At 49.7% G+C, this 57,671-nt stretch carries 46 protein-coding genes and 1 tRNA gene (2 of these 47 running past the window's edge); 28 read left to right on the top strand and 19 right to left on the bottom strand.

Going from position 1 to position 57,671, the window contains the following annotated elements; genetic code table 11:
* The 13 genes from LHL18_RS17015 to LHL18_RS16955 all read left to right on the top strand — a co-directional run.
* Positions 1-2,264, top strand: partial view of a DUF6701 domain-containing protein gene (locus LHL18_RS17015; RefSeq protein ID WP_226767970.1) — the 3' portion only. 2,071 nt of this gene lie to the left of the window's left edge; 2,264 of the gene's 4,335 nt are visible here — the last part of the coding sequence; its start codon lies beyond the left edge, outside the window; the stop codon is at positions 2,262-2,264.
* Positions 2,265-2,483: 219 nt separating this feature from the next.
* On the top strand, positions 2,484-3,527 hold the full coding sequence (locus tag LHL18_RS17010; protein ID WP_008219881.1) for a rod shape-determining protein: 1,044 nt from the start codon (positions 2,484-2,486) through the stop codon (positions 3,525-3,527).
* A gap of 28 nt (positions 3,528-3,555) precedes the next feature.
* Entirely contained in the window at positions 3,556-4,422 is an 867-nt protein-coding gene (gene mreC, locus LHL18_RS17005) for a rod shape-determining protein MreC (RefSeq protein ID WP_134058324.1), read from the top strand.
* Positions 4,422-4,904 carry a rod shape-determining protein MreD gene (mreD, locus tag LHL18_RS17000; RefSeq protein ID WP_226767969.1) on the top strand — a complete coding sequence of 161 codons (483 nt, stop codon included), beginning with the start codon at positions 4,422-4,424 and terminating at the stop codon, positions 4,902-4,904. The genes mreC and mreD overlap by 1 nt, the downstream gene beginning before the upstream one ends.
* A gap of 10 nt (positions 4,905-4,914) precedes the next feature.
* Complete coding sequence (locus LHL18_RS16995) at positions 4,915-5,490, top strand: Maf family protein (protein ID WP_226767968.1); 576 nt, start codon at positions 4,915-4,917, stop codon at positions 5,488-5,490.
* Positions 5,487-6,953 carry a ribonuclease G gene (rng, locus tag LHL18_RS16990; RefSeq protein WP_134058318.1) on the top strand — a complete coding sequence of 489 codons (1,467 nt, stop codon included), beginning with the start codon at positions 5,487-5,489 and terminating at the stop codon, positions 6,951-6,953. Before LHL18_RS16995 ends, rng begins: the two co-directional genes overlap by 4 nt.
* Positions 6,953-10,825, top strand: coding sequence for a YhdP family protein (locus tag LHL18_RS16985; RefSeq protein WP_226767967.1), 3,873 nt, complete (start codon positions 6,953-6,955; stop codon positions 10,823-10,825). The genes rng and LHL18_RS16985 overlap by 1 nt, the downstream gene beginning before the upstream one ends.
* Positions 10,818-11,663: a carbon-nitrogen hydrolase family protein gene (locus LHL18_RS16980; protein ID WP_226767966.1), complete on the top strand. Its 846-nt coding sequence runs from the start codon at positions 10,818-10,820 to the stop codon at positions 11,661-11,663. The genes LHL18_RS16985 and LHL18_RS16980 overlap by 8 nt, the downstream gene beginning before the upstream one ends.
* Positions 11,660-13,099 carry a metalloprotease TldD gene (gene tldD / locus LHL18_RS16975; RefSeq protein WP_226767965.1) on the top strand — a complete coding sequence of 480 codons (1,440 nt, stop codon included), beginning with the start codon at positions 11,660-11,662 and terminating at the stop codon, positions 13,097-13,099. Before LHL18_RS16980 ends, tldD begins: the two co-directional genes overlap by 4 nt.
* A 168-nt stretch (positions 13,100-13,267) precedes the next feature.
* On the top strand, positions 13,268-14,263 hold the full coding sequence (locus LHL18_RS16970; RefSeq protein WP_226767964.1) for a branched-chain amino acid aminotransferase: 996 nt from the start codon (positions 13,268-13,270) through the stop codon (positions 14,261-14,263).
* A 195-nt stretch (positions 14,264-14,458) separates the two neighbouring features.
* Positions 14,459-15,865, top strand: coding sequence for a UvrD-helicase domain-containing protein (locus tag LHL18_RS16965; RefSeq protein ID WP_226767963.1), 1,407 nt, complete (start codon positions 14,459-14,461; stop codon positions 15,863-15,865).
* Positions 15,862-16,533: a DarT ssDNA thymidine ADP-ribosyltransferase family protein gene (locus tag LHL18_RS16960; RefSeq protein WP_226767962.1), complete on the top strand. Its 672-nt coding sequence runs from the start codon at positions 15,862-15,864 to the stop codon at positions 16,531-16,533. Before LHL18_RS16965 ends, LHL18_RS16960 begins: the two co-directional genes overlap by 4 nt.
* An 11-nt stretch (positions 16,534-16,544) precedes the next feature.
* A complete protein-coding gene (locus tag LHL18_RS16955; protein ID WP_226767961.1) occupies positions 16,545-18,170 on the top strand; it encodes an ADP-ribosylglycohydrolase family protein in 1,626 nt (541 codons plus the stop codon).
* Positions 18,171-18,205: 35 nt separating this feature from the next.
* Here LHL18_RS16955 and yjgA read toward each other — a convergent pair whose 3' ends face one another.
* Positions 18,206-18,724, bottom strand: coding sequence for a ribosome biogenesis factor YjgA (gene yjgA, locus LHL18_RS16950; RefSeq protein ID WP_134058308.1), 519 nt, complete (start codon positions 18,722-18,724; stop codon positions 18,206-18,208).
* Between the two features lie 116 nt (positions 18,725-18,840).
* Between yjgA and pmbA the strand changes: the two genes are divergently transcribed.
* Positions 18,841-20,187, top strand: coding sequence for a metalloprotease PmbA (gene pmbA / locus LHL18_RS16945; protein WP_226767960.1), 1,347 nt, complete (start codon positions 18,841-18,843; stop codon positions 20,185-20,187).
* A gap of 179 nt (positions 20,188-20,366) precedes the next feature.
* Here pmbA and LHL18_RS16940 read toward each other — a convergent pair whose 3' ends face one another.
* Together LHL18_RS16940 and LHL18_RS16935 are read right to left on the bottom strand one after the other, a co-directional pair.
* Positions 20,367-22,544 (bottom strand): M3 family metallopeptidase, encoded by a 2,178-nt coding sequence (locus tag LHL18_RS16940; RefSeq protein ID WP_134058303.1) that lies wholly within the window; start codon positions 22,542-22,544, stop codon positions 20,367-20,369.
* Positions 22,545-22,701: 157 nt separating this feature from the next.
* Positions 22,702-24,624 carry an ATP-binding protein gene (locus LHL18_RS16935; protein WP_226767959.1) on the bottom strand — a complete coding sequence of 641 codons (1,923 nt, stop codon included), beginning with the start codon at positions 24,622-24,624 and terminating at the stop codon, positions 22,702-22,704.
* Between the two features lie 168 nt (positions 24,625-24,792).
* On the opposite strand from LHL18_RS16935, the gene LHL18_RS16930 reads away from it, so the two are divergent.
* The 4 genes from LHL18_RS16930 to LHL18_RS16915 all read left to right on the top strand — a co-directional run bounded on the left by LHL18_RS16930 (position 24,793) and on the right by LHL18_RS16915 (position 27,469).
* A tRNA-Arg gene (locus LHL18_RS16930) sits at positions 24,793-24,869 on the top strand.
* Positions 24,870-25,102: 233 nt separating this feature from the next.
* Positions 25,103-25,720 (top strand): chlorophyll a-b binding domain-containing protein, encoded by a 618-nt coding sequence (locus LHL18_RS16925; RefSeq protein WP_226767958.1) that lies wholly within the window; start codon positions 25,103-25,105, stop codon positions 25,718-25,720.
* Positions 25,721-25,850: 130 nt separating this feature from the next.
* Positions 25,851-27,170: a type II toxin-antitoxin system HipA family toxin gene (locus LHL18_RS16920; RefSeq protein WP_226767957.1), complete on the top strand. Its 1,320-nt coding sequence runs from the start codon at positions 25,851-25,853 to the stop codon at positions 27,168-27,170.
* Positions 27,167-27,469, top strand: a complete 303-nt coding sequence (locus LHL18_RS16915; RefSeq protein ID WP_226767956.1) for a helix-turn-helix domain-containing protein — start codon at positions 27,167-27,169, stop codon at positions 27,467-27,469. Before LHL18_RS16920 ends, LHL18_RS16915 begins: the two co-directional genes overlap by 4 nt.
* 50 nt (positions 27,470-27,519) lie before the next feature.
* Here LHL18_RS16915 and LHL18_RS16910 read toward each other — a convergent pair whose 3' ends face one another.
* Positions 27,520-28,314, bottom strand: coding sequence for a hypothetical protein (locus LHL18_RS16910; RefSeq protein ID WP_226767955.1), 795 nt, complete (start codon positions 28,312-28,314; stop codon positions 27,520-27,522).
* A gap of 484 nt (positions 28,315-28,798) precedes the next feature.
* Between LHL18_RS16910 and LHL18_RS16905 the strand changes: the two genes are divergently transcribed.
* Positions 28,799-29,134: a hypothetical protein gene (locus LHL18_RS16905; RefSeq protein WP_226767954.1), complete on the top strand. Its 336-nt coding sequence runs from the start codon at positions 28,799-28,801 to the stop codon at positions 29,132-29,134.
* A 9-nt stretch (positions 29,135-29,143) separates the two neighbouring features.
* Positions 29,144-30,856 (top strand): AIPR family protein, encoded by a 1,713-nt coding sequence (locus LHL18_RS16900; protein ID WP_226767953.1) that lies wholly within the window; start codon positions 29,144-29,146, stop codon positions 30,854-30,856.
* A 35-nt stretch (positions 30,857-30,891) separates the two neighbouring features.
* Here LHL18_RS16900 and LHL18_RS19820 read toward each other — a convergent pair whose 3' ends face one another.
* The 10 genes from LHL18_RS19820 to LHL18_RS16850 all read right to left on the bottom strand — a co-directional run bounded on the left by LHL18_RS19820 (position 30,892) and on the right by LHL18_RS16850 (position 42,985).
* Positions 30,892-32,259 (bottom strand): class I SAM-dependent methyltransferase, encoded by a 1,368-nt coding sequence (locus LHL18_RS19820; RefSeq protein WP_226767952.1) that lies wholly within the window; start codon positions 32,257-32,259, stop codon positions 30,892-30,894.
* Between the two features lie 2 nt (positions 32,260-32,261).
* Complete coding sequence (locus LHL18_RS16890; RefSeq protein WP_226767951.1) at positions 32,262-32,609, bottom strand: DndE family protein; 348 nt, start codon at positions 32,607-32,609, stop codon at positions 32,262-32,264.
* On the bottom strand, positions 32,609-34,600 hold the full coding sequence (gene dndD, locus LHL18_RS16885) for a DNA sulfur modification protein DndD (RefSeq protein WP_226767950.1): 1,992 nt from the start codon (positions 34,598-34,600) through the stop codon (positions 32,609-32,611). The genes LHL18_RS16890 and dndD overlap by 1 nt, the downstream gene beginning before the upstream one ends.
* A complete protein-coding gene (locus LHL18_RS16880; protein WP_226767949.1) occupies positions 34,597-36,234 on the bottom strand; it encodes a DNA phosphorothioation system sulfurtransferase DndC in 1,638 nt (545 codons plus the stop codon). Before LHL18_RS16880 ends, dndD begins: the two co-directional genes overlap by 4 nt.
* Entirely contained in the window at positions 36,231-37,316 is a 1,086-nt protein-coding gene (dndB, locus tag LHL18_RS16875) for a DNA sulfur modification protein DndB (RefSeq protein WP_226767948.1), read from the bottom strand. The genes LHL18_RS16880 and dndB overlap by 4 nt, the downstream gene beginning before the upstream one ends.
* Positions 37,317-37,458: 142 nt before the next feature.
* A complete protein-coding gene (locus LHL18_RS16870) occupies positions 37,459-39,321 on the bottom strand; it encodes a DNA phosphorothioation-associated putative methyltransferase (protein WP_226767947.1) in 1,863 nt (620 codons plus the stop codon).
* 2 nt (positions 39,322-39,323) lie between these two features.
* Positions 39,324-39,866, bottom strand: coding sequence for a hypothetical protein (locus LHL18_RS16865; RefSeq protein ID WP_226767946.1), 543 nt, complete (start codon positions 39,864-39,866; stop codon positions 39,324-39,326).
* A 5-nt stretch (positions 39,867-39,871) separates the two neighbouring features.
* Positions 39,872-40,054: a hypothetical protein gene (locus LHL18_RS16860; protein ID WP_226767945.1), complete on the bottom strand. Its 183-nt coding sequence runs from the start codon at positions 40,052-40,054 to the stop codon at positions 39,872-39,874.
* The gene (locus LHL18_RS16855; RefSeq protein WP_226767944.1) at positions 40,051-40,548 is read right to left on the bottom strand and encodes a thioredoxin family protein; all 498 of its coding nucleotides are present in this window, start codon (positions 40,546-40,548) and stop codon (positions 40,051-40,053) included. The genes LHL18_RS16860 and LHL18_RS16855 overlap by 4 nt, the downstream gene beginning before the upstream one ends.
* A gap of 250 nt (positions 40,549-40,798) precedes the next feature.
* Entirely contained in the window at positions 40,799-42,985 is a 2,187-nt protein-coding gene (locus LHL18_RS16850) for a TonB-dependent receptor (RefSeq protein WP_226767943.1), read from the bottom strand.
* Positions 42,986-43,323: 338 nt separating this feature from the next.
* On the opposite strand from LHL18_RS16850, the gene katG reads away from it, so the two are divergent.
* Positions 43,324-45,537: a catalase/peroxidase HPI gene (gene katG, locus LHL18_RS16845; protein ID WP_226767942.1), complete on the top strand. Its 2,214-nt coding sequence runs from the start codon at positions 43,324-43,326 to the stop codon at positions 45,535-45,537.
* A 154-nt stretch (positions 45,538-45,691) separates the two neighbouring features.
* Here katG and LHL18_RS16840 read toward each other — a convergent pair whose 3' ends face one another.
* Positions 45,692-46,735: an oxidoreductase gene (locus tag LHL18_RS16840; RefSeq protein ID WP_226767941.1), complete on the bottom strand. Its 1,044-nt coding sequence runs from the start codon at positions 46,733-46,735 to the stop codon at positions 45,692-45,694.
* Positions 46,736-46,944: 209 nt separating this feature from the next.
* On the opposite strand from LHL18_RS16840, the gene LHL18_RS16835 reads away from it, so the two are divergent.
* The 3 genes from LHL18_RS16835 (at position 46,945) to LHL18_RS16825 (ending at position 49,825) form a co-directional block, all read left to right on the top strand.
* Positions 46,945-47,664 (top strand): hydrolase, encoded by a 720-nt coding sequence (locus tag LHL18_RS16835; RefSeq protein WP_226767940.1) that lies wholly within the window; start codon positions 46,945-46,947, stop codon positions 47,662-47,664.
* Positions 47,665-47,731: 67 nt separating this feature from the next.
* Positions 47,732-49,480: an amidohydrolase gene (locus LHL18_RS16830; RefSeq protein WP_226767939.1), complete on the top strand. Its 1,749-nt coding sequence runs from the start codon at positions 47,732-47,734 to the stop codon at positions 49,478-49,480.
* A 12-nt stretch (positions 49,481-49,492) separates the two neighbouring features.
* Positions 49,493-49,825 (top strand): c-type cytochrome, encoded by a 333-nt coding sequence (locus LHL18_RS16825; protein ID WP_226767938.1) that lies wholly within the window; start codon positions 49,493-49,495, stop codon positions 49,823-49,825.
* Positions 49,826-49,831: 6 nt separating this feature from the next.
* Here the strand turns inward: LHL18_RS16825 and LHL18_RS16820 are convergent, their stop codons facing one another.
* Together LHL18_RS16820 and LHL18_RS16815 are read right to left on the bottom strand one after the other, a co-directional pair.
* On the bottom strand, positions 49,832-50,734 hold the full coding sequence (locus tag LHL18_RS16820) for a LysR family transcriptional regulator (protein WP_134058268.1): 903 nt from the start codon (positions 50,732-50,734) through the stop codon (positions 49,832-49,834).
* Positions 50,735-50,760: 26 nt separating this feature from the next.
* Positions 50,761-51,159: an OsmC family protein gene (locus tag LHL18_RS16815; protein WP_226767937.1), complete on the bottom strand. Its 399-nt coding sequence runs from the start codon at positions 51,157-51,159 to the stop codon at positions 50,761-50,763.
* 203 nt (positions 51,160-51,362) lie between these two features.
* On the opposite strand from LHL18_RS16815, the gene LHL18_RS16810 reads away from it, so the two are divergent.
* Positions 51,363-51,533, top strand: a complete 171-nt coding sequence (locus tag LHL18_RS16810; RefSeq protein WP_134058264.1) for an entericidin A/B family lipoprotein — start codon at positions 51,363-51,365, stop codon at positions 51,531-51,533.
* A 22-nt stretch (positions 51,534-51,555) separates the two neighbouring features.
* Positions 51,556-51,975, top strand: coding sequence for a hypothetical protein (locus LHL18_RS16805; RefSeq protein WP_226767936.1), 420 nt, complete (start codon positions 51,556-51,558; stop codon positions 51,973-51,975).
* Between the two features lie 52 nt (positions 51,976-52,027).
* Here the strand turns inward: LHL18_RS16805 and LHL18_RS16800 are convergent, their stop codons facing one another.
* Positions 52,028-52,945: a pirin family protein gene (locus LHL18_RS16800; protein WP_226767935.1), complete on the bottom strand. Its 918-nt coding sequence runs from the start codon at positions 52,943-52,945 to the stop codon at positions 52,028-52,030.
* A 318-nt stretch (positions 52,946-53,263) separates the two neighbouring features.
* Between LHL18_RS16800 and LHL18_RS16795 the strand changes: the two genes are divergently transcribed.
* Positions 53,264-54,424 carry an efflux RND transporter periplasmic adaptor subunit gene (locus LHL18_RS16795; protein WP_226767934.1) on the top strand — a complete coding sequence of 387 codons (1,161 nt, stop codon included), beginning with the start codon at positions 53,264-53,266 and terminating at the stop codon, positions 54,422-54,424.
* A gap of 16 nt (positions 54,425-54,440) precedes the next feature.
* Positions 54,441-57,551: an efflux RND transporter permease subunit gene (locus tag LHL18_RS16790; protein WP_226767933.1), complete on the top strand. Its 3,111-nt coding sequence runs from the start codon at positions 54,441-54,443 to the stop codon at positions 57,549-57,551.
* A gap of 82 nt (positions 57,552-57,633) precedes the next feature.
* Here the strand turns inward: LHL18_RS16790 and LHL18_RS16785 are convergent, their stop codons facing one another.
* Positions 57,634-57,671 carry the end of a TetR family transcriptional regulator gene (locus LHL18_RS16785; RefSeq protein ID WP_134058254.1) on the bottom strand. Its footprint extends 580 nt past the window's final position, so 38 of the gene's 618 nt are visible here — the last part of the coding sequence; the start codon falls outside the window, past its right edge; the stop codon is at positions 57,634-57,636.

The raw sequence follows: 57,671 nt of genomic DNA, 5'->3' as shown, positions 1-57,671 counted from the left end.
GCACGGCTGGTAGCACGCTGGTATCAGTTGAGCGTAACAGTGGCAGCGGCTTTGTTAGCTTAATTGATGCTTTTAATGCGCAAAGCATCAATGGTCAGGCTGCGCCACCGGAAAATTTCTTTTTGTCTATTACCGGCTCTACCGGCGGCTCAAATAATATTCACGAGCTGGATAACCTGAGTATTTGTGCGCTGCGATCCAACCCTGTCGGCCAGCAAATCGATCATTTTGAGTTTGACTACAGTGGCCAGGCATTAACCTGTAAACCTGAAACCTTTACTGTACGGGCCTGCAAAAACGCCAGCTGTAGTGAACTGATCACTGAACCGGTTACCGCTACATTAAGCCCCACCAATAGCGCCACGGTTAACTGGCTGGGCGGCAATGTAATTAACTTCAGCGGTGGGCAAACCACAGTTAGCTTACGCCGCACAGTGGCTGGCAGCACCACCATTGGTGTTAGTGGCTCCATACCGACAACCCGGCCACTGAGTCAGACGCTATGCCGTGTTGGCAGTGGCAGTTTAAGTACAGCAGCCTGCAGCGTGAGTTTTGTAGACAGCGGACTGGTATTTGATGTGCCTGACGGCATTGCAAACCTGCCACAGCAAAATATTACTATCAGCGCAGTGCGAAAAGACAATAGTAGCCTGCAATGTGTACCCGAGTTTGCCAATGTCACCCGTAATGTCGCGTTCTGGAGTGATTATATTAATCCGGACGCTACTGCACGGCCGATATCCTGGCCGGTACAGGTCAATAGCACCAATGTCGGGCAAACTGAAGCCACCCGGCAAGCGGTAGCGCTGACGTTTAATGCGCAGGGCCAGGCTAGCTTTACGGTAAATTACGCTGATGCCGGCCAGATGCAACTGAATGCCCGTTATTCCGGCACTGCTGCGACAGATGATGCCGGCCTGATTATGAACGGTGCCGATCAATTTATCCGCCGGCCATTAGGGCTATGCATTGTTACCGGCGGAGAGTGTGCGGGCGCCGATGCCAGCTGTCCGCCCTTCAGACGGGCCGGTGACAATTTTACGCTGACAATAACCGGCAGAGCATGGCAAAGCGGCAGTACTGATATCTGCAGTAACCCGGTAACTCCAAACTTTCAGCGCAGTGCTATTACACTGAATCACAGCTTAGTTGCGCCAACAGGCGGCAATCTGGGTACTATCGGTACCACCAGTTACAGCCACAGCCGCAATGTACAGGCGCAAACCCAGGTAACGCAGAGTGTGTCTGAAGTCGGAGTGTTCCGTTTTGGCAGTAGCGCTTTTAATTATCTGAGCATGACCGACCCGGTACCGGCAGCGACGAGTTTGCCGACAGGGCGGTTTTATCCGGCTGATTTCGAGTTGGGCAGCAACAGTGTCACTCCGGCATGCAGTAGTTTCAGCTATATGGCGCAACCTTTCGCTACTCAATTTACGCTGACTGCCCGCAATATGCAGGGCGTGCGCACACAGAACTACAACGGGGCTTTTGCCAGTGCTACCGCTGTGTTGCAGGCCGAGAATAGCAATAACGGTACTGCACTTGGCGGCCGCTTAGGCGGCACGGTAAGCCCGGTCTGGTCGCAGGGGGTATTTACCTATGCTGCACCGGCATTAAGCTTTAACCGGGCCAACCCGGCGCTGCCGGATGGCCCGTTTTTACAACTTGCGCTGGCAGCCAGTGTGGTGGAAAAAGACAATGTTGCTATTGCCAATCAGGATACAAACGTCAACACCAGCGCAGATTGTGTCGCGGTTGGCAATTGCACGGCAAAACATTTTGCTACTACCGATATCCGCTACGGCCGTATGGCGCTGGACAATGCCTATGGCCCGGAAAATGAAAACCTGCCGCTGGTTGCCCGTGCTGAGTACTGGAACGGTAGTGCTTTTGTCACTAACCCACAGGATAACTGCACTGCGCTCAGTGCGCCGGCTGTGGTGCGCCCGGATACGGCGAATCCGGCCTTGGAGTTAAAAAAAGAAGCCCCTTATAGCGGCAGCGCAACGATGACGGTTAATGCCCAGGCCAGTGCCACGACAGTGCAGCTGGGCAGTAGTGTGATCAATGGCTTATCGGCGCTACTATTGCCGGCACCGCAGCAGCGCGGCAGTGGCAATATGGAGCAGCAGGTTGCCCCCTGGCTGCAGTACAACTGGCGCAGTGGCGGCAGTAATTATGATCAGAACCCGCAGGCCGAGTTTATTTTTGGCCGTTATCGCGGTAATCCAAGACAGATTTACTGGCGCGAACTTTTTCAGTAAAGGTTCAGTTTCACGGCTTAAGCTGTGCGGCATTTTCGCTAACGTCAGATAAATGCCGCCAGGGCTTGGTTTAATTGCATAAAAATGTAAGATAAAGCTATTCACATGGCAGCGACTTACTTAGAATAACCTCAGCTATGTTTACCACCACTGTCAAGCTGTGTGCAGCAGTGCTGAGTAATGTCTGGTTGCTCAGATTTATAAGGATCCGGTTTCTTCATGTTTAATAAATTACGTGGCCTGTTTTCAAACGATTTATCAATTGATCTGGGTACAGCCAACACTCTGATTTACGTTAAAGATCAGGGCATAGTGCTGAATGAACCCTCAGTAGTAGCAATACGGCAGGAACGTGCCGGCGGGCCGAAGAGTGTCGCTGCCGTTGGCCACGCGGCGAAGCGGATGCTGGGCCGTACCCCGGGTAATATCAAAGCCATCCGGCCGATGAAAGACGGTGTTATTGCCGACTTCTACGTCACCGAAAAAATGCTGCAGCATTTTATCCGCCAGGCACACAGTAACAGTTTCTTGCGGCCAAGCCCGCGTGTGCTGGTGTGTGTACCTTGTGGCTCTACTCAGGTTGAGCGCCGTGCTATCCGTGAATCCGCCCAGGGTGCAGGTGCACGTGAGGTGTATTTGATTGATGAGCCGATGGCCGCAGCTATCGGTGCCGGTTTGCCAGTATCAGAAGCAACCGGTTCTATGGTGGTTGATATCGGTGGTGGTACCACAGAGGTCGCGATTATTTCATTGAACGGTGTGGTGTACTCCTCTTCTGTGCGTATCGGTGGTGACAAGTTTGACGATGCGATAGTGAACTATATCCGTCGTAACTACGGCATTTTAATTGGCGAAGCCACTGCAGAGCGTATTAAAACCGAAATTGGTTCAGCCTACCCAAGTGACGATGTACTGGAAATTGAAGTACGTGGCCGCAATCTGGCTGAAGGTGTGCCGCGCAGCTTCACCATGACCAGTAATGAAATTTTAGAAGCATTACAAGAGCCACTGGCGGGTATCGTCAGTGCTGTGATGGTAGCGCTTGAGCAGTCACCACCGGAGCTGGCGTCCGATATTTCTGAACGCGGTATGGTGCTGACCGGCGGTGGTGCCTTGCTGCGTGACCTGGATCGCTTATTAATGGAAGAAACCGGTATTCCGGTTGTCGTAGCGGACGATCCTTTAACCTGTGTCGCCCGTGGTGGCGGTAAAGCACTGGAGATGATTGATATGCACGGCGGTGATGTATTCAGTTACGACTAACTGAATCCGCTGTTGTGCCTGCATTTGTATGAACCAGATCTATAGTCGGGGCCCGTCACTGCCACTGCGGTTGTTTTTAGCCGTAGTATGCAGTGCTGGCCTGATGTTTCTCGACCGCTACACCGATAGCTCTACCCAATTGCGCAGTTACCTAACCGCCGCCGCCAGTCCGCTGTTTTATGTTGCCAGTCTGCCACAGGCACTGTTTTCCGGTGCGTCAGAGCAATTTATGTCACAGCAGACGGTGCTGGATGAAAATGCCCGCTTAAAAGAAACCTTGCTGCAACAAAGTGGCCAGCTGCAGCTGCTGCGGTTTCTGCAGCAGGAAAATGAAAAATTACGCGCTTTGCTTGGCTCATCAGCCGCCATTGAAGATAAATCCCTGGTGGCAGAAGTGCTGGCCGTCTACAGCCACCCATTCAGTCATCAGGTGGTGCTGAATAAGGGCAGCAATGATGGTGTGACAGAGTTTCAGCCGGTTATTGACGATCAGGGCGTGGTGGGGCAAGTGGTAAGTGTTGGCCCGTCCAGCAGCCGCGCTTTACTGATCTCCGATAACACCCATGCGCTGGCAGTGCGGGCTGAACGCACCGGTGTCCGTGCTATTGTTGAAGGCCTGGGGCAGTGGGACTTATTAAGGGTTATGCATCTGCCGCACAGTACTGATATCCGCGAAGGAGATCGTTTGCTGACATCCGGCCTTGATGGCCGTTTTCCGGAAGGTTATCCGGTTGCGAAAGTGGTCAGGATAAGCCAGGATGCCAGTCAGCCGTTTATGGTGGTATACGCCGAGCCTTACGCCCGGCTTGATCGGATCCGCCATGTGCTGTTGTTATCCGGCCGCAGTGAAGCAATGGCAGAAGCGGCTGAAATTCTGCCGCCGGAGCAACCCTGATGCGTAAACCTCAACGGCTTGGTTTTATTTATTTGTCACTGTTTGTCGCCCTGCTGCTGACGGTGATGCCGATGCCGCAGATCGTGAAACTGGCGCGGCCGGATTGGGCATTGTTGGTACTGATGTACTGGACGTTAGCTTTACCGCAACGCGTCAGCGTGATCACCGCATTTTTTACCGGCTTTATTGTCGATGTGCTGGTAGGCACTGTGCTGGGCGTCAACGCGCTGGCGTTTTCAGTGGTGATCTTTGTTGTCGCGCAGCATCATCTGAAAATCCGTAATTTTGCCGTGGTGCAGCAAGCGCTGCTGCTGGGGCTGCTGCTGGCGTTGTATCAACTAATGTTATTCTGGCTCAGCCATTTTCTTACCGGGGTCTATTTCCGCCCGCAGTACCTGTGGCCGGTGTTGACAGGCATGCTGGTCTGGCCCTGGTTATTCTGGCTATTACGCCGCTACCGGCGACAATTAAAAATCCAATGAACACTTTTTAATGAATTATCCTGCCATTGCTTTAGCATCTTCTTCTCCACGCCGGCGTGAACTGCTGGCGCAACTGGGTGTCAACTACAAACTGGTCAAAGCGGATATAGACGAAACAGTGCTGCCTGCTGAGGCGGCGGCTGTGTATGTACAACGGCTGGCGCTGGCAAAAGCACATGCCGGGCTGGCCAGGCTGCAGCATGACCTGCCGGTACTGGGCGCCGACACTGTTGTCGTCGTCGACGGTCTTATTCTGGGTAAACCTGCTGATTTTGAACAATTTCGCCAGACAATGTTACTGTTATCAGGTCGCAGCCATCAGGTGATGACGGCCATAGCGCTGGTGAGCGCTAAGCATCAGCTGACACAACTTGTCAGTACCGATGTGACGTTCCGCGTTCTGACCGAAGCCGAAATCAGGGCTTACTGGGCAACAGGTGAACCGCAGGATAAAGCCGGCGGTTACGGTATTCAGGGCCTGGCGGGGCGCTTTGTTCAGCGTATTAATGGCAGCTACAGCGCTGTGGTTGGCTTGCCACTGTGTGAAACTGAACAATTGTTACAACAATGGCAGGAATTATCATGAGCGCAGAATTACTGCTAAACGTCACACCCAGCGAAACCCGGGTCGCACTGATCGAAAACGGTGTACTGCAGGAGCTGCATATCGAACGTCAGGCCCGTTTAGGCCTGGTTGGCAATATTTATGTCGGTAAAGTCAGCCGTGTTTTACCCGGTATGCAAGCCGCCTTTGTCGACATTGGCCTGGATAAAGCCGCTTTTTTACATGCGTCCGATATAGTGCAGCATGACTCGCTGGCTGAACTTGATGGCAAGCCTGCCGTCAGCAAAGATATCCGGGTGCTGGTGCGTGAAGGCCAGTATTTGCTGGTGCAGGTGGTAAAAGATCCGCTGGGTACCAAAGGCGCGCGTCTGACCACCGATATTACGCTGCCATCGCGGTATCTGGTGTTTATGCCGGGTTCACCCCATGTTGGCGTATCGCAACGTCTGGAAACAGAATCGGAACGGCAGCGGCTAAAAGATATTGTCAGCCAGTATCTGGACGATAGCGGTGGCTTTATTGTCCGCACGGCAGCCGAAGGTGCCGGTGAAGAAGAACTGGCGCAGGACGCCCGTTTCCTGAAAAAGCTTTGGGCTAAGGTATTAAAACGTAAGCAGAAGACCCGTAAAGAGGGGGTGGTATACGAAGACCTGACGTTGGCGTACCGTATACTGCGCGACTTTGTCGGCACTGAGCTGGAACGGGTACGGGTTGATTCGAAGCTGACGTATCAGCAACTGACGGCATTTTGTGAAGAGTTTATTCCGCATATGTCGTCTTTACTGGAGTATTACCCCGGTGAGCGGCCAATTTTTGACATGTTTGATGTTGAAAATGAAATTCAGCGCGCGCTGGAGCGCAAAGTGCCGCTGAAAAGCGGTGGCTATCTGATCATCGACCAGACCGAAGCCATGACCACCATCGATGTTAATACCGGTGCTTTTGTCGGCCACCGTAATCTGGACGAGACGATTTTTAATACCAACACCGAGGCAACGCAGGCTATTGCGCGCCAGCTTCGGCTGCGTAATCTGGGCGGCATTATCATTATTGATTTTATTGATATGCAAAATGCCGAGCACAAAAAGCGGGTGTTTCACAGTTTAGAGCTGGCGCTGGCACGTGATCGGGCGAAAACCAATATTCATGGCTTCTCGGCCCTAGGGCTGGTAGAGATGACGCGTAAAAGAACACGCGAAAGTCTGGAACATATTCTGTGTTCTGAGTGTCCAGTATGTGAGGGGCGGGGCAGTTTGAAAACGGTAGAAACCGTTTGTTTTGAAGTGTTACGCGAAATAGTGCGGGTAAACCGGGCTTATGCCGCAGACAAATTTGTTGTGTATGTGTCGCCGGCCGTCAAAGACGCGCTGACCAACGATGAGTTTCACAGCCTGGCCGAGCTGCAGGTGTTTATCGGCAAACAAATTAGTATTCAGACCGAACCGCTGTACACCCAGGAACAATTTGATGTGGTGATGATGTAGTGCAAAAGGCAAAGCTGGTTTGCTTTTACTGTTTACATAAAGTCTGGCTCCTCCTGGCCGTGGTGCTGGTGCTACTGGCTGTGCTGATTTCAGTGCTGCGTTATACCCTGCCTTACGCTGATGATTACAAACATCATATCGAACAGTTAATAGAAGACCGCTACGGCGCCAGAGTTGATATCGGCGAGCTTAGCGCTGGCTGGCAAAAATTTGGCCCGGCGCTGTTACTGCATGATGTCAGGTTATACAACGGTACAGAGCAATTACAACTGAGCATTGCCGAAACCCGGGTCCGGCTGGATTTCTGGCGCAGTATCCTGAACCGCCAGCTGACGGCGCAGCATTTTGAGCTAAGCGGCCTGCACTACTATGTTGACGCTGGTAGTTTGCTGGCTGGTGATAGCACAACAAAACTCGATACAGCGCCGGTACTGGATGCGCTGGAGCGGCTGTTTTTCCAGCAGTTAGCGTATTTCTCAGTAGTAGACAGCCAGTTGGTGCTGCAAAACGATGATGACCCCGATCTTATTGTTAATATCAAACAGCTGGACTGGGCCAACAGCGGCAACCGGCACCAGGGTTTTGGTGAGCTGTCTCTGGCCGATGTTACCGCCAATACGGTGTCTTTTGTACTGGATTTACATGGCGATACGCTGGGCGAAGCGCAGGGCCAGTTATACCTCGATAGTGAGCGGCTGGATGTGCTGCCATGGTTTGCCAAATTACTGCCGCAAAGCCGCAAATTGCAGCAGGCCAGTATCAATTTTAAAGCCTGGGGCAGCATAGAGCAGGGGTTGTTGCGGCGTATTCAGGTAGAACTTGCCGACAACAGCCTGAGCTGGCAGCGTGACGGCGAGTCACATTCATTGCGGCTGGGGCAGGGACAGTTACTGTGGCAGCCAACTGCCACTGGCTGGATGCTGTACTCCGGCGCCTTAACACTGGCCGCTGAACAGCAGCAGTGGCAGGATTTACACTTGCAGCTTGAGCACAGTGACGATACCTGGCTCGGCAGCCTGAGTAACTTTCGGCTTGAAGCCGCTACGCCGCTGGCAAATTTACTGGCGGATGATATTGAACTGTTAAAAAAGCTGGTGGTGTATCAGCCGGGCGGGCATCTGCAACAGCTACAGTGGCGGATAAAAGATCAGCAGTGGCAACTGGCCGGACAGTTTGATGAACTGCAGTCAAAACCGGCCGGCGATATTCCCGGCGTCGCAGGGGTAAGTGGCAGGTTTTTAGTCAGTGATAAAATAGCGAAAGTCAGTTTACAAGCAAACAGTGGTGAGCTTAGCTGGGATGGCTTGTTTAGCGGGCCCTTCGCGTACGACAACCTTGACGCCACTCTGTATGCTCAGCCAACGGAAGACCGCTGGCGCTTGCTGATACCCAGTTTTAGCTTCAACAGTGCGGATCTGACGCTTGACGGCAGCCTGGCACTGGATGAGCGGCTACAGATCCTGGCACGGTTGCAACAGGTTGATGCGGCTAATGCCAGCAAGTATTTTCCGCAGCGTTATATGCCACAGTCGGTCAGGCACTATCTGGAGCAGGCCATTGTCGCAGGCAAGCTCGACGACGCGACCCTGTTATGGCACGGCGTGCCGGCTGAGTTTCCTTACGTAGAGCAGCAGGGCGTGTTTCAGGTTCTGGCCAAACTGGAGCAGGGCGAATTCGTGTTTGCCCCCGACTGGCCAGCTATACATCAGTTGGCGGCTACGCTGTATTTTGAAAATGCCAGTATGTTGATCCAGTCGCAGCAAGGTGAACTGGCCGGCTTACAGCTGCAGCAGGGTGTATCTGCCAGCATAGCCGATCTGTTTCATGCCGAGGTTATCAATATCGGTATCCGCCAGCAGTTACCTGCGCAGGATGTGACAGAACTGATGTTGCAATCACCGCTGCAGCACAACCTCGGCAAGACGTTAGCGCATCTTGGCTTGCAGGGTGAGGTGGCAGGCGATGTGAATCTGGCCATTGGGCTGAAGCAGGCATCGGTTTTAGCCAGCGGTGACGTTCGTTTTGACGACCTGAGTATGGCATTACAGGCGCCCCAAATTCAGGTGGAGAATGTCAGCGGCAGTTTATCCTTTGAGAACGAACGCATCCGCGCTGATGCACTTAAACTGAATTGGCGCGGCTTAGCGCTAAGCGCAGCCTTGCAGGGCCAGCAGAGTGATGCCGGTTATCAGCTGGCACTGCAGCTAAACGGCAAACATGACGCAAAATCCTTACTGCAGGCCTTGTATGCGCCGGCAGCAGATCTGGTTGACGGCAGCACCGATTGGCAATTACAACTGGCACTTAACTTACCTCAGCAGGGCTTTGGCTACAGCGCCAAGCTGCGCTCTACACTGAGTGACACCGAGATATTACTGCCTGCGCCATACCATAAAGCGACAGGCGAACAGGCCGAGCTGCTGATCACAGCAACCGGCGATGCCGAACGTTCTTTACTGGCGGCGCACTATGACAAGCAACTGCATTTTCATGCTGAGCTGATGCACGATAGCCAGCAATTGAGCCGGGTACATCTTATTGCTGCAGAACAAGACAGTGGCCTGAACAGTGCAGGGTTTAATATTAGTCTTGACCTGAACGAGCTGGACTTTATTCCGTGGTTTGAAGTGCTGCAGCAGCAACTGGCGTTTGAGTCAGGTTCAGACCAGGCGCTGTTTCCGCCATTGTCACTGGTACGGGGTAAAGTCCGGCATCTGAATATGGCGCCCGGTGTAATGCTGAATAATACCGTATTCGAACTGAGTCAATTGCCGCAACACTGGCCGTTACAGCTTAACGGCACTGAGATTGCCAGCCAGTGGCAGTTCAGCAAAGACTGGCAGCAACAGGGCATAAGTGCGCAGCTGGATTACCTGCATTTACCCTGGCCTGAGCAACCGGCACCGAACAGCGCCGATGCTGTCACGGCGCAGACGCTGGCACAAACCGCACAGCGCTGGCTACTGCAATTGCCGCCACTGACCATCAGCTGTGCCGATTGTGCGGTAGGCAGCTATCAGCTGGGTCAGGTCAGCGCTAAAGCTCACAGCACTAACGACCAGTGGTTGCTGACCGAATTTAACGCCCGTTATAAGCGTAATCAGTTACTGGCCAGCGGCGCCTGGCAAAATGATGCTGAGCTGGGACAAACCCAGTTCAGCGGCAAACTGACCAGCAATAATCTTGGCGCGATGTTACAGGAATACCAGGTAACCTCGGCGATATCCGGCAGCAGTGCGGATATTAATTTTGCGCTGAACTGGCCGGGCGCACCGACTCAGTTTGCACTGGCGCAGCTTGCCGGTAATGTAAATTACCGCCTTGGTGAGGGTTCGCTTAGTGAGGTCAGCGATCAGGGCGCGCGGCTGTTTTCTATCTTCAGCCTCGACTCGCTGGTTCGCAAGCTGCGACTGGATTTTCGCGATGTGTTTTCTAAGGGCTTTTTCTACAACAATATGACCGGAAACCTGGCGGTATCGCAAGGCGTGGTGCAAACCAGCGATGCCGCTATCGACGGTGTGCCGGGTAGCCTGCAAATTCAGGGCTATGCCGATTTAGTCAGCCAAAAGCTGGATTACCAGATGGCATTCTCACCCAAAGTGACGTCCAGCCTGCCGGTCATTATCGCCTGGATGGTGAACCCGGCTACCGGTTTGGCTGCACTGGCGCTGGATGAGGTGTTTCAAAGTGCAGAAGTGATTTCAAAAATTAATTTCACCGTGACCGGCAGCTTCGATGAGCCGGTGGTGACAGAAGTAAACCGCCACAGCAAAGAAATACCGGTGCCGGTGCGGGTTGCCCAACCTGAAACCATTATCGAACTGCCCTCGGCAGAAGAGGTGCCAGCAAAACGGGAGCCGCCGCATGGCTAAATGGCGTTTATCGGCAATACAGCTTACCAGCACGCCAGAGCCAGAGCTGAATCTGGCGCAGGTGCAGCACTATTTGCAGCAGCTGGCGCAGCAGTTTGGTAATGGTCTGCCGCATTTAGTCGCGTTGCCAGAGTGCTTTGCAGTGTTTGGCGGTGGCGATGGTTTACAATTACAGCATCAGGCACCGCTGGGGCTGGGGGTTATTCAGCAGCGCTGTGCAGCGCTGGCGCAGCAGTTTGGCGTTTATCTGCTGGCCGGTTCTTTACCAACCAGCAGCCCTCAGCCTGACCGCTTTTATGCCAGCAGCATTTTATTCGCCCCCGATGGCAGCATAGTGGCTGACTATCAGAAAATGCATTTATTTGATGTCGAGGTCAGTGACGGTACCCGTAGTTACCGTGAGTCGGCTTCGACCTGTCCCGGGCAGAAAATCAGCCTGGCAACACTCGGTGAGTTAAAGCTTGGTCTATCAGTGTGCTATGATGTGCGCTTTCCTGCTTTGATGCAGGCAATGGCAACGCAGGGTATGAATGTGTTGACGGTGCCGTCGGCATTTACCCGGGTAACCGGTGCGGCACACTGGCATACGTTATTAAAAGCCCGTGCCATCGAAAACCAGTGTTTTGTATTGGCGCCGGACCAAACAGGTATACATGCCAATGGCCGGGAGACCTATGGTCACAGCCTGATCATTGACCCCTGGGGCACCGTATTAGCGGACGCCGGTACTGAGCCGGGCTGGATTTCCGCTGAAATAGATTTAACCGACTGTGCGCGGCTGCGGCAAAAAATGCCGGTGGCGCACCATAACCGATTTAACAGTGAGCTCAAACCATGACTGCACCCGAGCAGAACCTGATCACCGCTTCCGAGCTGACCGCTGACGATTTGCAGCGAACGCTGGGCTATTTATTCGACCATCAGCTGGATTATGCTGACTTATATTTTCAGTCCAGTGTGCATGAATCCTGGGTACTGGAAGACGGGCTGGTAAAAGACGGGTCGTTCAATATTGAACGCGGTGTCGGTGTGCGGGCCATCAGTGGTGAAAAAACCGGTTTTGCCTATGCCGATACCATTAGTGGTGCGGCGTTAAAACAAGCCGCCACGGCGGCGCGCGGCATAGCTGCGCAGGGCCAGCAGGGCAGCGTCAAAGCATTCAGCAAAAGCGGTAATAGTAACATTTACCTGCCATGTGAGCCGCTGCAAAGCCTGAGCAATACCGATAAAGTGGCGATGCTGCATCAGATTGAAGCCTATATCCGAACCTTAGACAGCCGCGCCGAGCAGGTGATGGTCAGTTTATCCGGTGTTTACGAAGAAGTGTTAGTTGCGGCCAGCGATGGCACTTTTGCCAGCGATATCCGGCCATTAGTGCGGCTGAATTGCTCGGTGTTGCTGCAGCAGGGCGACCGGCGCGAGCGCGGCAGTGCCGGTGGCGGTGGTCGCACTGATTATCAGTATTTTTCTGAGCTGGTGGATAACGCGCCGCGCTGGCAGCATTACGCCCGCGAAGCAGTGCGTCAGGCACAGGTTAACCTGACGGCGATAGATGCCCCGGCCGGCACTATGCCGGTAGTGCTGGGCAGTGGCTGGCCGGGCGTTTTGCTGCACGAAGCAGTAGGCCACGGCCTGGAAGGCGATTTTAACCGCAAAGGTTCGTCTACCTTCTCTGGCCGCATCGGTGAGCAGGTGGCCTCTAAGCTGTGCACCATTGTTGATGACGGCACGCTGGCACACCGGCGTGGTTCACTGAACGTTGATGATGAAGGTGTACCCAGTCAGCACAATGTGCTGATTGAGAATGGCATTTTAAAAGGTTACATTCAGGACAAGCACAACGCTATGCTGATGAAAGTGCCGCCAACCGGTAATGGCCGGCGCGAGTCTTTTGCACATTTACCGATGCCGCGGATGACGAATACTTATATGCTGGCAGGACAGCATGACCCGGAAGAGATCATCGCCAGCGTGAAAAAGGGCATTTATGCGCCTAACTTTGGCGGTGGCCAGGTCGATATTACCTCGGGCAAGTTTGTATTTTCAGCGTCAGAGGCTTATCTGATTGAAAACGGTAAAATTACCGCGCCGATTAAAGGCGCAACCTTAATTGGTAGCGGGCCGGAGGCGATGCAGCAGGTGTCGATGGTCGGTAACGATCTGGCGCTGGACGCCGGCGTTGGCGTCTGTGGCAAACAAGGTCAGAGCGTACCGGTAGGCGTTGGCCAGCCAACGTTGAAGCTGGATGCGATGACGGTCGGCGGAACGCAGTAGTTTTTGAATTATTTAGAATGTGAGTTAACCGGATACCCACACCAACACGCCGTAAATACGTCCCTGTAGGCTCGTTTCCGCCCGTCCGGGGCTCCAACGGTTGGCTTAGGGTAGCCGGTTAACTCACAGTGCGGCTTATTACGAATATCAACAGGAATAATTAGCAAGATGGCAGCATTTGGCACCGTATTTACCCCGGAGATGATTATCTCCCATTTTCACAATAACAGCTGGAGCCAGCCAGAACTGGTGGCAACGGACAGTATCAGCCTGCACCCAGGTGCACATGTACTGCATTACTCCAGCACCTGCTTTGAAGGCTTAAAGGCATTTCGTCATGCAGATGGCGGTATCTATGTGTTTCGCATGGACAAAAACGTGGCCCGCTTAGCCCAGAGCAGCCAGTTGCTGGCGCTGCCACAAATCGATGGCGCTATGCTGCAGCAGATGATCCTGGATATCGTGAAGCGCTACGCAGCCGATGTACCTAACCCACCGGGTTCTATGTATATCCGTCCGACTCATATCGGCACAGAAGCCTCTATTGGTAAAGCCGCGGCACCAAGCCTGGAGTCAATGCTGTACGTATTACTGTCTCCGGTAGGTGACTACTTTGCCGGTGGCGCCAAACCGCTGCGTTTATTGCTGGAAGACAGCGCCCGCTGTGCAGCCCATATGGGGATGGTAAAAAGCGGCGGTAACTACGCCAGCGCATTGCAGCCGATTATGAAAGCCCGCGCTGCGGTGCAGGCTGATCAGGTATTGTTCTGCCCTAATGGCGATGTACAGGAAACCGGCGCAGCCAACTTCCTGTTGATTGACGGCAACGAAATTATCACCAAAGCGCTCGACAGCTCATTCCTGCACGGCGTAACCCGCGACTCTATCTTAACGCTGGCGCGTGATCGTGGTATGAAAGTATCAGAGCGCGAGCTGACAGTAGATGAACTGTTAGAAAGAGCGCAAAAGCCAGGCACAGAAGCGGCGTTGTCGGGTACGGCTGCGGTATTAACCCCGGTAGGTACGCTGATCCACGCCGGTAAAGAGTATCAGGTAGGCTCAGGTCAGGGCGGCACAACAACAGCAGCTTTACGTCAGGCACTGAATGATATCCAGTGGGGCAAAGCGGAAGATAAACACGGCTGGCTGGTTAAGGTCTGCTGATGAAATAAGAAAGGCCGCGTAGCGGTCTTTCTTATATTGCTGAAGCAATAGATGAATTAAGTTTTTTGATGATTTTATTCATGTAATTTTCTTATCAAGTTTCCATAGGGATAGTTTTGCTACTGCTCATTATCATATTTTGAATAGTGTATTCAGACGCACTAGTTAAGATTAGATATTAAGGAAGTAGAGTTAATGCGAGCATTGGTTAGAACTACACCTACTGCAGAACAGCTGCCAATAATAAGCAGGAATAGTTATGGTGTAGAAGTAATATGTGGGGCTGCAGGGAGTGGGAAAACTTCAACTGCTTTGATGAGATTGAAGTCTCTTATTTACATGTGCGATGCAAGACATAAAAGGGAAAGTATTGATAAGCCAATAAATGTGCTTGTCTTAACTTTTAATCGCACTTTATCGGGTTACGTAAAAGCTCTTGTAGATTCCCAGCTAGATACAGATTTGAAAGTCGATGTAGAAATATCGACCTTCGCAAAATGGGCAAGAAGAAGCATAAATAATGGAAAAATTTGCCCAGAGGCAAAAGCAGAAAGCAAAATAAAGGAACTCTCTGCCCATATCATAGCTTTGAGTCCTGAATATATAGTTAAAGAAGTTGATTATTTGTTGGGAAGGTTTTCAATAGCAGATATAGAAAACTATATCCAGTATGAGAGGACAGGGAGGGGGGCAGTTCCTCGGGTAGAACGAACATTGAGAAGGGAACTTCTAGATAAAGTTGTATACCCATACAAACAATGGTTGTCAGAAGAAGGATATATTGATTGGAATGACTTAGCTGTAATGATGAGTAATGAAACGCAGTCAATAGGGTACGACATTGTCATCGTTGATGAGGCTCAAGACTTTTCGGCTAATCAGTTGAGAGCAATTAAACATCACCTATCAATTGAAAGCTCTCTAACATTTGTAATGGACACTGTACAACGAATCTATGCTAGAGGTTTTACTTGGTCTGAATGTGGGTTTGATGTTAGGCCTGGAAAGGTTTTCCAATTAAGAAAAAACCATAGGAATACTCGTCAAATAGCAAACTTTGCAAAACACGTTTTGGAAGGTATTGCTGTAGAAGACAACGGTGCTTTACCTGATTTAAATGCAGCTAGTAAGGACGGAGATCTGCCTTATATCGTCAATGGAAACTATTTACAGCAAGTTGACTGGGCGATCACATTCATCAAAGAAAATATTGACTTATCTTTAGAATCTGTTGCTTTTTTAAAGCCCAAAGGCGGAGCTTGGTTTACCACTTTGAAAAACAAGCTGAATGAAAATAGCCTTCCATTTGTTGAAATTACTCGCGATAGCGAGTGGCCAGATGGTGATGAGAACATCGCTTTATGTACATTTCACTCCGCAAAAGGTTTGGAGTTTGATCATGTATTTATTCTGGGGTTGAGTGGTGAGAATACTGCGTGCTCTGAAATAAACATTGATGATGGGCTAATAGTGTTGCAGAAGCTTTTAGCTGTAGCGGTTGCAAGGGCCAGGTTGCGGGTAGCTATCGGCCAGAAAATTGGTGAAGAGTCGGTTTTGAGTGCTTATTTCACAGATGCTTTAGTTCAGGTTGTTAATTTATGACAGTAGTAGAACTCTCAAATTCTAAAGGTATATATGAAATTCTTCATTTCAGTACTAATAATGGCCTAGTCGGCATCCTTGCAAAAGGCTTACTGCAATCGAGAGCTCTTCTACCAAAAGACGAGTATTTAGAGAATGTATTACATGTCAATGCTAAATACAGGCCGGAAGAATCATTAAGTTTCGATAAAAGTGAGGACTGGTTAAATTTTGTAAATCTGTCAGTATCTGAAATCAATAGACGCTTCTTCGAGTTTTCTGAGTCTTGGCACAAACAGACGGAGATTTGGTGGGCTATTTTGTCTTTTGACACTGAAATATTAGGACATCAAGGCGTTTATTTTACTACTACCAACAATACTTATGAGTATTGTAGAAGAGCAAAAGGAACCGTAGGTTTTGAAGCCATGTTCGACGAGGTTGTGGAGAGAAAACAGAACTATTCAGGTGTATGGAAAGTAAATCGTGCGACCCGACTTCCAAACTTAACCACCTGTGAGCAAGCAGAGGTTCTCTATCCTAGTGCGTTGCCAGTAACATATCTTAGAAAGGTTTACGTAAAAGAACGTAATCACCATGATGCCGTTTTAGGCTGGTTGAGACAATTTGATCTGCGAAGAGTCGTAGTAGAAATTAACCCTGATAAGTTCATTGGTAAGAAGAATTAGTAAGAAAACATATGAATAACTACGACAAACATAAATCAATGGTGATTCATTCCGCGCTATGGGCAGCTGCAGGTGATGCTTTGGGTTGGATTACTGAATTAACCAATGGAAACAAAAGTATTGTAAGAACAAGAGCTGGCTCTCCTTATGTTACTGAACCGGTTACGTGGAAAAGAACTATTGGTGGGAGGTTTGGTCCGAATGTAACCTTTCCGGCTGGTACATATTCTGATGACACGCAACTTCGACTGGCAGTTTCAAGATCAATCCGAGGTGATGGAGTTTTCGATGTTGAAACTTTTGCAAAAGTAGAACTGACTGTGTGGCCAACATATGCCTTAGGTGGTGGTATTGGAACTAAGGCTGCAGCGGTTAATTTATCAAAAAGAACAGTAAATTGGTTTTCTAATTTTTACGAAAGGGAAGGGAGTTCATACATAAATAGTGGTGGTAATGGTGCAGCAATGCGTGTGCAGCCGCACATTTGGGCTTCTAAGGCACTTACAACGCAAGTCTTAACAAATGTCTTTAAAGATTCAATCGTTACTCACGGACACCCTCATGGTTTCCTTGGTGCAATTTTTCACTCTTATTGCTTATCTGAAGTAATAAAACAAGGGGAGGTGCCTAATCCGAATAATTGGTTAGAATACCTGGAATACTTTAACGGCTTTGAGGATATTATTAACGCAGACCCGCAACTGAAAGATTTTTGGCTCCCATCTTGGGAATCTCACTCAGGTAAAAAACTATTTTTAGATATTGAGAAGACTTCTAAAGAATTCAGGGAGGATATTTATAAAGTTATAAGTATCCTTAGCGAGGATCCTAAAGGATATAAAGACGTTATTACCGCTCTTGGATGTGATAAAAAAGAATATAGAGGCTCAGGTTTGAAGACTGCACTGGCAGCCTCAGCATTAGCTTATCTTTTTAAAGAAAAAGGTGTGGAAAGTGCGTTAGTTGAAGCAGCAAATATGCTCGACACCGACACTGATACAATTGCCACAATGACTGGGGCAATTCTAGGTGCTGTAAGTAAAGAAAGACCCAAATGGGCATTACAAGACAGTTTTTACATAGAGAGAGAGGCTGGCCGCTTAGCAGATATAGCTTTCAAAATACAAACAGAGACATTTGTCTATCCTGACTTATTAAAATGGTCGCCTCCAACTAGTCAAACGTTATCAGTTGGAGCGTTGGATGACGGTTTAGCTATGGCAGGGTTAGGATCTCTAAAGTGCCTAAAAAACTCTTATAAAGTTGGAGAGTATGTTTGGCAGTGGTTTGAGTTGCCTTTTGGACAGTCTATTCTTGCAAAGGTAAAAACCAACCCTGACGATATGTCCTTACTGCAGTTACCGAAGATGCGAGCACAAAATCAGCAAACGAAAAATCAAAAATCATATGTGCAGCCTGATTCAAGAACCCAATTGGCAATGTTTCACTCGGACGAGAATACTAATATAGATTCACTAGACGTACTTACAGATATTGTCATCAATTCTAATTTTGATAATGAAGTTTTAGGTCGAGCTGTGAACCAATATATTGAGACAACTAGCAGTGTAGAGTCAGCTATTGCGTTTATCGCAATTATATCAAAAGCAAAAATAGCAAGAATGAAAAAGAAGTGAGTTTAAGAAATATGGGGCCTAATGGCCCCAAACCTCTATTCCTCTATAATCAGAGGTTTAATTAGCTGAAACAGCTCGCGGTAGTATTTTGGCGGTTGCTGTTTTTCCTGCTCTTTTTTCGCATTACGAATAAGCTGACGTAACTGCTGAACATCGACCTCTGGGTAAGCGGCGATAAATTCAGTTACGGCGTCACTGTCTGTAATCAGTTTATCGCGCCAGTTTTCCACTTTATGAAACTGCCGTGTCGCCGCCTGATTGGTATTGCGCAGCAGCGCCAGAGCCTGCTCTATAGGCTCTAAATCACGGGTACGCATCAAGCGGCCAATAAACTGAATATGCCGGCGCAACGCTTCGCGTTTGTTACCAAGCTTGTCTGCCAGCTGCAGCGCGTCCTGCAGTTCATCATCCAGTGGGATCTTGGCCCGTGCTGCAGCACTCAGGGCGACCAGCTCTTCACCTAACTTTTGCAGCTCGTGCATTTCACGCTTTATCTGCGATTTACTTTTGCCTTCTTCTTCGTCCCAGGTATCGCCGTGGATAAAATCGGTCATCTTGTTTCACTCTTAACAGTAATGTTGCTAAGTATACATGATAGTGCTGCCTGGCAGCAGCCAGCTTTCGCAGACTATGATAAGCTTGTGGCAAATTCTTTGGCTGAACCATTATTATGCAATCAACACAACCGACAATCTGGCAGGAAATTGACGAAGTTAAACAGGCCGTAGCCGAGGTACTGGCGCATGCCAAACAGCTGGGTGCCAGCAGTGCTGAAGCGTCAATGAGCCGCACTAAAGGCCTGAGCGTGGAAACCCGTCACGGTGAAGTGGAAACGGTCGAGTTCAACCAGGACGGTGGCCTGGGTATCAGTTTGTATTTTGGTCAGCGCAAGGGCTCGGCATCTACAGCCGATTTAAGCCCGCAAGCGCTGCGCCGCACCGTTGAAGCGGCTGCTGATATTGCCCGCTATACCTCGGAAGATCCTCATACCGGTATTGCCGACGCCAGCTGGCTGGAAATGTCACCGCCGGATCTGGATTTATACCATCCTGAAACCATAGGTACCGACGAAGCCATTGCATTATGTGCCGGTGCGGAACAAGCTGCTTTTGCTACTGACAACCGTATTACCAACTCTGAAGGTGCGTCGTTTTCATCGCATACCGGTTTAAAGGTGTATGGTAACAGCCATGGTCAGCTGGTTGGCCACCCCAGTTCACGTCACAGCTTCAGCTGTGTGGTGATCGGCGAAGATGGCGACGATATGCAGCGTGATTATAGTTTTACCGTCGCGCGCCAGTACAGCAAGCTGCTTGATCCGAAACAGATCGGCCGTGAAGCTGCGCTGGAAACCATAGCGCGGTTAAATGCCCGTCAGGTGCCGACACAAAAAGTGCCGGTGATTTTCCGTGCCGATATTGCCAGCAGTTTGTTTGGCCATCTGGTGTCGGCCATCAGTGGCGGCAGTATTTATCGTAAATCGAGTTTTCTGCTGGATAAAGTCGGCCAGCAGATCATGGCGCCGGGTATTACTGTTCTTGAGCAACCGCATTTAAAACAAGCGCTGGCATCCAGCCCATTTGATGGTGAAGGGGTAAAAACCCGCGATTTAACCGTGATTGACAGCGGTATACTGACAACCTATCTGACCACCAGCTATTCAGCCCGTAAGCTGGGCATGGCCAGTACCGGCCACGCCGGTGGTATCCATAACTGGTTGATAAGCCACGGCGATGAAGACTTACTGCAGCTATGCCGCACTATGGGTAAAGGCTTGTTAGTGACTGAGCTGATGGGGCAGGGCGTCAATACCGTTACAGGTGACTACTCGCGTGGTGCTGCCGGTTTCTGGGTAGAAAACGGTGAAATTCAGTTTCCGGTATCAGAAGTGACCATTGCCGGTAATTTGAAAGATATGTTTATGCAGATAGCCGCTGTCGGTAATGATATTGACCGTCGCGGCGGAGTGCTGACCGGCTCGGTTTTAATTAGCCAGATGCAGGTAGCAGGTAGTTAGTTTAGCGATACCCATTAAAAAGCCCCGTTGCTAATAGCACGGGGCTTTTTTGTTGTTAGCCTCCGGCGGCTAACTGGTTTGTTCACATCAACACGCCGTAAACCCATCCCTGGGGGCTCGTTTCCGCCCGTCCAGGGCTTCAAAGGTTGACTTAGAACAAACCAATAACCGCCAGACGATTAATCTACCTTCGTCTTCAAACCACGGCGGATCAACAAGGCATCTGTCGTTGGCTCCTGGCCACGGAACGCTTTGTAAGACTCCATTGGCAGGCGAGAGTTACCGACAGACAGAATGTTTTTGCGGTAGTTCTGGCCGTTTTCCAGTTTTAAACCACCTTGCTGCTGCACGTAGGCAAACGCATCGGCGGCCAGAATTTCACTCCACATATAGGCATAGTAGCCAGCTGAATAGCCGCCGCCCATAGAGTGTGAGAAAAACGCTGACTTATAACGTGGTGGTACCGCAGCCAGGTTAACACCGTGTTTTTTCAGTGCTGCTGCTTCAAATTCGTTTACATCCTGCAGTGGTTCGTCAGCGCTCAGTGAGTGCCACTCCATATCCAGCAGGGCTGCAGACATATATTCCAGCGTGTCAAAACCCTGGTTGAAGCTGCGTGACTTCATTACTTTATCCAGCAGTTCAGCCGGGATGGGCTCGCCGGTTTTATAGTGCTTGGCGTAATTTGCAATGACTTCAGGGTGGGCTGCCCAGTCTTCTTCAAACGTAGATGGGAACTCAACAAAATCGCGCGATACTGAAGTACCGGCCAGTGTCGGGTAGTTAACGTCAGAGAACATACCATGCAGGCCGTGGCCTAACTCGTGGAACATAGTGGTCACGTTATCGTAGCTGACCAGTGTTGGCTCACCTTCTGGCGCTTTTGGAATGTTCATTACATTCACAACTACCGGCTTTTGCCCCAGCAGTTTAGACTGGCCAACAAAAGAACTCATCCAGGCACCGCCACGCTTGCCTTCGCGGGCAAAGTAGTCGGCGTAGAAAATAGCCAGGCTGCTGCCGTCGGCATCAAACAGCTCGTACGCTTTTACATCCGGGTGATAAGTTGGTAAGTCCGGGCGTGGCTCGAAACGGATACCGTACAAACGGTTAAAGGTGTAGAACACGCCGTCTTTTAATACGCGGTCAAATTCGAAGTATTGTTTAACTTCGTTTTCATCCAGATCGTATTTCGCCTGACGGACAAATTCGCCGTAGTATTCCCAGTCCCAAGGCTGCAGTTCGAAGTCACCGCCTTTTTGTTTGATCATTTCCTGAATAGCGGCCGCTTCTTTATTGGTGTTGGCAATAACGGCCGGCACCATAGAACCTAACATATCAAACACTGCCTGCGGTGTTTTCGCCATTTGTGATTCCAGGCCGTAGCTGGCCCAGTTATCATAGCCTAACAGCTTGGCGCGCTCGGCACGTAGCTGCGCTAAACGGGCCACGATAGGCCGGTTGTCGGTTTCACCGCTTTGGTTACGGTTAGCCGAGGCTTCCCATACACGTTTACGCAGCTCACGGTTGCTCAGCTGGCTCAGTACCGGCTGGCGGGTAGTGTTGGTGATACTCAGCAGATACTTGCCTTCATGGCCGGCTTCTTTAGCGGCATTGGCAGCCGCTGTAATTTGCGACTCTGATAAGCCGTCCAGTTCCTCTTTGGTATCAACGATAACGGCGATTTTCTTGGTTTCCGCCAGCAGATTTTGCGAGAACTGGTTAGTCAGCTTCGAATGTTCTTCGTTCAGCGCACGGATAGCGGTTTTTTGCTCTTCAGTCAGCTGAGCGCCGGCGCGGACGAAACGGTCGTAATACACTTCAATCAGGCGCACAGATTCTGCATCCAGGCCTAAATCATTGCGCTGGTTGTACAGGCTTTTAATGCGGGCAAACAGCTGTGGGTTCAGGTTAATATTATCTGAGTGCGCAGCCATTTTCGGTGCCATTTCAGACTGAATTTCACGCCGCTGAGGGTTAGAGCTGGAGCCCGCTAAGTTATAGAAAATGCGCGACACACGGGTTAACAGCTCGCCGCTTTTTTCCAGTGCTACCAGCGTATTGTCAAAGGTCGCGGGTTCCGGGTTACCGGCAATCGCCAGCACTTCAGTCATATGCTGCTTCATGCCTTCTTCAAATGCCGGCAGGAAGTGTTCATCTTTTATTTCAGTAAAATTCGGCGCTTCGTATTGCAAGGTACTTTTCACCATTAATGGGTTGCTGGAAACCACTTCAGCTGCGGTTGTTGCTTCAGCAGCAGGTTGCTGAGCCGTGGTTTGTTGTGGCGCGCTGTTATCAGAACAGGCGGCCAGCGCGAGCGCAGCAGTCACTGTAGTGGCAATAAGAGTTTTACGCATGAATATCTCCCTGAAAGAGGCTGTCGTTACGGTATGTCGTTATAGTAATTACCGGCGCCAAGCGCCGGGTAAACCCGAGTATGCCAAAATACTGTGCATACGCACCCGGTTTGCAGTGAGCAGCCAACAAAGTAAGATAAAAGCCCGCTCAGGGCAACTATTGTGGCTGTAATGTGGCGTTATAGGGCAAATCAATGTAAAAACAACTGCCGTGTGGCTGTGCCGGTTTGTAGCCCATGCTGCCCTGCATCTGGCTTACCAGGCTGCGGCTTATTGCCAGGCCAAGGCCGGTGCCGGCATGTGTTCGGGTATCAGAGCTGTCTGCCTGGCTGAAACGGCTAAACAGTTGTGGCACAAAATGCTCGGCCACGCCTTCGCCCTCGTCTTCTACCTGAATACGCACCTGTTCGCCATGGCGGTTAATGCTAATGCTAACCAGGCCACCGGCCGGAGAGAATTTAACCGCATTACCCAGCAGGTGCTGCAGCACATGTTGCAGGTGCGCTGCATCGGCGTTTACCACGACAGACTGCAGCTCTGGCGGGCAATTCAGCTGCAGCTTAATACCCGGGTGTAGCAGCCTTACCTGCTCCAGACAGTGGCTGATAAGCGGCTGCAGTTCAACCGCGCGCAGCTGCACCGACAGCGTACCGCTGGCAATACGCTCTACATTGAGTAAATCGTTCACCAGGGCAGTAAGCTGCTGGCAGTTGGTTTGGGCCAGTTGCAACATGCGCAGCTGCGAACCGCTAAGCTCGCCCAGGGCGCCCGATACCGCCAGTCCCAGTACACCATTAATCGACGTAAGCGGCGTGCGCAGCTCGTGGCTGACGGTTGAAATAAATTGCTGTTTAAGCTGCTCGGTCTGGTGCCGGTCTGATAAATCACGCAGTACCAGCAGCTGCTTGGTTTGTTGTTGCAGCCTGATATGGCTGCGGTTTACCGCCATTGGAAACGGGCTGTCATCACGGCGCCGGCCCTGGGTTTCATATTCGGTTTTTGCGCTGGACGTTGCACTGTATAGCTCATCCAGCCGGTGCGGTTCGGCCAGTAATTCCGACCAGTGCATACCTGGCAGCGTGTTGGCTGAATAACCAAACATTGGGTAACACGACAGGTTCACCTGCTCAATAATGCCGTCTTGTGTGGTGGTAATGATGGCGTCGGTAACGTTGTCCATCATATTGCGCAAATACAATTTGCTTTGCTGATGCGCACTGACGCTGTTGCGCAAATGCTGGCGCGATATCAGCAGCCAGGTTAGCAACGTTAGCAACAGCAAAGACGCGCTGTATGCCGCCAGCCGGATTTCGCCGCTGTTATCACGTGGTTTGGCAACAGAGCGCACCGCCATTTGCCATAAAGCACCGCGTAAACTGATGCTCAGTAGCAGGCTGTCGTCATAAAACAGGCTGCGATCACCATAAAATACCGTGCCGCCGTGGCCCAGTTCGGACAAATTGCGAATGGCAACCTGCACTTCCTGCTCTGCAGTCTGGGTTTCCAGCATATTCCACACCGAGCCGATATCAACCACAGTGCTGACAATACCCCAGTAGTTATCAGCGCCCAGGTACACCGGTATCCGATAAATAAAGGCTGTACCGCCCTGAATAAGATCAATAGGCCCAACCAGCCGGGCTTCGCGCTGGGCAATAATGGCGGCAATTTCCGGCCATTGCTCGGTTAAATCGGGGTAGTACAGGCCAATGGCCTGTTCATTGCCTTTTAGCGGGTACAAATAACTCAGCCTGTTATCCGGCGCCACACCAATATTACGGATATGCCGGGCCTGATGTGCCAGCTCTGGCAGCAGCATTTGCATTTCTGTTTCAGAAATTTTGCCGTTATTGGCCTGAATATGCGCAGTCAGGCCAAGCGTAAGGTAAAGCGGAATATTCAGTTCCGACTCAATTAACGCCCGTAATTGGCCGGCGCTGGCAATTTCGTGGCGAAACTGCAGGCTGCGGGCATACTGATGCTCGTTCTGCACCAGAGTTTCGGTAGCAAAAACCGTACACAGCAGTAGTGTCAGCAACAGCGTCCATTGCCAGAACGACAGCAGAAATTTATTCTTCATTCGCTAAAAATAGCACCGGAAATAACATCAAGCCTCACTCTAGCGTTAAGCTGCCTGTGTTGTAAATAAGCTACTGAATGCTAAGTGTTGAAAAAACGCGCAGCCAGGCGATAGACACACACCACAAGGCTGTCTATAATGCGCAGCTTCTGCATAACTGCAGATTGCGCACCCGTAGCTCAGCTGGATAGAGCGCTGCCCTCCGGAGGCAGAGGTCATAGGTTCGAATCCTATCGGGTGCGCCAAAACAAACAACCGCCAATCTGGCGGTTTTTTGTTTTGTGTACCCGTGGATTTAGAACCTACGTTCGAAAAATCGGCAGGACAGCCGATTTTGACGTCGTGTAAGCGACGCCCGAAGGGTGAGGTGCAGGAAGCACCGAATCAATCCTATCGGGTGCGCCAAACCACAGCCGCTTTCCCAGACAACTTCGCCTCAGTTATGCTACTTTCTGCTCAAACATCTGCGGAGTACGCTATGGCCTCGTCACCTTATTACTTCTTTCAGCAGCAGCGTTTAACACTGCAATGTGGTAGCCGTTTACCGGCGGCGCAGTCGCTGCTGCAACTGGCCGGGGAGGGCGATTTACTATCGCAACTGGCGCCACAGCCCACGGCGCAGCAACTGCTGGATGCTGCCGAGCAGGCTTATCAGGCGGGCTACGAGCAGCAGGCATCGACCGAGTTTGAATTGCAGGGCCTGGCGCTGGGCGGTATTGGTGACCCTTTGCTGCACACCGATGTACTGGCAGAGTTTTTACCGGTATTTAAACAAAAACGGCATGGCGTGCCGGTAACACTGATAACTTATGGCTTGGTAGCGCCGGACGATGCGCCAGCGCTATGCCAGCAACTGCTTGAGCTGGAAGTTGAAAAGTTAGACATTTACCTGCCAGCCAGTAACCCGCCAGCCTATCAGCAGGCGGTAAAGCCGACGCAATATGGCTTCAGCGAGCTGTGCCAGTTTATTCACACTGCCAGTGAAGCGGGCTTACAAGTTACTTGCTTTGCCTATGCGCCGGTAGCACAGCAAAGCGAGCTGCGCGCGTTGGCGCTGGATTTAGGTGCCAGGGAGTTTGTGGTTAAACCTCAGTAGAGACCAAGTACTTAATTCGGTAATAAACTACCGTGAAAGATGTCCTCTTTACTATTTTTCGGTAATAAACTACTGTTTTTATCTGAATAGCGGAGCTAAACTACCGTATGAGCGGGTTTGGAGAGGGTAAATGCATTTACAAGTATTTTTTGCCGGTGCCTGGCATGATGCTGCAGTATTGCGTTTTCGCGGCGAGGGTAAACACACCGCTGTCAGCATCGAGTATCTGTTAGATTACATCAAGCTGCCTCAGGTAAACTTTGATTCCAGGGTAGAGCAGGCAGTAACAGTTAACGCTCCTGTCTCTGTCATTAAAACAGAGTATCCCCGCTGGCCCGGGCTACTGGACGATCTGTTGCCCGCCGGCAAAGCCCGGCAATGGTGGTTGAATAAGCTCGACATTGCACATTTACCGGTGTTCGAAGCAGATTGCTTGTTGCTGGAGAAAACCTGCATGTCGCCTATTGGTAATCTGCGGGTGAAAGAAGCCATACTCCACAACACACCAGCACCACAGTTACGTTTTGCTATCGATACCGTATGCACCTTAGAGCATGATTTTCTGGAATACGCTAATAGCCAGGGTGCTGCTGTTGGTGGCGCTACAGGGGCGGCTGGCGTAGCGCCTAAGCTGCTGCTGATGGTAGACAACAACGAGGTATTTATCGATGCCGACTTTGCCGGCAAGCCAGCCACAGCGACACCCTACCTGGTTAAATTTGCCCGTAATAACCGTACCGAGCGCGACAACAACATATTAAAAGCAGAAGGAATCTATTACCGGGTGTTAGCCGACCTGTTAGCTAACACCGGTATTCGCACTATCGATACTACACAACTGCAGATACGCGAGGTTAACGGAAATGTCAGCCTGTGGCTGCCACGGTTTGATGTGGTTGAGCGCAATGGCTGCTTGCAACGTTTGGGCATCGAAAGTGTTTACTCTGTTATCGATGCCGGCCCAGGCAGCGGCTGGGATCATTTTGACGTAATAAAGGTATTGTGGCAGCGGCTTAATGGCGTGTTTAACCAAACATGCGAGGCTTTTGTCACGGAATATGTCATACGGGATCTGCTCAATCTGGTATTTGGTAACAGCGACAACCATGGCCGCAATATGTCATTTATCAAAGATAACGGCCAAATACGCTTTGCGCCCATCTACGATTTTGCGCCGATGAAAGCAGACCCCGAACAGGTTACCAGGCTGTTTCGTTGGGGGCAGGGTTGTGAACTGGCCGGAGAGGTTAATTTTGCCGCGGTGGCACAGCAGCTTGCAGCGTACGTAGCGCCGGCCACATTAGTAGCAAGCTTGCAGCAATGGGCAGAAAAACTATTGCAGGTACCGCAAATGTTGGCCGAAGCGGGTTGCCCTGATGAGATCTTACATTTTCCGGCTATCGGCTTTGCCCAGCTTGAGGCCAAATTAAAACGGATGCAGTTGCTATGAGTCAGCTTAATCATACTGACCTGATTCAGGATATAACAGACAAGCTAAATCGCGCTGAAATTACACTGGGTCAGGCTATTCACGCTATTCGCACCCGCTTGTATCAGCTAACACAGGCCGATTACGCCAGGCTGTGCAAAGTGTCAGAGAAAACCCTGCGCGAAGTTGAGAAAGGCAATACCGACCCACGTTTGTCTATTGTTGAGCGCCTGTTGCGCCCCGGCGGTATGGCATTAGCTGCCAGAGTGATAACAAATCGGGTGCAAACCATGTCAGAGCGGGTGCAGGCAGCACCCTAAGCCTAACCTGCTCTATGCTTAAGGGTTTGTAAGCCAGGCTGGTTTAACACTTAGCGCCTGGCGGCGGCCGGTTTTACCCGGGTGTCGTATAACTGCTGCAGTGCTTCGGTAATGGTCATATCGGCGTTTTCACTTAGGTAACGCTCGACTTGTTTATGCACAAAAATCACTGCTTGTTTATGCTGTTTGGCAAAGGCGGCACATTGCTGTTTTAGCTGCAGGTTAAATTCTTTCTCGGCCGTTTGTTGGTGAATAGTGTTAATCGCCTGCTCAAAGCTATTGCCGTTATCGGCAAAGGCTTCTTTTAACGCGTTTTTCGGTATCCGGTAAGCTTTGCTGGCAAAATCCAGCGCCTCACGAAAACTAGCAAAGCACTCGCCAAACACATCAAACTGCAACGGCGCGGTATCGTGCACCTGCTGGCTAATACCACCGGCTTCATAGTCAAAGCCAAAAAAGTTAAGTCGCTCGGTGGTTTCCGCGCCCAGCTTTAACCCCGCTTCAATACTGTGGCGCAGGCTAAAATCCAGAGTGGCTAACTCCTCCGTCGTCCACATGTCGTAAATGCTCAGCGCCTTGGCATATTTTTTAGCCAGTTTGGTTTTGGCAAATTTGTGCCGCTCATCCAAAGTACCGGCCTTGCAGGGCTTCACCAGCTCATGGCACTCATTACAAACCGGAATTTTTAAAAACTCACTAGCCTCGCGCGTGGCCAGGTAAAACTCCAGATACTGCAACGGCGGCGCATAGTCATGCGTAGCGGCAATGCAGCCGCAGTAAAAGCAGGTGTTAAAGTGGTTGCTACGGGTGGGTACCAGCAGGTTGTAATCGGTATCGTTGGCCATAGTAGCGTCCAAAGCTGGGGATTATAACTAAATTGGGGTTGGGTGTCGGGGTTTTGATGATTGCGCTAGGTCAGAAAGCAGTTACAAACAGTGAAATGTAGTCTATTTGTCAACTCTTTATCGATTGCTACACGTTCCGATTGTGGTAAAGTGTTTTCAGATTGTTTACTAGGGAGCGGTAGCAAAGCCGCTTTAAATCAACAAGGTAGCTAAAAATATGCGGCTTAGAGAAGTTCTCGGAGTACTTTTAAATCCCGCTCATGACAGAAGTGCAAATCTACCCCAAGTTATTAAAACAAGCCGTGCCTGGCTCCGACAAAAAGTAGTGGTTGTCAGAGTTATCAAAGCCGAAAAAAAGTGAGTGTATTTCGGTAGGCGTGCTCGCCAATACAAGCGGTGTACTGTTGCAGTCTGTTAAGCGTTTAAAAGTGGCTCAGCTAAGCGCCAGATTGGACTCTAATGAATAACAAATTAAGGGATTATTGTGGCTAAAGAAAAGGTGATGATCGACCGCAATTCAGAAGAAGTTCTAGCCCGAAAACGGGAAATTGCTGAGGCAAAGCGTGCTGCTGAAATAGTCACACTCCGTGAGTGGTACGACACTACGCCCGAGCACTCGCCAGAAATTCAAGAGTATATGAAGCACTTTACCCAGCTTGGACGCTTGGGCAAAGAGCTGCACAAGCGCGGAGTAAAACGGGTTACGGAGCGGCTCGGCGACGATGTTAGAACGTTAGTTGAAGCTACTTATAAACGCGCAGATCTAGATCTATGTGCTCCATTATGCGCATTCGCAATTCTGAATAAAATTAGTGAATAAGAAGGTTATATGACTCCGACTATACGTGATTTTAAGATACTGAATAAAAGGTGTGAGAAGTACTATGATTTTTTGGCGAGTTCTTTTGGTATTAGTGTGAATCTATCTGATGTAGAAAAGCGTAGATTAGGTTTCTATCTTTTTATAATTGAGTTTCTGTGTGATGAGCAGGATTTGGAGAGGCAAGTTGATAGTATAATTGATACTAACTTCAATAAGGTTCTTAATAATACTACTGATGATGATTTTGGGATTGATGCAATTTACATAGATGAAGAAGAAAAGGAAATAAAGCTATTTAATTTTAAGTTTCGAGAATCTTTTAATCAAGATAAAACTCAGGACTTAAATGATGCGTTTACATCAAGCAAATTTCTAAATGCCTTGTCTTCTGGAAATGTGTCAACAATAACGGGAAAGCCAAAAGGCAAGTTGGAGCTACTACTAAAAATTATTAACGATCCGACAGATGACTGGGATATGACGCTCTACCAAGTGAGTAATGAGGCTAAACCTGTATTAGATGAAAAAAAACACCTAGATGATTTTCGAGTTAAGTATGGAATTGAAGTCAAGAATGTATCATTGCCAGACATATGCAAGTTCATGTCTATCCGACCAAAGGACTTAGATGCAACTATTATTCTCGCGAAAGATTCATTCATGTCATATTCTGAGCATTCTATTGAAACTTCAAAATCATATATAGCGAGAGTTAAATGCAGTGAAATAATCAGAATGACCTCTAGCTGTGAATTGCTAAGAAACGAAACGGCGATTGAAGATGTTGATAGGCTTATAAATGCAGAGATAGACTATTCAGTTTTATATGACAACGTTAGGGGCTTTGTACTTAAATCAAAGTACAATGGTAATATCCTAAAGACCCTTGAAGAACAGCCTAAGAAATTTTTTAAATATAACAATGGTATAACGCTTGTTTGTAAAGCAGTCAATGCAAAAGTGCTACCTATAAATGGAAATATGAAAATCGAAATAAAAGGATTTCAGGTGCTAAATGGTGGGCAGACCGTTCGTACAATTCATAATTTTAATAGTAAAAGTAAAGAAAATTTTAGCAAATTGATTGAAAGTGAAGTGCTAGTGAGAATATTCATGTCCGACTCTGAGGACGGGGAAATTAATAAAATCGCTGAGTACACTAATAGTCAAAATGCGATAAAACCATGGGATCTGAAGTCACTCAGCTCAGAGCAGATAGAGTTGGAAAAATACTTGGACGCACATGATATTTTTTATTCTAGAAAATCTGGGGATACAGGTTTAGAGTCAGGTGATTATAAGTATAAGATTTCAATGGAAAAATTTGGACAGATTTTGATGGCTGTTCAAGGTTATCCTGAGAAGGGTATCAATAGTAAAAAGAATATTTTTGAAAAGCATTATGACGAAATATTTATTGATAATCTCAAGATTGAAGAATCTCATCTTTTAATTTTAAGATATTTTAAAATTTTGGCGATTTACAAAGAGCTAGGTAGAAGAATTAACAATATAGAAGTTCTTTACGTGCTTTATATAGACCAGAACGTAATCCGTGAAATGATAGACGTTAAGTTAATTATTGATGAAATAAATAATTTCATCAGTACTTATCAAACTGATGAGGAAATGTCTAATGTAAGAAAAATGGGGCAGACACGTTTCAGAACCGAGTTAACAAAATTATTTGTCAGTAAATTTGATTTGCATAGTATGTAACTATCGTGTTTCGACCGAGATATATAAATTAATATTTATAGTGTGGTGGGTTTCTTATATAAAAAGTTCAAGAATACTTCACTTGAACTTATACTGCTATTAGTTTCCCACATGCTAATTTCTAATAGTTTATATTTATTGGTAAGGAGTTCATTTATATAACTGATAGAATACATATAGAATTCTCTATCAGATGATTTGGCTACATTGACGTTCTTTTTGAGAGAAAAATAGAAATGACCATCTGGGGTCAATGTTCTTACTAGTCGAGAAATTGCACTCTCAAACTCAGATTTATTTAGGTGTAGAAGTGATGCACATGCCCAGACAAGATCAAATGTGGGCGGATAATCGATGTCGGCAAAACTTTTTTGTTCACAAAATGCAAAGGGGTATTGGTTGCACAGCTCAACCATTTTTGCCGAAGCATCGAATGACGAAACTTTAAAACCGTGCCGGATAAAGTATTGAGTATCTCTACCAACTCCACAACCGGCATCTAGCACACTGCCACCATTCGCTACGTAAGCGCGCACTTTTTTATAGATCTCTGTCATATCTATTGAGAAAGTCGCGTCAAAGTAACTAGTTGCGTTGTTGTCATAAAAAGCGATGGTTTTGTTTTTTGCAACCTTTGGCTTTGTGTCATCTGCTTTTTTAATTAATCTCAGAAGCTTTGATACTTCACTATGAATTGCACCATTGATTTCCAAAGGGAATACAATGCTTTCTAGATCTTCGCTTTGGCCGTGTAGTTTCCCTTCAGACGCAGTCTTAATTACGCGATAATGTGCTGCAAGTTTTCCAAGTAGAATATGCAAAGCCGGGTTATCTACATATCCGCTTTGAGATTCAATAAGGTTAATCACCTTGTCTGAAATGATTAATATATGTTTAAAGAGTTCTTGATCACTCTTTTTAAATCTGTCCAAGCCTTGCAGTGTATTATCAGGGTTATCAGTAAGAAATCTTAACGTTCTAAAGTAACTACCTTCTGCTTTAAGTTTTTCCTTTTCTTCTAACGCGAAGTAAGAATAAATAACTCTCGACTCTTCCAGTAGTGAGTTTAAAGGACCATAGAACTTTTCAATTTTTTCCTTAGCTTTCGCCACTCTGTCTAAATGCTTGTCACGCTCCAGCAACTTTTTCTGATGCTCGGAATCTTTTGAATACTTTCTGATTGTTGAGAGAGCTACGGCTAGTGAGAAAATAACGGTTAAGAAAGAACCAACAGCCGTTATATCAGCACCAAAAATTGTTGATGATGGTTTAGAGCTCTGTGGCTCGCTTTTTATGATAATCAGCTCTTTAGAGGCAGATGCTTGATGATCCGATGTATGCTTGTCAGTTGTTACAATCTTGTCGTGCGCTATGCCATCGGTTTTTACGAGCTGCTCTGACACGACTACACCTTAATCTTTGCAGAATTAGAACTGAAGGTACTTTCTGATGTTACAGCTATGGCAATGTGAGCTGCCCATGCAGTCCATAGTTCCTTATCAGTAAAGTCCGGATAACGCTGTTTCAACAGTAGTTCCGTCGCTAGCTGGGTCATGCCCAGCCAGGTGACTTTATCTAGCTTTAGGGTGCCGTTTAACTGCACTTGCTGGCTTTTGTCGTAAACAAAGCCAGCTTCTATCGACTTAAAAAACGCAATACGTGCGGCTACATTCGGGGTAATACCGGTTATCTCTTTCTGCTTTTTAAGCTCATCTTCCACGGCCTTATTCAGCCACATAGTATTCGGTAGCATTACACTGCCTCCTGAATTTTGTCTTGCCAGAAGTAGCCTTCTTTTACTGTTGAGCTACGAGTTTGCTGGTTAAACTCAATCTCAAAGGCGTGGGAGATTTTTGGCGCTAAAGCTTGATAGAAATCTTCATCTACCTCGGTGTCGGTAGACAGCAAAATAACCTGCTCGCTGGCTTCCGGGAAGTAATTACGCACCAGTTTACCCCGATGGATAGAATCTAATCGGCCAAGCGGGGTATCTACCACTACCGGTAGTACCCGGCCGGATAATTTACCCAGCGCTTCTAAAATGGCAAAAGCAAAAATCTGCTTTTCGCCGGCAGACAGTGATTTACGGTTAATGGTTACACCGGCGCTATCTACCAGATTTACATCAAAGGTTTTCACGTCAATTTTGGCGGAGAACTTTAAGTCTTCTTTTCTGGCCAGTTTGCGATAAGCATCAATAAACAGCTGCTCAAGTTGGGTAACTCTGAGTTTAATCAGCTCTTCTTTAAACTCTGCCAGGGCGCTTTGGCTTTGCTCGACCCGCAGCGTAGCTTTATCTGCAGAGTGGTTGTTTTTTAAACCTGCGTAGAGTTTTTCCAGCCGCTTGGCACAGTCAAGCTCGGTTTGCTTATAGGCTTTGGCTTTAAGCATTAAGCCGATATATTCCCGGCTTACCGTGTCACGCTCTTTTTCCAGCTGGCGCAAGCTTTGGTATAGCTCGCGCAGGGTATCGGCATCAGGCGCGCGTTCTATACGCACAGATAACTGATCTAGCTCTGCCTGAACATCGGTTAGTTTCTTATTTAACTTATCAACATTGGCTTTAGCGATGCCGGCATCGGCAATTTGTGCTTCTAGCAGGGCAAAATCAGCATCAGTGATATCCAACTTTGGCGTTTGCAGGGCTGTGTCATTAATAATCTGGCCGAAATAACGCTGCATTTCGTTGTATGCAGCTTCACCTTGTTTATCCAGTGTTGTCTGCAAGCGTTGACGTAAACCGTCAAGGTGGCTGGTTAGCTCGTTGCTAAAGGCCTTGGCTTGCTTAATCTTTTGATCGGCTTGCAGTTGGCTCAGTAACGCCTGCATAGCTGTTGGGGCCAGTGCCAGCGGGTAGTTACCATTAACTTCGCTTTTTAGCTCAGCCTGTAAATCTTGTTTTTTGGCTAACAGCTCATTCAATTTGGCATGCGCGGCATCTTTATCTGTGGCCCAGGCACCGTCATTTTCCTGAATAATCAGCTCTTTCCTTGCTATTTCTTTATCGAGTTCAACTAGGTGCGTTGATAGCTTCTCAGCTTTCTCTCGAAATTGCTCGCTAAGAGTTTTTGCTAATTGTTTGTCAGCTTCTGCAGCCTTAATTTTGTTAAGGGTATCTTTGTCCGCTGTTTTACTGCCGTTTTCATTGAGGTAAATTTTCAGGTCATTACTGAGGCGGTTTAAAACGTCAATGCCCAATAAGCGCTGAACGGCTTCTTTTAAATAGCGGCCAGTATCATCTTCGGCCAGCTCGGCAATCTTTTCGCCATCAAAAAAGAATAAGTCACCGATACCGGGTGGTACCACCTCGTGTAAAAAGGACTGTACCTGTTCTGTGTTCAGGCTGGTATCTTGCTCACCATTTACTTTCAGAGTTAGTTGTTCATCGGTAAGGCTGTGCCAACTTCGTGTGATCTCATACTTTTTATGCTCACCGTGATGAGTGTAGGTAAACCCCAAGGTGATTTTGGCGCAGGTATTTGAATCCTCGGTTAAAGCTGTTTTATTAATTTGTTCTGCCAAGAAGTCCTGATAGTCTTTTTTACTCAGGATATCGCCTACTGCACGTTTACCAAGCAGTACTAAGCGGATAGCTGTTAAGATAGACGTTTTACCAGCACCATTTAAGCCACCAAATAAAACGATTGGGCGCTGGTAAACTCCCTCTTTTCGCAGGGCCAGATCAATTGGCTGCTTGCCATAAAAGACACGAAAATTTTCCAACAGTAAATGTTTAAAGATCATTGAATGCCCTCCTTTTCCAGCAGAACATTCATTGCTTTCAGCTCTTGCTCCAGTTTTTTAACCTCATTGCTTTGCTGCATTTGGTTTTGCCGCATTGCTAAGTTACTGGCAATGATCTCTTCGGCGCTTTCCCAGTCTTGTTGGATTAGACTACCGATTTTACCGAAAATACCGCTGCGGCGCACCAGACCACTCATAGAGGTTTCCAGATCGATCAGTTTTTTCAGCATTTGCGGCGAAATGCCATGTTTGGGCGCAATCTGGTTTAACAGCTCGCCTTCAGTCTGACCAAACTGGTTAGTATCATCAACACTCCAATCTAGTGTTAATCCAAGCTCTTCAAAAACAATTTTTGGCAGCGAGTCATCCCAATCAGGCTCATTCGGGTCATTAAGCCATTCATGGCGTACCGCATGTAACTCAGGTACGGTAATTAACTCGACATTGCGCTTGGCATCGTTAAATTGCTTTTGAATACGTAGCAGTAAGCGCATCGCCAATTGTCGGTACTTCAGTTTGTAAGGGCCTGTGGTGTAATCGTCGGTTAATACCCGCTCTTTATCTTCACGCAGAGTTTTAAACGCCAGCCGGCCGTCACGACGGATATGGTTGCGGTATTTTTTCTTCAGCTTAGGTGAAGTGCTGCGCGATAAAATATTGCGGTACTTTAATAACGGCTGCATCCACTCTTCGCCGTTTTGGATCAAGCTTTCCATGGCGCGGTCTTTAGTAACCACGGTGCAGGTCCAGCAGCCAAAACGTGAATTACCACAGGATGGCGTGGTTTCGTCAATTACCAATGGGCATTCGCCCTGACCGGAAGAGTCTTTATACAGGTTCCATAAAATAAGATTACGGCCACCCCAGGGCGTTTCCCATTCCAGGTCGTATTTGTCTAGCCACTTATTTGTAACACTAACTTTTCCGGCATAGCTGGTTGAGCGCGAATCTAAATGGCATAAGCGCAGTATCTTCCAAACATCATCAACGTGCCAGGTGTCGATAGGTGTATAAATGAACGCATTAGCCAGAGTGGTATGAACAGCCAAATCTGTGCCGTCGATTTTATGCTTTTTAATTACTTGTGCACGCGAGGCGCTTTCTTGTGAGCGGGAGCCCAGCACAACAATAACTTCGTTATAGTTACTGACTTTATCTTTAATAAACTTACTGACCGGGTCTATCTTCATTCGCTCGGTACACCAGCGGAAACTGCGCGTTGGTGCCGGATAACCTTTACCCAGCAAGTTAGCCCAGAAAGTGTTATTCGACTCGGGCATGACCTTATGGCAGGTAATAGGCAAACCATCACGCTTTGCACCTAACTCGATAGCTTTTAGTGAGTTATTAACATGGTCAACAACCATCGGTGTTTCTACCAGGGTGTCGGACGCTACTACAAAGACCGGTTTATGTCGCTGCTCCGGTTTTAAGCCTAATAAGGCGAAATACACTAACGTCATTACGGCAGATGAGTCTTTACCACCGCTATAACCAATTACCCAGGGCCTGTCATCAGCACGATAAACGCGCTGGGTATCGGCAACGAACTCACTGAGAAAACGGCCGGTAAATTGCTCGTTTTCAATAAAGTCGATGTAATCCTGTAAGTCGTGCTGATTCAGTAGTTTCATTTGCCTAAGTATTCTTTTTCTCTGGTAAGTTCTTGCTCAGAGATGTTCATATTAATTTCGCGTTTTATTTGCAACGAGGTCAGAAAAATATTTGTTAGTGCTTTTGATAGCCTGCCATGTTGCATTGCTCTATTTGCCCAAATAGGGTTGCTCTTAGACCAGTCAAGTTGGCCAATTGCGGCCAGTTTGGTGCGCCTTTCTGCGACAGGGTAACAGAGTAGCTCTTTGCCAACCATGGCTAATGACTGCAAACCAATACCATGGACAATAATGCTATCCCGCCTTAGCTCAGTGGCAGAGAGTTGCTTATTCTGCAGTTGTTGCCATTCAGGAATGTAATCAAATAGTTCGGTCCAGAATTCAGCTACTGCATTTTTTTCTGCTTCTGAAAAACCTTCTTTGGCACTTTTACCGCTTAAAATGCGGGAAGCTTGCTTGATACTGCTAAGGGTAAACAGTTTACTACTTTTTACCGGTATAGAGGAAGATTCAAATTCGGTGTAGCCTTTAAAGGGCTTACAGTTAAACGCCAGATATCTTGCCAGCTCTGATGCTTGATCGCGGTGATCATACATGGTTGCCAGTGATGGGCTGGGGCGTACGGCGTACTTGTTCAGATCAGCAAACAGCTGTTGACTGCGCGTTAAACCTTCATCGACAAAAAACAGCACGGCGATATTGTCCTGGCTTAACTCGGGCCGCTCCTTTAATGCTTCTTCTATCGCTGCGCGGCGGTGCTGGCCGTCATTGATCAGGATCTGCGCTTCCATCGGAATGGTTAGCGTGCCTAAATTACTGCCTTTAACGTGCTCAGTAAAAGTAACGGTTTGACTAACAGAGGCAGTAATGGCGGAAAACACATAATCTGTTGGCCCATCGACTAAATATCTGGCCATTTCCGGAATACGGCTTTTGTTAAGCGTGCGTTGCGCCCGCAGCTCGACCGGTACATCTTCTTCATCATACATAAATATTTTCGGGATCAGCCTAAGTGGGCAAGTGGTGATATAAAACGGCTTTTGCGCTTGCTGGCCTCTAACTGCAGGGAAGTTGTAGCTGAATCCGCTATCAGTATCTGTCATTTTCAATGCCTCGCTTGCTGCTCTTTACGTAAAATTATTACGTTTATTACGTAATATTCCAGTGAAAAATTCAGTTTTCATTGGTGTTGAAAGCTAAAGATTTGATTTTGTATTGATTGTTTTTTGTACAAAATGTTTGTTGCTAACTAATAAACAGCTGTTTGTCATGCAGTGGTGGCCGGTTTGCAGAATCTACGTAATCAAAAAAGTCGACGCTCTGCTCAGCCATTTTTATTTTTACCCGCTCGGCTAGTAAAGGTGTGGCTTTAGTAAAGTCGTCATAACCCAGCAGAGTAAGCTTGCCGGAATGAAAGTGGATTTTAATCAAGTCAATATCATCCAGCTCGCCATACAGCTGTAAAGCGGCGCCGGTGTAGACCCGCAGTAACGTGCTTAGTTGGCTCAGGTAAGTTTTATGGAATGTCAGGCTGTGTGGTATGCCATCTTCCAATTCAAGCTTGCCGGGTATGAGTTGCTGTAGTTGCAGGCAGGCATCTTCTATGGCTTGTGGATCGGCAATACTAAACAGCAACTCCTTTGCCTGTGTTAACGCCACATTGTAGGTACCAAAAAACGCCTTGATATCACGCTTTAAGCTTTCCGGCTGCTGGGCATAGCCTTTATGTTTTTGAAACTGTGCCAGAGCAAAGTACACCAGCAAGTCCTCTTTACGCATGGCTGCAGCTTGCTCAAGCTCGTCTGGGTTGTACCATTTACTGACTAAGCGCAGGGCTTTCTTTGGTGAGCCTACTATTTCATTGAGTTGCTTGTAGTCAGTAAATTCGTCCTCTGCTGGCAAGCGGCCAAGGTCGAGGCAGCATTTCCAAAACGCTTCAAACAGCGGTTGGTGCTGGGTAAACAATAGGCGTGCTTGGCTTTCAGATACCGGCTCAGGTGCAGTTAGGTGCCGCCATTCATAATGCCGTTTTTGCCTGCTTTGCTGGAAGTGTTGCTCTAGGTTTTTATCGCGAAACACATAAAAAATACCCGGGCCTATGGCGATGGCATTTTCATCTAGCGTGGTTTCGATAAATTCTTTTAACTCGCCTTGGCTGTAGTACTTTTGAAAGGTATTGCGTGAGGTAATAACGCCATCTTTGTAGGGTTGAAACTGTGTAATATAGCTCTCGTTGGCCAACATGGCCGACACCACCAGTAGCTTTTGGGTTAACTCCCAGCTGCCGAGTAGAGCGTCTAAGCGCTCGTCTTTATCTTCAATAACGTTAACTACAAAGCCAATGTTAACAATATCAGAGCTGACTTTGTCGGCATCTGGGCGAAAGTTTGGATCCCAACCCAGCACGTCTAAGCCGTGGGCTTCAAGTTCACGCAAATCATCGCCCCGGCCACAACCATAATCAAATAGTGAATAATCGCCTTGCAGAAAACCATGCTTTGCCAGGGTTTTCATCGGTGCGGAGAGTTCATGCCGCACTAATGCGGTTTTATGCCGGTCAATATTTTGTTCATCCTCTGCAGTATGCAAAGCGGAACTGCGAAACAGCCGGCCATCCATTAGCTCATAGCCATGTTTGGCGATAAGCCGCTGCCAGCTGGCTTTAAAGCCGATCATTCTAGGGTTGTCATACAAGCCTGCCGCTTCACCCTCTTGTGTAATCAGACAAAAGCTCTCGTAATCCGGATGGTCTGGCAGAATAAAGTGTTCTTTACGGTGCAGTATCGGCGGGTTGTCATGCTCGTCATAGCGGGTAACTCTGTGTTGTAGTCTGGCTAAATCAACCGTGACGCTTTGATGTAACGCGGGGTAAGCATCCGTATAAAAATCAGGGTAATACAGCAGTGACAAACGAAAGTTAGTTTTAAACAGCTTAACGATATTCCAGTCAGATGCCGGCACCTTCAATGCAGTAGCAACAACACCTATAAATTTGGTTAGTGGTGGCGGCAAAGCACTAAAGGCATCTCTATGTAGGTAAATAGCATCCGGCAGTTTTTTACCGGCACTTACCTGTTTTACCAACTGATTAAACTGCTCTGCGTCCATGGTCAAAGCTCTTTTGCCAAGGCTATAGCACTATCGCCAAACGCCTTTTTGCCGGGGTAACGCCTGCCGTATTCGCTTTGCTGCATTATTTGCAGATGTCTCAAGGGTTCATCAGACACGCTGATATGAATAGGCCGGTTGCGGCCATAAAAATACAGTTTATCGAAGCTTAGCTGTTGGCAAATAAACTGCACTACCAGGTGCATGCGCTGTTCATAGCCCTGCACAATAAAATCACAGGCTGCGCCGGGTCGGTGGCAAATAGTGGAACCTTTAGAATTAAATTCAGTGCAGGCATGTTGATCTAACCCTGGCGCTGTACCTGCAGGTGATAAGCGCTGGATATAACGGCTTAGTGTTGGACCGGTAAAGCCGTAGGTTATGGTTAATTGGCCAAAATGTTCAGCCACAGGCAGGAGTATTTGGTTAGTGAGTTGTGCCAGAAAACGCTCAGATGCTGCTGATGGTGTGTTGTCACCGGCAAATTGGTGCTTTGCCCGGTGCCAGTTTAGGAGTTGTGCGTAGATCTCATCAAAAGACTGCACGGTGGTTACTTCTCGGCATGCTTGGGTAGCAGATAGAAAAACCGGTTCCCTTCTTTGCGAAACTGCAATTTGCCCGCCAGGCGCATATGCATCAGGTAGCAGTCCGACACCTTAAGCACTTTTTTCGCTTCTTTGCTGGTTAGCCAATTTTCTGTTTTTTGCTTATCCAGCGGTTGCATGCTGCTCATTTTCTGCCTTCCGCTATCTTTGCCAAATCATCTGCCAGTGACTGCTGCGGCCGCTCGATAATGCGGCCAAGCTCTTTGCCATTTTGCAGCACTATGATTGTCGGCGTGTACTTCAGGTTGTAGTAGCTATGCAGTTGCTGTGGGTGCTGCTTTTGCCGGTTTACGGCCTGTAACTGCAGGTTGTCTGTGGCAATATTGGCTTGTTGCAGCAGCTTTAGCAGCCTCGGTACTTCGCGCTCGCTGTCATGACACCAGGTGCCAAACAACACCACCAGCTGCAGGCCTTGCAGGTTCTGAATTTGTTGAACCTCAGCGGCATCTGGCTGATAACGGCTGTATTCGGCAGCAAATGCCGGATACTGCGCCAGTAACCCCTCTTTGCTGATGATACCTTCGGCATCGGCGCTGGCCATATTGGTAGCGCCTACAGGGTGTGGCAGTAGACTGGTGCAGGCGGTTATCAGCAGCGCAAGCGCTAGGATCAGGTATTTCATCGGGCGGGCTCTTTTTAGTGTGGTTAGGCTGGTTATCTTAGGCATGCAGCGTTTAGCTTACAATATGTTAGGGGGCGGCTAATGCCAGTCAGTTAAGCTTACAGCTGTCATCGGTTTGCCCACACCAACACGCCGTAAACCCAATTCCTGGGGGCTCGTCTCAGCCCATCCGGGGCTGAGACGGTTGGTTTAGAGCAAACCGATTCTGCTTAGCTGATCAGTATTAGCCATTGCGGCCGCCTGTGTTTACTTAGAAGGTAACGTTGTAGCGTAAACCAAACTCGCTGGCATCGTTGCTTAGGATACGCAGGATATAGTCACCGGTATTTAACCGGGCATTGTCGTATCGTTCATCAAAGATGTTCTGGCCGTACAGCGAAACTGACCAGTTGCCGTTTGCCGGGCTGTAGCGCAGGTCGGCGTTAACCAGCTCACGGCTGGCCAGCTGTGTCATGCGGCCTTCGTCGCTGCTTGGTTCGCCGTACATGTCGTCGCGGAACGAGTAATCTACCCTTGTGGTCAGGCTGGCACCGTTAGGCAACGCAAATTCGTAACTGGCACCGACCGCGGCAGTCAGCTCCGGCGTTAACGGCGCCACCGGTTTTACCCCTTCGGTTTCGTCGACGTCAACATCAATCCAGCCCACGGCAGTGTGCAGTTTAAAGGCATCTGTCAGGTATAGCGTGCTTTCCCACTCGATACCGCGTGATGTCTGGCTGACCACCAGGTTAGTGGTGCTGAAGCCGCCTTCTGCTGTGGTGCTGACCTGGTACGGCAAGTCTTCATATTCAGTGTTAAACAGTGCCAGGCTCATGGCAAAGTTGCTGCTAAGCTGGCCTTTAAAGCCAATTTCATAGTTTACGGCGGTGATGTTGTCAGACGCGACCAGACATTCCGGGTTGCCGAATAAACAGTATGGCCGGGCCGGAAACTGGCCGGACTGATAGCCACTTTGCACGCTGCCGTAAATATTCATGCCGTTTGCCAGCGTGTAATTGGCGGATAAGTCATAGCTGAGCTGACTCCAGCTGTCTGATGCACTGAACGGGCCTGAGCCGACATTTGCTACCACATCTTTCTTGTCACGGTTAAAGCGCAACCCACCTGCGACGCGCAGTGCTTCACTGACGTTGTAGCCAAGGTTTACAAACACGGCGCGGCTGGTGGATTTTTGATCCAGCTCTAACAGGTTAGCGCCGCCATTGAAACGGGAGTCTTCGCCCTGGCGGTTGCCGCCTTCTTCTTCAAAGAAGTACAGGCCAGAGACGAAATCGAAGTCACCATAATAGCCGCTTAGCTGCCACTCGATTGAGGTTTGGTCGGCATCACCGCGCTCGGGGTAATGATCCAGCGCGTAAATGGTGGCGTCATCATCAAGGCCTGCTTTGTACTCTGAACTGCGGCGGCTGATAATGGCGCGGGTTGACAGCGTGTCGGTCAGGCCGGCATCGAGCGTTAATGAAATACCGCTGGCTTCATTGCTGACTTCAGTCACTTCACGCGTGCCGGTGGCGTTGTCGTAAATATTGGCGGCGACGTCAGTGTTGCGCAGTGGGCCTGCTGGTGTAGGTTCGCCAAAACGCTCGCCGGTGTAATAGGCGCCGGTGGGTACTTCATCAATCAGCGTAGTGTAGGGGCGCAGGCCGCCTTTGCCATCATTTGCATCTGCGGTCAGCACCAGGCTGAAATCATCGGTTGGGCTGAATTTCAGCGAAAAGCGGCCATAGGCTTCTTTGGTTTCGCCGACATCATATTTTGCATCCGGTACGTTAATAAACTTACCCAAACCGTCACGCTCGGTGTAGCCGCCGTTAAGGTTAAAGGCTACCGTATCGCTGAGTTCGCGGTTAATAAATACATCACCTTTCAGCCGGCCGCGGGTACCGGCGGCCAGCGTTGCTTTGGTTAGCGCAACTTCATCCGGCTGTTTGGTAATAATATTGATGGCACCACCGATAGAGTTACGGCCATACAGCGTGCCTTGCGGGCCACGTAATACTTCAATGCGGGCAATGTTATTCAGGTTCCAGTTTTGGCCAACCTGACGGCCAAGATACACACCATCTACATAGACACTGACACCGGGATCGGTAGTGACCAGGTGATCCTGCAAGCCAATACCGCGAATAAAAGGGTTGGCAGATGACGTATGGCCGGCAGAAAAGCCGGTTACGTTCAGGTTAGGCACAAACTTACCAACGTCGGTTAAATCGGTGATGCCCTGCTGGGCCAAAGCGTCACCGGAAAAAGCGCTGATGGCCACCGGCACTTCATAGATCACCTGGGTACGTTTGGTGGCAGTAACTTCAATTACTTCAATCTTGCTGTCCGTGTCAGGTGCGTTGTCCTGTGCGATGGCCGGTAAAGACAGCGCCAGCGCTACAGCGCTGGCCAGCAGGCTGGCACGTGCGAAAACATGGCTTGGGTGTGATGACATTATAATTATTCTCCGCAGTTAATTGCCCTAATCGCGGGCAAACCGCGAAAGTATATCTGCAACTGCGACAGACGGGCAGTTTTATCCGGTAAAAAACCGTGATACAGCACTGTTATCAACTTTTCCGATTACCTCAATCTGTTTATATCACTGCAATTAATCAGGAATCGGCTTTAATTTATCAGGCGGATTGATGCTACGGCGCCGGGGGGATTACCGGCGTTGGGGGTCGTTCTTTGTTACATCCTCCGTATGGATGCTGCCACCTGTGTTGTGGCAGTGCGTGAATAACCGGGTGCAGTAAACCTATGGCACCTTTTTCGGACAGGTATAGAACCATGATAAAGAAAACCGTTCCTATGATTTCAGTGCTGGCACTGGCAATTTCGATCAGTGTTAGTGCAGCCGATACCAGTACTACTACCACTAACAGTTTCTGGTGGCCGGATAAACTGGATTTAACGCCACTTAGACAAAATGCGGTTAAATCTAATCCTTATGGCGCCGACTACGACTATGTGCAGAAATTTAATGCGCTGGATTTAGATGCGTTAAAGGCCGATATCAAAGCGGTGATGACCCAATCACAGGATTGGTGGCCGGCAGACTATGGCCACTATGGGCCTTTCTTCATTCGTATGGCGTGGCACAGCGCCGGTGTATACCGCATTTTTGATGGCCGTGGCGGGGCCAACGGTGGCCAGCAACGCTTTGAACCGCTGAACAGCTGGCCGGATAACGTCAGCCTGGATAAAGCCCGCCGCCTGTTATGGCCGATTAAACAAAAGTACGGCAGCAGCATTTCATGGGCAGATTTAATGGTGTTAACCGGTAATGTTGCGCTGGAATCCATGGGCTTTAAAACCTTTGGTTTTGCCGGTGGCCGCACCGATGACTGGGAAGCCGAAGTGGTGAACTGGGGCTCAGAAAAACAGTGGCTGGGCAACAAGCGTCGTAACGAAAAGGGCGAGCTGGCCAAGCCGTTAGCAGCAGTACAGATGGGCCTGATTTACGTCAACCCGGAAGGGCCGAATGGCGTACCAGACCCACTGGCGTCAGCAAAAGAAATTCGCGATACCTTCGGCCGTATGGCAATGAATGACGAAGAAACGGTGGCGCTGATTGCCGGCGGCCATACTTTTGGTAAGGCGCATGGCGCCCATGATGCGAAAAAATGTGTCGATAAAGACCCGGCCGCTGCCGGTATGGAAGAGCAGGGCTTTGGCTGGAAAAACAAATGCGGTAAAGGCCATTCTGAGGACACCATTACCAGCGGCTTAGAAGGCGCCTGGTCGGCCAACCCTATTGCCTGGACATCGCAGTATCTGGATAACCTGTTTGGCTTTGACTGGGTGCAAACCAAAAGCCCGGCTGGCCATATTCAGTGGGTTCCGGCCGGTGGTCAGGCTGCCAACCTGGTACCGGATGCGCATATCGAAGGTAAACGTCATGCACCTATTATGTTTACCTCGGATCTGGCATTAAAAGAAGACCCGGCGTACCGTGCTATTGCGCTGCGTTTTAAAAATGACCCGAAAGCGTTTGAACTGGCGTTTGCCAAAGCCTGGTTTAAGCTGACCCACCGCGATATGGGGCCGCAGGCACGCTACCTGGGTAAACTGGTTCCTACCGAAGCGCTGATTTGGCAAGACCCGGTACCAGCGGTTGATCACCCACTGATTGATGCCAATGATATTGCCAGCTTAAAAAGTAAAATTCTGGCGTCTGGCTTAACCGTACCGCAACTGGTGCGCACAGCCTGGGCGGCTGCCAGCAGCTTCCGGGGTACTGATATGCGCGGTGGTGCTAACGGTGCCCGTTTGCGGTTGGACCCACAGAAAGACTGGGCGGTAAACGACCCGAAAGAACTGGCCAAGGTACTGAAGACGCTTGAAAAAGTACAAGGCGATTTTAATAAATCGCTCAAAGGCGGTAAAAAAGTGTCACTGGCCGATGTAATAGTGCTGGCAGGTGGTGCCGCGGTAGAAAAAGCGGCAAAAGATGCCGGTTACACGGTAAGCGTGCCCTTTACTCCGGGTCGCACTGATGCCAGCCAGCAACAAACGGATGCGGCGTCCTTTGCGGTACTGGAGTTAAAAGCAGATGGCTTCCGTAACTATTACAGCAGCGAAGCCGCGTTGTCGCCGGCCGAAGCGCTGATTGACCGCGCCAATATGCTGAACCTGAGCGTGCCGCAAATGACAGCACTGGTGGGTGGCCTGCGCGTTCTGAATGCCAACAGCGGCGGCAGCAAACATGGTGTCTTTACTGACAAGCCAGGCAGCTTAACCAACGATTTCTTCGTTAATCTGCTGGATATGTCGACGAAGTGGAGCAAGTCTGACAAACAACCTGGGCTGTATGAAGGGCTGGATCGTAAAAGCGGTAAACTGAAATATACCGCGACGCCGGTTGATCTGATGTTTGGCTCGCATGCCGAGCTGCGTGCGGTGGCGGAAGTTTACGGTGCTAACGACGGCAAAGAAAAGTTTGTACAGGACTTTGTCAGCGCCTGGACCAAAGTGATGCAAAACGACCGCTTCGATATCTGATAAAGCGGTAAAGCTGGCTTAGCAGGACCGGCTTGCCCTAAATCAACCGTTGGAGGCCATGGATGGCCGGAACCGAGCCTCAGGGATGATTTATGGCGTGTTGATGTGGGCAAGCCGCGTCATGCGTAGCATCTGACTCGCAATTAGCACCTGTTTACAATTTGGTGCTAACTGCGATTACCTCACCATTGGCAGCGGATTGCTCTGCCAATTGCAGCAGATACATCACATCACAGGCTTGCTCAGCCGGCACCGGGTTTGGCCCTTCGCCACGCAAGGCGGCAGCAATAGCGCTGTAGTATTGCTGGTAGCAACCGGGCGCCAACAGCATTTCAGTAGCATTATCAGAGTGGTACAGCATGGCTGGCCGTGGATCCTGGCCCCAGCCGTTACTTAACGGCGTTAAACCCTGTTTTAGCTGGTCTTCCTGCACATCCAGGCCAAACTTCTGCCAGTTGCCCTGCTGGCATTGCAAGGTAAAACGCGGCGAGGGCGCGGCGCTTAACATAGAGGCACCAAGGGTTACGCCAAAATGGCCGTAATCAAGATAAACACTAAACCAGTCACAGGCTGTAGCACCTGGCCTTAGCTGTTTCAGCGTAGCCTGCAACTGTTTGGGTAAACCGAATAATACCAGCGCCTGGTCTAAAAGGTGCGGGCCTAAATCGAACCACAAACCGGCGCCGGGGCCGGCTTGCTCACGCCAGCGCTGGCGTACTTCTGGCCGGAAGCGGTCAAAACGGGATTCTAAATGGGCAATACCGCCCAGAGTATTCGACGCCAACAACTGCTGTAGCGCGATAAAGTCGGCGTCAAAGCGGCGGTTATGAAACACCGACAGCAACAACTGCTTCTGCTGCGCTAACGCTGTCAGCTTTTGCGCCTGTTCAAGGCTCAGGGCAAAAGGTTTGTCTACCACCACATGCTTACCTGCCTGCAGTGCCAGTTCAGCCAGCGGCGCGTGGCTGTCGTTCGGGCTGGCGATGACCACCAGATCAATATCCGCCAGCTGGATAACCGCCTGATAATCAGCGCTGACATCAATTGCGTCACCCAAATCCGCCTGTACGCTGGCCTGTTGAGATGAACCCACTGCCACCAGCGTTAAACCCGGTGTGGCGTTAATCAACGGTGCATGAAAGGTTTTACCGGCGTAACCATAGCCAATCAGGGCGATGCGAAAATCTGTTGCAGGCATAAGCTAAAAACCACGGTAGTCATTTGGGCGTTGGCAATATTAACACAGCAATCGAAATTTCCTTTTTCATTCTGTTTTGGGGAATGAATTGTACGTTATTTTCAAATTTTAATTCTTTTTATCAGGACTAAAATGATTCACATGGATTGGTTAAGCGGTCCCATCCAGAAACCGAAACCACTTTATTAAACATTATTGAGGATAAAAAAATGTTCAAATTCAATACAGCTGTTACCACTTTAGTTGCGTCTGTTTCTTTATTAGCTGCTGCGACAATGCCTGCTTTCGCCGGCGCACCGGGCAAGGGGTTATTAACACCGGATAATCACACGCTGATCCTGATTGATCACCAGCCGCAAATGGCCTTTGCTACCCGCTCGCATACAGTAGAAGAGGTTCGCAATAATGTCACTGGCCTGGCAAAAGCGGCCAAAGTCTTTAAGGTGCCAACCATTCTGACTACCGTCGCCGCAAAGTCGTTCAGTGGACCTTTGTTCCCTGAACTGCAGGCAGTGTTCCCGGAGCAGACACCTATTGACCGCACGACGATGAACACCTGGGAAGATAAACGGGTAACGGATGTGGTAAAGAAGTTTAAAAAGAACAAAATTGTTATCGCAGCACTTTGGACAGAGGTGTGTGGCGTTGGGCCGGTGCTGTCGGCGATTGATGAAGGCTACGAAGTATACTTTGTTACCGATGCCTCAGGTGGCGTAAGCAAAGAAGCACACGATATGGCGGTACTGCGGATGGTGCAGGCCGGTGCACAACCTATTACCTGGTTACAGTACATGTTAGAGCTGCAACGTGATTGGGCCCGCACAGGTTCTTATGCTGACGTTACAGGTATTGCGAAACAACACGCCGGTGGTTATGGCCTGGGCCTGATTTACGCCACTGAAATGTTTAATGCCAAAGAAGGCCAGTAAGTTCAGCACAGTCATTCTCGTTTAATCACAGGGCCACAGCAGTGGCCCTTATTTCAGGGACACTAAGATGAAATATATTGCTAAGACGCTGACGGCCATTGCCGGCATGCTGTCACTCAATGTGCTGTCAGCTGACATGATTGTGCACAACGCGAAAATAGATACCTTTGATGGCAAAAGCTACACCGCATTCTCAGTCACCAATGGCCGCTTTGAACACTTAACCAATGACGCCGCCGCGCTGCTGGCGCAAAAAACTGACGACACTCTGGTAATAGACGCCAAAGGCCGCCGCGTTATCCCGGGCATGAATGACTCACACCTGCATGTGGTAAGGGGCGGGCGGTTTTATAATCTGGAAACCCGCTGGGAAGGCTTAACCTCGCTGTCGGAGGCGCTGGCGCTGATAAAGCGCAATGCGGCAAAGGCGCCAGCCGGACAGTGGGTACGGGTCGTTGGCGGCTGGAGCCCTTATCAGTTTGCGGAAAAACGGATGCCGACCTCCGACGAGCTAACCGCAGCGGCACCGGATACGCCGGTATTTGTACTGCATTTATACTCCGGCGGTGTGCTGAACCGCAAAGCGATTGAGGTGCTGGGGTTAACTGCTGAAACCGTGGCGCCCAAAGGCAGTTACTATGAAAAAGATGCCGATGGCAAGCTAACCGGCCGCTTGATTGCTGATCCAAACCCGCAGATTTTGTACCAGACCATTGCAGCTTTGCCGCAGCTGTCTGCTGCTGAGCAGTTAAATTCAAGCCGGCAGTTTTACCGCCGTTTGCTTAGCCTGGGCCTGACCAGTGTGGTGGATGCCGGTGGTGGTGGCCATGCTTTTCCTGATGATTATCAGGCGTCGACAACTCTGGCAGAAACGGGCGAGCTGCCGCTACGGGTAGCGAATTTCCTGTTTCCGCAAACGCCGGGAAAGGAAATGCAGAGCTTCGAAAGCTGGATGCAGCATTATCAGGCCAATCAGAATTTGCACCTGCATATGGATAACGGCTATGTGATAGAAGGTGGTGGCGAACTGCTGGCGTGGAAAGCGTCTGATTATGAAAACTTCCGTGCCGCACGGCCAGAGCTGGATAAGGCCGCCGATGCCGAGCTGGAGCAGGTGGTACGTTTGCATTTGCGTCAGGGCTGGCCGTTTCGGATCCACGCTACGTATGATGAGTCGATTGCGCGCATGCTGAATGTGTTTGAGCGTATTAATAAAACGCAGCCACTTAACACAGTGCGCTGGATTATTGATCATGCCGAAACGGTGTCCGACGCTAACCTGCTGCGGATTAAACAGCTTGGCGGTGCCATCGCAGTGCAGGGGCGGATGGCCTTTGCCGGTGAGGATTTTGTCCAGCGTTATGGTGCCGGGCAGGCAAAACGCACGCCACCACTGAAAAAAATGCTGCAGCTGGGTATACCGGTAGGGCTGGGCACTGATGGCACCCGGGTCGCCAGTTTTAACCCCTGGGCCACCTATTACTGGGCTGTGTCGGGTAAAACCGTTGGTGGCTATCAGTTGTATGGCGACGACAACCGGCTGGATCGTTTGACCGCGCTACAACTGTTCACCGCTGGCAGTGCGTATTTATCTGGTGAAGAGCAGTACAAAGGCCAGATAAAACCGGGCATGTATGCAGATTTTGCCGTGCTGAATCAGGATATTCTTACTGTACCTGAGCAACAACTGTTGCACACCCGATCTGAGCTGACCGTGGTGGATGGCAAAGTGCGTTACGCCAGCCAAACGCCGTTCCCGGCCTTGTATCAGGCCGCAGAGCCGGCATTACCTGCCTGGTCACCGGTAAACCAGTAAGGAGGAACTCAGATGAAACTCGTTTTTCCCACTTTACTGCTGGCGCTGCTAAGCCCATGGCTGGCAGCGGATGAGGCCGAGTACAGCCGCGGGCAACAGCTGGCACAGCAATGTTTGGGTTGCCATGGTGAAACCGGTATTGCACCGGTAACAACCAACCCGAACCTGGCCGGACAAAATGCGGAATACCTGCGGTATGCGTTAACAGCTTACCGCGATGGCAACCGTAAAGGCGGCATGGCGTTTATCATGCAGGCCAATGCCAGTAGTTTGTCAGACAGTGATATTGCGGCGCTGGCGCTGTATTTCTCATCGCAGACAGGGCGTGATGGCAGTCAACCCTAGCACAGCTCACAGATCGGCAGAGGTTGGCAGGTCGATACTCTGGTAACGCAGCTCACCTAAAAAAGTGCGGGCGGCCGGCCCCAGTTTATCGGCATCGCTAAACAGCAGGTACAAACTGACTTTACGGCTGGCGCCACTGCACAGTGGCAGCCGTTGTAGCCGGCCTTGTGTCAGATCTTCCAGGATGGATGTCAGCGGTAACCAGGCAAACCCCAGCCCTTGCTTAATCATATCGATAGAAGTGCGCATATGACTGACGGTCCAGCGCTGGTTGGCACCAAGCCAGCCTTCGTCGTGCCGGTTATGGTGGGCTGAATCGCGTACCACGATTTGTCGGTAGGATTTTAAATCTTCCAGATTCAGCTCTCTGCCAAGCTGCAATAATGGGTGCTGCGGGCAGGCAACCGCGACAAACTCTATCTGGCACAACTCTTCGTTAAACAACTCTTTTTGTACCACCGGTGAGACAGCGATATCGGCTTCAGCGTTCTCGAGCAGTTCTTTCGCGCCGGTCAGAATAGATTCCATCAGCTCAATACGCAGTAGCGGGTACTGCTGTGAAGTATTTTCCAGCGCCTTATACAGCAGCGGGTGCGGGAATATCTCATCCACCGCAATCCGCAACCTGCTTTCAATACCTTCAGCCAGCGTATGGCCAACCTGTTCCACCCGGGCCGCTTCCTGCAGTAAATAGTTGGCACGGCGCAGTACTAACTCACCGGCATCCGTCAGCAGCGTTTTACGGCCTTCAACCCGGAATAGCTTAACACCCAGGCTATGTTCTATTTTCTGAACCGCATTGTGAATGCTGGACTGGCTTTTATAAATGGCCTGCGCCGCCTGATTAAAGCCGCCGTGCTCGGCGACCATAATAAACATACGCCATTGTTCCAGCGAGATCCTAAGCATAGTGCCTGCTTACCTTGTACCGCGGCTCAGCTAATGCTGGCACGAATTTCAGTGCTGACGGCTGTCATCAGTTTATGGATGGGACATTTTTCCGCAATGGCACCCAGCTGCTGTTTTTGCTCGCTGCTGAGTGCTCCCTGTAATTTCAGTTGCACATTCAGCACATAGACACCCTGAGCTTCGCGGCTGTTATCACGCTCAATAATAACGTCAATATAATCCAGCGGCAGTTGCTTACGTTTGGCGTACATCATCACGGTGATAGCTTTGCAGGCTGCCAGCGCGGCATCATATAAATCGTGCGGATCCGGTGCGCTGTCATCTCCGCCCAGCTCTTTGCCAACATCAGCAAATACGGTGTGCTGGTTAATACGGATAGTCTGGCGGTAGGTGCCGCTGTCACTTTTACGCAGTTCAATACTCATATATCACCTTTCTGCTGTCGGTATGAATTAATTTCCGCATCCGTTGTAATTACTACATAAGTAAACAGCACTAGGCAACAGATATCTTTATAAAAAACAACGACATATTGTTGGTTTGGTTCTTGCTGTACCACAGCTGAATACCTTGCAGATGCCAGTGTACGCTTTGCAAGTCGTTAGGATCAATCGGGAGGATCAGTCTGATGAACAGTTTTACAAGTGAACATAGTCGTTTTAATGCTAAGCGCTGCGTCGGTTTGATGCTGGCTGCGCTGCTGAGTATCAGCGTTGTAGGCTGCGCCACTGTTGAAGGCGCTGGCAAAGATATCGAATCGGCCGGTGAAGCCATTCAGGATGCAGCAGACGATAATTAACTTTTAAACAGGAACTTACACCATGTACAGCTATATGAAACCCACACTTATGCTGGCAATGCCCATTGTAGTGTATCTGACCGTTTATGCTGTAGGTATCGCTATGGACAACGATCTTTTTCATTATCTGGCGGTGTACATGGCCGCCTGCTGTGCCATGTTAATGTTGTTTGTCGTTGCCCGCCAAAGTGATGATTATAAAAGTGCGCTGGCGGCTGTCGCTTTTGGTGCCAGTGTCTTTTTCGCGTCATCTTATGTTATTCAGCTGCTAAGCCAGCCTGATTATCAGCGCCCCAATTATGCGCCGCCTGTATCTGTGTCACCGGCTGCTTCTGTCGTTCAGCGTTGGTTAGTGCAACAGGCGCAAAATCAGCCCGAGCTGATAAGCGCAGAAGTGGTTGAGCCGGTGGTGGCGCAAACACTGGAGAACACCAATGGCTAACACTGCTCGCCAATATTAACACCCGGCGCTGGTGCCGGGTGTTAACCTGTAATCAGTTGACCGGATAGGGAATAAACTCTTCTTCATCGCCAACGACTTTGGCGAAACGATCGGCAATCCAGTCCTGCTTCGCCTGCTCAATACGTTCTTTACGGCTGGAAATAAAATTCCATTCTATAAAACGCTTACCCATATTCTCGCCGCCTATCAGTGCTATACGGCTATCTGCAGTGGCTTCAATTTCTAAGCCTGCGGCCTGATGCAGCACTACCATAGCGTGTTCGGGTACTACAGTGTCTTTTAGCCGCAACCCGCCTTTGGCAACGTAAACTGCACGCTCGGCACAGTCGGGCAGGGTTAAACGTTGGCCTTTTTTCATAAAGGCTTCGACATACAGCGTTTGCGCATAGGTTTTTACCGGTGATGTCTGACCATAAGCGCTGCCCATCAATACCCGAACGGCAACACCGTCAACATCGACGGCCGGAATAGTACGATTGGGATAGTGATAAAATGCCGGGTCGATTTCTTCATCTTGCTCCGGCAACGCTAACCACAGTTGCAGGCCATGCAGAGTATGGGCGCTGGCGGTCACTTCCGGCCGCTCCCGTTCGGAGTGCACTATACCACTGCCTGCCACCATCAGGTTAATGTCGCCCGGTGTAATGGTCTGGTAGCTGCCCAGCGAATCGCGGTGCAGAATTTCACCTTCGAACAGATAGGTAACAGTAGCGAGGTTAATATGCGGATGTGGCCGCACATTAATGCCTGAGCCTGCAGCAAATTTGGCCGGGCCCATATGATCGAAAAAGATCCACGGCCCGACCATTTTGCGTTCTTTGGTTGGCAGTGAGCGGCGCACCGAAAAGCCGCCCAGGTCTTTATCCCGCGGTTTAATCACGATATCAACGGCGCCGCAGCCGCTATCAATGTCACAGTCCAGTTCATCTGTTTTGGTTTCAGTGCTCATGTAGAAGCTCCACGGGTTGCGCTGCATTTTTTGCAGCGTATTAAAATAAATCAACAGTATAGGACAATAACTGCGAAATAAAGCACGCATAAAACCGGATAAAAACAGTGGTTTTTTTCACCTGTCAGATCACTGTAGCAGCCTGGTCTCTGACAGCGGCTATACTGGTTTCTCTGGTTACTGAACAGCTTTTTTATGGCGTTGGTCGCGCTGGTACAGCTGGATTATTGATTACATACAACCTTGTATGTATATTGCCGTTCTTATTCTGCCTGAACTATACCCGGGATTTTCAGGCAGCCTCTCACAGGAGTTTGTATGCGTGTAAAAATGAAGCTGTTCACTGCACCGGTAGTGGCATTGTTAATGGTGGCCTGCAGTGAGCCCCAGCAGGCAGGTGGCCAGGCTGCGCCTCAGGCGCCTGAAGTAGCTGTAGTGACGCTGAGTACCAGTTCGCTGGCATTGACTACTGAATTACCCGGCCGCACTACTGATTTCCGTCAGGCTGAGATCCGTCCGCAGGTTAGTGGCATTTTACAGCAACGTTTATTTACCGAAGGCCAGCAGGTAGAGGCCGGCCAGGTGCTGTACAAAATAGACGCCGCCCCTTATCAGGCAGCATTAGCCAATGCCAAGGCGAATTTAGCCAGCGCTAAAGCGGTGGCGCATAACGCCCGTTTAAAAGCCGATCGGCTCAAAGGCTTGCTGGGCAATAAAGCAGTAAGTCAGCAGGATTATGATGATGCCCAGGCCGCGCTGATGCAGGCGGATGCCGCCATCGCCAGCAGCGAAGCTGCGTTGCAAACCGCACAAATTAACCTGAACTATACCCAGATTAAAGCGCCCATTTCTGGCCAGATTGGCCGCTCAGCCGTTACTGAAGGCGCCTTACTGACGGCGAACCAGGCTCAGGTGATGGCGACAATACGCCAGCTTGACCCGATTTATGTCGATTTAACGCAGTCGAGCAGTGAACTGCTGAAGCTAAAAAAGCAAATGCAGGGTGATGAGCGCGACAACGTGACGGTCGATTTGCTGCTGGATGACGGCAGTAAATACAGCGAGCAGGGCAGCCTGCAGTTCTCTGAAGTAAATGTTGACCCCAGCACCGGTATGGTGACGCTGCGGGCCGTATTCCCGAACAAAAACGGTAATTTGCTGCCAGGTATGTTTGTCCGTGCCAGGCTGCATCATGGTACTGATGATCAGGCAATACTGGTGCCACAGGCTGCAGTCAGCCGCACACCAAAAGGCCAGGCGTCTGTGATGCTGGTTAACAGCAATAATGAGGTTGAAGCGCGTTTAATTGAAACCGGCCGCACTGTTGAGCAAAGCTGGCAGGTGACCTCTGGCCTGAGCGCCGGTGATACCGTTATCGTTGCCGGCCTGCAGAAAGTGAAGCCGGGTGCCAAAGTCAGAACAGTGCAAGCGCAGAATTCTGCTGATAGCAGCCAAAACAGCCCTGCTGTTTCACAATAGGCAGGAGTAGAAACAGATGGCAAATTTCTTTATCAGCAGGCCTATTTTTGCCTGGGTCATTGCAATAGTCATTATGCTGGCCGGCCTGTTATCGATTAAACAGTTACCGGTTGAGCAGTATCCGCGCGTGGCACCACCTGCTATCAGCATCAGTGCGTCTTACCGTGGTGCGTCGGCCAAGACAGCCGAAGATGCGGTGACGCAGGTGATAGAACAGGCCATGAATGGCCTGGATAACCTGATGTATATGTCAGCCAACTCTGACTCCTCCGGTAACGTCAGCCTGACACTGACCTTTGAAACCGGCACAGATGCCGATATTGCGCAGGTACAGGTGCAAAACAAGCTGCAACAGGCACTGCCGTTATTACCGCAGGAAGTGCAGCAAAACGGAGTGCGGGTAGCCAAATCTAACGGTGGCTTCCTGATGGTGGTGGGCTTCTTATCAGAAGATAACAGCCTGGCCCGTGACGACATTGCCGACTATGTTGTGGCGAACGTTAAAGACCCGTTAAGCCGCACGACAGGTGTAGGTAATGTGCAGGTATTCGGTAGCCAGTATGCAATGCGCATTTGGCTGGATGCCAACAAACTGAACGAATATCAGCTGACGCCGGCAGATGTGACTGCGGCGATAGAAGTACAGAATAACCAGGTCACCGCCGGCCAGTTAGGCGGGGCACCGGCATTGCCCGGCCAGCAGTTTAACGCCGCGATACTGGCGCAAACCCGTTTAACGTCAGCCGAAGAGTTTGGCCAGATCCTGCTGCGAGTGAATGCCGATGGTTCTATGGTAAAGCTGTCTGATGTGGCGCGCATTGAACTGGGCGGTGAGGATTATTCAGTAATTGCGCGTTACAACGGCAAAATGGCCACCGGTTTAGCCATTGAGCTGGCCACCGGCGCCAACGCGCTGGATACCGCCGCCGCGGTAAAAGCCAAACTGGCAGAGTTAGAGCCATATTTCCCTCAAGGGCTCAGTACTGTTATTCCGTATGACACCACACCTTTTGTCGAAATATCGATAAGCTCAGTGGTACAAACGCTGATTGAAGCCATTATTCTGGTGTTTCTGGTGATGTATCTGTTTTTACAGAACTTCCGCGCCACGTTGATCCCCACGCTGGCAGTGCCGGTGGTGTTACTGGGTACCTTTGGTGTGATGTCGGCGTTTGGCTTTTCTATTAATACCCTGACGATGTTCGGTATGGTACTGGCCATCGGCTTGCTGGTAGATGATGCCATAGTGGTGGTGGAAAACGTTGAGCGCGTGATGAGCGAAGAGGGTCTGGGCCCGGTTGAGGCCACACGCAAATCGATGGGGCAGATCACCGGCGCGCTGGTCGGTATCGGCCTGGTATTGTCGGCGGTATTTGTGCCTATGGCGTTCTTCGGTGGTGCTACCGGCGCCATTTACAAGCAGTTCTCCATTACGATTGTGACAGCCATGGCGCTGTCGGTGCTGGTGGCACTGATCTTTACCCCGGCGCTGTGTGCCACCATGCTCAAACCGGTTAATGGTGATCATCACACCAAAGGCGGCTTTTTTGGCTGGTTTAACCGCGGTTTTGATGCGTCAAACCGCAAATACCAGCGCGGTGTCGCCGGTATGCTGGCGCGGCCGAAACGCTCAATGTTGGTGTACGGCGCTATAGTCGCTGTGATGGCGGTGATGTTCCTGCGCCTGCCTACGTCTTTCCTGCCGGAAGAAGATCAGGGCGTGTTTTTAACCATGGTGCAACTACCAACCGGTGCCAGCCAGCAACGTACTGAAGCGGTGATGGATAAAATAGCTGCGCACTACGCCAGTGAAGACGCAGTACAGTCGGTGTTTACCGTGTCGGGTTTCAGTTTCGCCGGTCGTGGCCAGAATATGGGCCTGGCATTTGTGCGTTTGGCTGACTGGAGTGAGCGTGGTGCAGCAGACAGCGTACAGGCTGTGATTGGCCGCGCCTGGGGCTTTTTTGCCACGGTAAAAGAAGCACAGATTTTTGCTTTTAACCTGCCACCTATCGCCGAGCTTGGCCGGGCGACCGGTTTCTCACTATTTTTGCAGGACCGTGGCGGTTTGGGTCACGAGGCGCTGTTAAACGCCCGTAACCAGCTGCTGGGTATGGCGGCGCAACAACCGAATCTGGTCAGTGTGCGCCCCAACGGTATGGAAGATGCGCCGCAGCTACAAATTGATGTCGATCAGTTAAAAGCTCAGGCCTTGGGTGTATCACTGCGTGATATCAACCAGACATTGGCGATTGGCTGGGGCTCTACCTATGTGAATGACTTTGTTGATCGCGGCCGGGTGAAAAAGGTTTACGTGCAGGCAGAAGCCGATTTTCGTATGACGCCGGAAGACATCAAACGCTGGCATGTGCGTAACAGCGACGGTGATATGGTCAGCTTTGCCTCGTTCTCCAGTAGCCGCTGGATTTACGGTCCGCAGCGTTTAGAGCGTTACAACGGTGTGTCGGCGATGGAGATCCAGGGTGAACCGGCGCCGGGCACCAGCTCGGGTGATGCGATGGCTACGATGGAGCAACTGATCAGTCAGCTGCCGCCGGGTATAGGTTTTGAATGGACGGCAACCTCGTATCAGGAAAAACTGTCCGGCTCGCAGGCACCAGCGTTGTATGCATTATCGATTCTGGTGGTGTTTCTGTGTCTGGCCGCGCTGTATGAAAGCTGGAGCGTACCTTTTGCCGTTATTCTGGTGGTACCGCTGGGTATTGTCGGCGCGCTGACAGCCGCTTATATGCGCGGGCTTGGCAACGACGTCTATTTCCAGGTCGGCCTGTTAACGACGATGGGCCTGGCGGCGAAGAACGCTATCTTGATAGTTGAATTCGCCCGCGAGCTGCAGCAGCAGGGTAAAGAGTTAACGGCAGCCATACTGGAAGCGGTGAGGCTGAGGCTGCGGCCAATCATTATGACATCGATGGCGTTCTCGCTTGGTGTATTACCACTGGTGATAAGCTCTGGCGCCGGTTCTGCCAGCCGCAATGCAATAGGTACCGGTGTACTGGGCGGGATGATTTCAGCCACGGTGCTGGCGGTATTTCTGGTACCGGTGTTTTATCTGGTGATCATGAAGTTGGTTGGCGCTAAAGCGTCGGATATTAAAACTGTTTAACACGCATTAACGGCAGCAGTGATGCTGCCTAAAGGTTGTACCTTTGCCGGCTGTCTTAACCCCACGCGAGCAGCCGGTTTTTTTATGCCTTTTTCAAACCCTGCAGCATTACCTCTATCA

Source organism: Rheinheimera aquimaris (assembly GCF_020531985.1).
Taxonomy (GTDB): Bacteria; Pseudomonadota; Gammaproteobacteria; order Enterobacterales; family Alteromonadaceae; genus Alishewanella; species Alishewanella aquimaris.
This window is presented reverse-complemented; position numbering and strand designations above follow the sequence as displayed.

Coding starts and splice junctions, on each gene's coding strand:
- katG (WP_226767942.1), top strand. CDS start 43,324: ATGATAAAGAAAACCGTTCCTATGATTTCAGTGCTGGCACTGGCAATT.
- LHL18_RS16880 (WP_226767949.1), bottom strand. CDS start 36,234: ATGAAACTACTGAATCAGCACGACTTACAGGATTACATCGACTTTATT.
- LHL18_RS16795 (WP_226767934.1), top strand. CDS start 53,264: ATGCGTGTAAAAATGAAGCTGTTCACTGCACCGGTAGTGGCATTGTTA.
- LHL18_RS16810 (WP_134058264.1), top strand. CDS start 51,363: ATGAACAGTTTTACAAGTGAACATAGTCGTTTTAATGCTAAGCGCTGC.
- LHL18_RS16920 (WP_226767957.1), top strand. CDS start 25,851: ATGCATTTACAAGTATTTTTTGCCGGTGCCTGGCATGATGCTGCAGTA.
- pmbA (WP_226767960.1), top strand. CDS start 18,841: ATGCAATCAACACAACCGACAATCTGGCAGGAAATTGACGAAGTTAAA.
- LHL18_RS16830 (WP_226767939.1), top strand. CDS start 47,732: ATGAAATATATTGCTAAGACGCTGACGGCCATTGCCGGCATGCTGTCA.
- LHL18_RS16855 (WP_226767944.1), bottom strand. CDS start 40,548: ATGAAATACCTGATCCTAGCGCTTGCGCTGCTGATAACCGCCTGCACC.
- LHL18_RS16970 (WP_226767964.1), top strand. CDS start 13,268: ATGGCAGCATTTGGCACCGTATTTACCCCGGAGATGATTATCTCCCAT.
- LHL18_RS16835 (WP_226767940.1), top strand. CDS start 46,945: ATGTTCAAATTCAATACAGCTGTTACCACTTTAGTTGCGTCTGTTTCT.
- LHL18_RS16925 (WP_226767958.1), top strand. CDS start 25,103: ATGGCCTCGTCACCTTATTACTTCTTTCAGCAGCAGCGTTTAACACTG.
- rng (WP_134058318.1), top strand. CDS start 5,487: ATGAGCGCAGAATTACTGCTAAACGTCACACCCAGCGAAACCCGGGTC.
- LHL18_RS16955 (WP_226767961.1), top strand. CDS start 16,545: ATGAATAACTACGACAAACATAAATCAATGGTGATTCATTCCGCGCTA.
- LHL18_RS16910 (WP_226767955.1), bottom strand. CDS start 28,314: ATGGCCAACGATACCGATTACAACCTGCTGGTACCCACCCGTAGCAAC.
- LHL18_RS16860 (WP_226767945.1), bottom strand. CDS start 40,054: ATGAGCAGCATGCAACCGCTGGATAAGCAAAAAACAGAAAATTGGCTA.
- LHL18_RS16965 (WP_226767963.1), top strand. CDS start 14,459: ATGCGAGCATTGGTTAGAACTACACCTACTGCAGAACAGCTGCCAATA.
- mreC (WP_134058324.1), top strand. CDS start 3,556: ATGAACCAGATCTATAGTCGGGGCCCGTCACTGCCACTGCGGTTGTTT.
- LHL18_RS16840 (WP_226767941.1), bottom strand. CDS start 46,735: ATGCCTGCAACAGATTTTCGCATCGCCCTGATTGGCTATGGTTACGCC.
- yjgA (WP_134058308.1), bottom strand. CDS start 18,724: ATGACCGATTTTATCCACGGCGATACCTGGGACGAAGAAGAAGGCAAA.
- LHL18_RS16935 (WP_226767959.1), bottom strand. CDS start 24,624: ATGAAGAATAAATTTCTGCTGTCGTTCTGGCAATGGACGCTGTTGCTG.
- LHL18_RS17010 (WP_008219881.1), top strand. CDS start 2,484: ATGTTTAATAAATTACGTGGCCTGTTTTCAAACGATTTATCAATTGAT.
- mreD (WP_226767969.1), top strand. CDS start 4,422: ATGCGTAAACCTCAACGGCTTGGTTTTATTTATTTGTCACTGTTTGTC.
- LHL18_RS16980 (WP_226767966.1), top strand. CDS start 10,818: ATGGCTAAATGGCGTTTATCGGCAATACAGCTTACCAGCACGCCAGAG.
- LHL18_RS16825 (WP_226767938.1), top strand. CDS start 49,493: ATGAAACTCGTTTTTCCCACTTTACTGCTGGCGCTGCTAAGCCCATGG.
- LHL18_RS16900 (WP_226767953.1), top strand. CDS start 29,144: ATGACTCCGACTATACGTGATTTTAAGATACTGAATAAAAGGTGTGAG.
- LHL18_RS16870 (WP_226767947.1), bottom strand. CDS start 39,321: ATGGACGCAGAGCAGTTTAATCAGTTGGTAAAACAGGTAAGTGCCGGT.
- LHL18_RS16800 (WP_226767935.1), bottom strand. CDS start 52,945: ATGAGCACTGAAACCAAAACAGATGAACTGGACTGTGACATTGATAGC.
- LHL18_RS16995 (WP_226767968.1), top strand. CDS start 4,915: ATGAATTATCCTGCCATTGCTTTAGCATCTTCTTCTCCACGCCGGCGT.
- LHL18_RS16850 (WP_226767943.1), bottom strand. CDS start 42,985: ATGTCATCACACCCAAGCCATGTTTTCGCACGTGCCAGCCTGCTGGCC.
- LHL18_RS16805 (WP_226767936.1), top strand. CDS start 51,556: ATGTACAGCTATATGAAACCCACACTTATGCTGGCAATGCCCATTGTA.
- LHL18_RS16820 (WP_134058268.1), bottom strand. CDS start 50,734: ATGCTTAGGATCTCGCTGGAACAATGGCGTATGTTTATTATGGTCGCC.
- LHL18_RS16940 (WP_134058303.1), bottom strand. CDS start 22,544: ATGCGTAAAACTCTTATTGCCACTACAGTGACTGCTGCGCTCGCGCTG.
- LHL18_RS16915 (WP_226767956.1), top strand. CDS start 27,167: ATGAGTCAGCTTAATCATACTGACCTGATTCAGGATATAACAGACAAG.
- dndB (WP_226767948.1), bottom strand. CDS start 37,316: ATGACAGATACTGATAGCGGATTCAGCTACAACTTCCCTGCAGTTAGA.
- LHL18_RS16890 (WP_226767951.1), bottom strand. CDS start 32,609: ATGCTACCGAATACTATGTGGCTGAATAAGGCCGTGGAAGATGAGCTT.
- LHL18_RS16815 (WP_226767937.1), bottom strand. CDS start 51,159: ATGAGTATTGAACTGCGTAAAAGTGACAGCGGCACCTACCGCCAGACT.
- dndD (WP_226767950.1), bottom strand. CDS start 34,600: ATGATCTTTAAACATTTACTGTTGGAAAATTTTCGTGTCTTTTATGGC.
- LHL18_RS16960 (WP_226767962.1), top strand. CDS start 15,862: ATGACAGTAGTAGAACTCTCAAATTCTAAAGGTATATATGAAATTCTT.
- LHL18_RS16790 (WP_226767933.1), top strand. CDS start 54,441: ATGGCAAATTTCTTTATCAGCAGGCCTATTTTTGCCTGGGTCATTGCA.
- tldD (WP_226767965.1), top strand. CDS start 11,660: ATGACTGCACCCGAGCAGAACCTGATCACCGCTTCCGAGCTGACCGCT.